Annotated in this window: 32 protein-coding genes (1 of these 32 running past the window's edge); 29 read left to right on the forward strand and 3 right to left on the reverse strand. The window is 37.4% G+C overall.

Annotated elements, in window-relative coordinates; all coding sequences use genetic code 11:
- The 6 genes from JF73_RS03575 to JF73_RS03600 all read left to right on the forward strand — a co-directional run.
- Positions 1-516 carry the end of a PTS transporter subunit IIC gene (locus tag JF73_RS03575; RefSeq protein WP_046327002.1) on the forward strand. 735 nt of this gene lie to the left of the window's left edge, so only the last 516 of its 1,251 coding nucleotides appear in the window; its start codon lies off the left edge, out of view; it ends in the stop codon at positions 514-516.
- A 25-nt stretch (positions 517-541) separates the two neighbouring features.
- Positions 542-1,189 carry a ribulose-phosphate 3-epimerase gene (gene rpe, locus JF73_RS03580; protein WP_046327003.1) on the forward strand — a complete coding sequence of 216 codons (648 nt, stop codon included), beginning with the start codon at positions 542-544 and terminating at the stop codon, positions 1,187-1,189.
- A 2-nt stretch (positions 1,190-1,191) separates the two neighbouring features.
- Positions 1,192-1,761, forward strand: coding sequence for a 6-phospho-3-hexuloisomerase (gene hxlB, locus JF73_RS03585; protein ID WP_046327004.1), 570 nt, complete (start codon positions 1,192-1,194; stop codon positions 1,759-1,761).
- A 17-nt stretch (positions 1,762-1,778) separates the two neighbouring features.
- Positions 1,779-2,528, forward strand: a complete 750-nt coding sequence (locus tag JF73_RS03590) for an SDR family NAD(P)-dependent oxidoreductase (RefSeq protein ID WP_046327005.1) — start codon at positions 1,779-1,781, stop codon at positions 2,526-2,528.
- Between the two features lie 267 nt (positions 2,529-2,795).
- Complete coding sequence (locus JF73_RS03595) at positions 2,796-3,176, forward strand: YbgA family protein (protein ID WP_046327006.1); 381 nt, start codon at positions 2,796-2,798, stop codon at positions 3,174-3,176.
- Entirely contained in the window at positions 3,173-3,538 is a 366-nt protein-coding gene (locus tag JF73_RS03600) for a TIGR02328 family protein (protein WP_046327007.1), read from the forward strand. Before JF73_RS03595 ends, JF73_RS03600 begins: the two co-directional genes overlap by 4 nt.
- Positions 3,539-3,639: 101 nt before the next feature.
- Here JF73_RS03600 and JF73_RS03605 read toward each other — a convergent pair whose 3' ends face one another.
- Positions 3,640-4,992 (reverse strand): Mur ligase family protein, encoded by a 1,353-nt coding sequence (locus tag JF73_RS03605; RefSeq protein ID WP_046327008.1) that lies wholly within the window; start codon positions 4,990-4,992, stop codon positions 3,640-3,642.
- A gap of 146 nt (positions 4,993-5,138) precedes the next feature.
- Here JF73_RS03605 and JF73_RS03610 point away from each other — a divergent pair, with 146 nt between their 5' ends.
- The 20 genes from JF73_RS03610 to JF73_RS03705 all read left to right on the forward strand — a co-directional run bounded on the left by JF73_RS03610 (position 5,139) and on the right by JF73_RS03705 (position 21,141).
- The gene (locus JF73_RS03610; protein WP_046327009.1) at positions 5,139-5,738 is read left to right on the forward strand and encodes a thymidine kinase; all 600 of its coding nucleotides are present in this window, start codon (positions 5,139-5,141) and stop codon (positions 5,736-5,738) included.
- Between the two features lie 17 nt (positions 5,739-5,755).
- On the forward strand, positions 5,756-6,844 hold the full coding sequence (gene prfA, locus JF73_RS03615) for a peptide chain release factor 1 (protein WP_038522207.1): 1,089 nt from the start codon (positions 5,756-5,758) through the stop codon (positions 6,842-6,844).
- Positions 6,837-7,685, forward strand: a complete 849-nt coding sequence (gene prmC, locus JF73_RS03620) for a peptide chain release factor N(5)-glutamine methyltransferase (protein ID WP_046327010.1) — start codon at positions 6,837-6,839, stop codon at positions 7,683-7,685. Before prfA ends, prmC begins: the two co-directional genes overlap by 8 nt.
- The gene (locus tag JF73_RS03625) at positions 7,685-8,689 is read left to right on the forward strand and encodes an L-threonylcarbamoyladenylate synthase (RefSeq protein ID WP_046327011.1); all 1,005 of its coding nucleotides are present in this window, start codon (positions 7,685-7,687) and stop codon (positions 8,687-8,689) included. The genes prmC and JF73_RS03625 overlap by 1 nt, the downstream gene beginning before the upstream one ends.
- 84 nt (positions 8,690-8,773) lie before the next feature.
- Positions 8,774-9,403: a uracil phosphoribosyltransferase gene (gene upp, locus JF73_RS03630; protein ID WP_046327012.1), complete on the forward strand. Its 630-nt coding sequence runs from the start codon at positions 8,774-8,776 to the stop codon at positions 9,401-9,403.
- 117 nt (positions 9,404-9,520) lie between these two features.
- Positions 9,521-10,234: a F0F1 ATP synthase subunit A gene (atpB, locus tag JF73_RS03635; RefSeq protein WP_038522220.1), complete on the forward strand. Its 714-nt coding sequence runs from the start codon at positions 9,521-9,523 to the stop codon at positions 10,232-10,234.
- 18 nt (positions 10,235-10,252) lie between these two features.
- On the forward strand, positions 10,253-10,477 hold the full coding sequence (atpE, locus tag JF73_RS03640) for a F0F1 ATP synthase subunit C (protein WP_034981200.1): 225 nt from the start codon (positions 10,253-10,255) through the stop codon (positions 10,475-10,477).
- 42 nt (positions 10,478-10,519) lie between these two features.
- Positions 10,520-11,032, forward strand: coding sequence for a F0F1 ATP synthase subunit B (gene atpF, locus JF73_RS03645; RefSeq protein WP_046327013.1), 513 nt, complete (start codon positions 10,520-10,522; stop codon positions 11,030-11,032).
- A complete protein-coding gene (gene atpH, locus JF73_RS03650) occupies positions 11,032-11,580 on the forward strand; it encodes an ATP synthase F1 subunit delta (RefSeq protein ID WP_046327014.1) in 549 nt (182 codons plus the stop codon). Before atpF ends, atpH begins: the two co-directional genes overlap by 1 nt.
- A 14-nt stretch (positions 11,581-11,594) precedes the next feature.
- Positions 11,595-13,106 carry a F0F1 ATP synthase subunit alpha gene (gene atpA, locus JF73_RS03655; RefSeq protein ID WP_038522233.1) on the forward strand — a complete coding sequence of 504 codons (1,512 nt, stop codon included), beginning with the start codon at positions 11,595-11,597 and terminating at the stop codon, positions 13,104-13,106.
- Positions 13,107-13,117: 11 nt separating this feature from the next.
- On the forward strand, positions 13,118-14,080 hold the full coding sequence (locus tag JF73_RS03660; protein WP_046327015.1) for a F0F1 ATP synthase subunit gamma: 963 nt from the start codon (positions 13,118-13,120) through the stop codon (positions 14,078-14,080).
- A gap of 22 nt (positions 14,081-14,102) precedes the next feature.
- Complete coding sequence (atpD, locus tag JF73_RS03665; RefSeq protein ID WP_038522239.1) at positions 14,103-15,542, forward strand: F0F1 ATP synthase subunit beta; 1,440 nt, start codon at positions 14,103-14,105, stop codon at positions 15,540-15,542.
- An 11-nt stretch (positions 15,543-15,553) separates the two neighbouring features.
- Complete coding sequence (locus tag JF73_RS03670) at positions 15,554-15,991, forward strand: F0F1 ATP synthase subunit epsilon (RefSeq protein WP_038522241.1); 438 nt, start codon at positions 15,554-15,556, stop codon at positions 15,989-15,991.
- Positions 15,992-16,064: 73 nt separating this feature from the next.
- Complete coding sequence (locus tag JF73_RS03675) at positions 16,065-16,295, forward strand: DUF1146 family protein (protein WP_046327016.1); 231 nt, start codon at positions 16,065-16,067, stop codon at positions 16,293-16,295.
- Between the two features lie 81 nt (positions 16,296-16,376).
- Positions 16,377-17,366, forward strand: coding sequence for a rod shape-determining protein (locus tag JF73_RS03680; protein ID WP_038522248.1), 990 nt, complete (start codon positions 16,377-16,379; stop codon positions 17,364-17,366).
- Between the two features lie 16 nt (positions 17,367-17,382).
- A complete protein-coding gene (gene yidD, locus JF73_RS03685) occupies positions 17,383-17,676 on the forward strand; it encodes a membrane protein insertion efficiency factor YidD (protein ID WP_046327017.1) in 294 nt (97 codons plus the stop codon).
- An 8-nt stretch (positions 17,677-17,684) separates the two neighbouring features.
- Complete coding sequence (locus JF73_RS03690) at positions 17,685-17,912, forward strand: DUF2969 domain-containing protein (RefSeq protein WP_046327018.1); 228 nt, start codon at positions 17,685-17,687, stop codon at positions 17,910-17,912.
- 16 nt (positions 17,913-17,928) lie between these two features.
- Positions 17,929-19,122, forward strand: a complete 1,194-nt coding sequence (locus JF73_RS03695; protein ID WP_046327019.1) for an FtsW/RodA/SpoVE family cell cycle protein — start codon at positions 17,929-17,931, stop codon at positions 19,120-19,122.
- Between the two features lie 233 nt (positions 19,123-19,355).
- Entirely contained in the window at positions 19,356-20,030 is a 675-nt protein-coding gene (locus JF73_RS03700) for a hypothetical protein (RefSeq protein WP_046327020.1), read from the forward strand.
- A complete protein-coding gene (locus tag JF73_RS03705) occupies positions 20,014-21,141 on the forward strand; it encodes a helix-turn-helix domain-containing protein (protein WP_046327021.1) in 1,128 nt (375 codons plus the stop codon). Before JF73_RS03700 ends, JF73_RS03705 begins: the two co-directional genes overlap by 17 nt.
- Positions 21,142-21,214: 73 nt before the next feature.
- Here the strand turns inward: JF73_RS03705 and JF73_RS03710 are convergent, their stop codons facing one another.
- Positions 21,215-21,670, reverse strand: a complete 456-nt coding sequence (locus JF73_RS03710) for a universal stress protein (RefSeq protein ID WP_038522258.1) — start codon at positions 21,668-21,670, stop codon at positions 21,215-21,217.
- 44 nt (positions 21,671-21,714) lie between these two features.
- On the reverse strand, positions 21,715-21,996 hold the full coding sequence (locus JF73_RS03715) for a hypothetical protein (protein ID WP_038524976.1): 282 nt from the start codon (positions 21,994-21,996) through the stop codon (positions 21,715-21,717).
- A 967-nt stretch (positions 21,997-22,963) separates the two neighbouring features.
- On the opposite strand from JF73_RS03715, the gene JF73_RS03720 reads away from it, so the two are divergent.
- The 3 genes from JF73_RS03720 to JF73_RS03730 all read left to right on the forward strand — a co-directional run.
- Positions 22,964-33,367, forward strand: coding sequence for an SLAP domain-containing protein (locus JF73_RS03720; protein WP_046327022.1), 10,404 nt, complete (start codon positions 22,964-22,966; stop codon positions 33,365-33,367).
- 500 nt (positions 33,368-33,867) lie between these two features.
- Positions 33,868-44,040: an SLAP domain-containing protein gene (locus JF73_RS03725; protein WP_046327023.1), complete on the forward strand. Its 10,173-nt coding sequence runs from the start codon at positions 33,868-33,870 to the stop codon at positions 44,038-44,040.
- A 553-nt stretch (positions 44,041-44,593) separates the two neighbouring features.
- Positions 44,594-46,044, forward strand: a 1,451-nt coding sequence (locus tag JF73_RS03730) for a pectate lyase-like adhesive domain-containing protein (protein WP_046327024.1), incomplete at its 3' end; no start/stop codon positions are given.

Consider the following 46,044-nt stretch of genomic DNA (forward strand, 5'->3'; position numbering starts at 1 on the left):
GCTCATACAGTTACTATGGCGATTGGAATAGCCAGCGTTATGGTTTTGATGCCAAAAATGGTGGGAGTGTTAATGGAAGGTATTTCTCCAGTTGGCAAAGCGGCACGTTCAACAATGACGAAACAAATGGGTAAAAAGGCTAATTTGAACATTGGGATGGATATTGCTTTAGGCTTAGGCGATCCAGCCACTGAAACTGCCACTGTCATCACCATTCCGCTGGTGATTCTCTGTGCTTTGTTTTTGCCAAATATTAGATTGTTCCCAGTGGGCCTTTTAATGTCAATTATTTATATTTCGGTTGCGGGCACTTTAATGACTAAGGGCAACTTGTTTAGAACTATTTTGATTGGTGTGATTTTCTGTAGCGTAACCCTGTATTTGGAAGCTTATGTTGCCCCCGGCGCAACCAAAATTATTCAAACGGGCGGCGTCCATGTCAGTGGATTGTCATCTGACCTGACACTGTCGGAACCGTGGAATGCACTAATTTACTGGTTAAGTACTATTTTTTAAAAAGATATATGGGGTTATCCAAAATATGAGTGAAATATTACCGTCAATTTTTGGCGCAGATATTCTTAATCTGCAAAAGGAAATTGACATTTTAGAAAGTGAAAACGTTAGGACTTTGCACGTAGACATGATGGATGGCAATTTTGTTTCCAACATTGCTTTTGGTCCTAATCAGGTTCAGGCGCTGAAAGAATACAGCAAGATGAAATTTGATATTCATATGATGCTTGCCCATCCGTTGGCACATTTAGATGATGCAATTGCTACAGGTGCGGAAATGATCTGCGTTCATTATGAATCAACACCGCACATCCATTTTGTTTTACAGCAAATTAAAAAAGCCGGCTGCAAAGCTGGTGTTGCTTTAAGTCCCGGAACGCCGGAGGCAGTATTGAAATACCTCTTAGATGAAATTGACTATGTATTGGTCATGTCGATTAATCCTGGTCAGCCTGGGCAAAGATTTATTCCGCAAACCGTTGACAAGATTAAAAACGTACGGGAAATGGTCAAGGGACGCGACATCAAAATTGAAGTGGATGGTGGAATAAATGATAAATATGCCGCACAGTGTGCTGCTGCAGGAGCAGATATGTTGGTAGTAGGTGGTTATTTATTTAATGGTAACCAAGTGAAACAGCAGCTGCTTAAGCTCAGAAATGCAGTCAAATAGTGATGAAAAGAGAAAAGAAATTGCAAAATTATACATTAAAAATTTTAAACCAGTTGACACATTATGCGGAACAAGAAGATACAGCTGATATTGCTTTAGTTGTGACTGAAATATTGCATGCTAATCATATATTTTTAGCAGGTGCTGGCCGTTCTGGCTTGGCTGTGCGGGGCTTTGGCAATAGGTTATTGCATTTAGGATTTTCAGTTAGCATCGTTGGAGAAATCAGTTCACCCCATTCACAGCCGGGAGATTTATTAATTATCTGTTCCGGCTCCGGAGAAACTACTAGTTTAAAAGCCTTAGCGCAAAAAGCTGCAGCCGCCAAAGTAAAAATCATCTTGTTTTCTACTACTAAGGAATCTACTATTGCGAAACTTGCTAATCATACATTGATTATTCCGGGAAAAACCAAGACAGCGCAAGATAAAACTACTGGTTTTACGCAACCAATGGGCTCGGTATTTGAACAACTATCATTTTTAACTTTTGACGGCATAGTAATGAATTTAATGGATCAGACCGGTGAAACTTCAGTTTCAATGTTCCAAAGACACGCGGATTTTGAGTGAGAGAAAGGATAGATAATATGAAAAAGTTTGACGGACAGGTTGTACTGGTAACAGGCGGCGCTAACGGTATTGGTAAAGGAATAGCAGAAAAGTTTGCCGCAAACGGTGCGAATACGGTCATTGTTGATTATGACAGTGAAAAGGGAAAGCAAATTGCGGCAGAGATAACAAATAAATATCAAAAATCTCTTTTTGTTAAAACGGACGTTTCTAACTATCAGGATTTACAAAACGTTCATGACCAAGTAATGGCTGAATTTGGTAGAATTGACGTCCTTGTACTTGATGCAGGCATTGCCTACGCTGATAAAGTATCCGAAATAACACCGGCAGAATGGCAAAAAGTGCTTAATATCAACTTAAGTGGTTACTTTTACACTGTTAAAGCCTTTTATCAAGAATTTCTGGAGAACAAGGGCAGTATCGTATTTATCAGCTCTGGTTCAGCTCTTAGTGGAACTGGCGGCGGAGTAGCTTATCCTGCTTCAAAAGCCGGCGGAGAAGGACTGATGCGCGGTCTTGCTAAGGAACTGGGACCAAAAGGGGTAACCGTTAATGCTATTGCACCAAGGGTAATTGACTCCGGCTTGTTAAGCGTGCATTATCCTACTAAGGAAAGTTTGGCGCCTTTACTAAAACAAATTGCGGTTAGAAGAATTGGCACTGTTTCGGACGTTGCCAATCTAGCATACTTCTTAGCTAGTCCTGAAAATTCGTATATTCAGGGTCAAACAATTTTGCTTGACGGCAACAGAACGGTCAGATAATTTGGTTTTATAATACCCCCGAATTAAAAAGAGATTTGGGGGTATTATTGTGTCTATATTTTCATACGCTAACTAAAAAGGGGACTACTAAACGCATTTAGTTATAGCAAAAATCTTAGTTAAATTTGCAAATCAATCTGTTAGACTTAATCATTTGTACCAAGTTCATATTTGGCCTAAAATGCAGTCAGTTAGAATTTTTCGTTACTAAAATGATAACTAAATATGCACTTTTTATAATAAGATTACAAAAATGGAGTTAGGTAAATGATTAAATGGCAGGAAGACTGGGCTTATAACAAATATTGGGTAATGGCTCACTCTCAAGCATGTTATGAGCAGATTCGATTGTTAGCTAAAGATAATATGTGGTCAGAACAAAAAGAAACTGAATTTGAGCACTTGTTAGCACAAGCAGCTAGTCAAGCGCCCACTACTAAAACATTAACTAATGCCTATCAGCATGTCTGGGGTTATTTTAAGAAAATTTGTACACCCCAAGAAAAACAAACTTATTTACTCTTGTTGCAAAAATTGACGCCGCAAGACGATGAATTAGGTCCGTTTTTAAGCGGTCTAACCAACAAATATCAAGTTACCTACTTACTAAATTCGCGGTTAATGCAGGAGGCTCAAGCACAATCATGAGATTATGGCACCAAGAATTAATCTGGCAATTGCCCCGGCAACAATTATTAGGGCAACACCGCGAAATTGCTGCTTTACGCGGGCGTGGCTGGGGTAAACCTCATGCCACTGTTAACTATGTTTTTCAATATTCGCCCTATAAACTTTATCAATTTCATTTATTAGTTTTAGCTGAAATGGCAAGGCGCCATTATCATCCAGATGTTAAATGGTTTGATCCATATTATCGCGGACAGTATTGTGCTAGATACGAAAGTTTAGCTGCTATTCCTTGGACAGACCCCATCTACCCAGAGCATGATGCTGCCTATTTAAAAGCTTGTTTAGCTAATTTGCACCAAAAAGGCATTGACTTAAATTAGGTAGGGATAATTAGTTTTAACCATTCAAGTGTTCTAATTAAGTTAAAAAAATATCCGCAAAACATACAACCAGAGTTTTGCGGATATTTTTACTTAAATAATTACATGCCTGCCTTAACGATTTTCTTTTCAGCCATAGTTTTACGTAAAGAAAGCATAGCAGTATAGGTAGATAAAATGTAAACTTTTTTAGTTGGCAAATTGGCAATATTGGCGATTACTTCCTCATTATCTGTGCAGGTAACCATTTTACCGGGGTCAAAGCCGGCGACTTCAAGACGAAAGCCCATGTCATGCCAGCGCTGTCCACCAACCAGAATTTTTTTAATTTGATCGTGATTCAAGTCTTCAAATTGACCGTCCCATATCCAAGAAGTGTCGATGCCGTCAGCGTGATTAGCATTAAGCAGAGCAACTAGGGAATAGTCATCTTTTTCAGTGTTAAGCATGTGCAGTACTTCGTCTAATCCCACCGGATTTTTAACCAAGATCAGATCAATTTCTTTTCCTTCATATTTAATTAACTCTTGTCTACCAAAAATACGTTTATTTCTGGCAAAAGCTTGCGCAATTTCATCTTCGCTTAAGCCAAAGTGACGTGCCACAGAATAAGCTGCCAAAGCATTATAGATGTTATAAGTACCACCAATGTTTATAATGTAGTTTTTGCTACCCATCTGAAACTCAAGTTTATTCGGCGTTTGTTCAATAATCCTGTTAACAGAATATGTTAGCTCCGGTCTGTGGTATTGGCAGTTGGGGCAGAAAAAATCACCCAAGTTAGCGTAGATGCGTTCGTGATAGTGCAAAATATGATCGCATTGAGGACATAAGATACCGTCAGTATTAACGGGAGCCTTCATATCATTTTGCGGATTATCATCTGGCAGTTTAAAGCCGTAATAGATTTTGGGATTAGGCAAATCAACGGAAGAAAAGATACTGGCATCACCATTTGCAATGATGGTTGCTTCAGGTGCTAATTTAATTCCAGCAACAATTTTTTCGTAAGTGGTGTAGATTTCACCGTAGCGATCCATTTGATCGCGAAAAATATTGGTTAAAACAAAAACGCTGGGATGAACCAATTCCGTTACCATTTTGACGTTAGCTTCATCAACTTCCAGTACTGCTATTGGCCTCTTGGCCTTTTTCTTCTTGTGTGCCAAAAAGGCGGTAATGATTCCCTGCTGCATATTGGAGCCGGACGGATTGGTTAAAACGTCGCCGTATTTTTCCCGCAGTGCTGCTACGATTAATGCCGTTGTCATTGTTTTACCATTTGTTCCGGTAACAATAACCGTTTCGTAGCCCTCAGCTAATGTTTTCAAAATTGCAGGATCAATATCCATAGCTAACTTGCCGGGGAAACTAGTTCCGCCTTTAAGTACATTATGTAAAAACCAATAACTCGATTTGCCGGCAACTTTAGCAATTCCAGATTTAAAACTCATATTCTTCCCTCGCTTTAAAATCATTAACAACTATAGCATAGCCACGAACTGAAAACGAGTTTTTAGCGACTATTTAACTGCACTTATTTTATTTTTACATTATACTAGATGAGTTAGGTGAATTTAAATGAAACAAAGGAGCAAGAATGGCACAACTATTTTTTGAGTATGGCACTATGAGCAGTGGCAAAACTTTGGAAATACTGAAAGACGCTCATAATTATGAGGCTCAAGGTCGGAAAATTGTTTTATTAACAAGCGGTATTGATAATCGCAGTGGAGTTGGTACTGTGGCATCAAGGATTGGGTTGCACAGAAAAGCAGTTCCTATAGATCACGACTTTGATATTTTTGCTTATATTAAGGAAGTAAACGAGCAGGAAAAAGCGCGCGGAGATGGTGAAATTGCCTGCGTGTTTGTTGATGAAGCACAATTTTTAGAACGGCATCACGTAGTGGAATGTGCCAAAATAGTTGATGATTTAGGTATTCCGGTAATGACTTTTGGCTTAAAAAATGACTTCCAAAACAATTTATTTGAAGGAACGAAAAACCTGTTGATTTTTGCTGATAAGATTAAAGAAATAAAAACAATTTGCCACTACTGTGGTAGAAAGGCTACAATGAATCAACGGATACATAATGGCAAGCCGGTTTATGAAGGAGAACAGGTACAAATAGGTGGGGATGAAAGCTACTACCCAGTTTGTCGTTTTCATTATTTTCACCCAAGTCAATCAAGATAGAGAGGGATTAATAGAACATGGATAAAATTATGGCGCAGCTTGAAGGTCTTGTTGCTCATTATGATGAACTGCAAGAGATGATGGCCGATCCAGAGGTTATCAATGATACCAAGAGGTATATGGAGGTATCAAAAGAAGAAGCAGATCTGAGAGACGTGGTCCAAAAATACCGCAAGTTCAAGGCTGATAAAAAAGAAATTGCGGATAATAAAGATATTATTGCAAGCGAAAGCGATTCCGATTTGGTAGAAATGGCCAAAGAAGAAAATAATGATTTGGAAGATGAAATCGCCCAACTTGAAGATGAGATTAAGATCTTAATGCTGCCTAAAGACCCTAATGATGATAAAGACATTATTATGGAAATTAGAGGAGCAGCAGGTGGGGATGAAGCTTCCTTATTTGCCGGTGATTTGCTCAGAATGTATGAAAAATACGCGGAAAGACAAAACTGGCAGGTTTCTGTAGTTGATAGCGAACCTACAGAAGTTGGTGGTTATAAGCGGATCGCAATCATGATTACGGGCGATAAGGTTTATTCTAAGCTTAAATATGAAAACGGCGCTCACCGTGTGCAAAGAGTTCCTGTGACCGAATCACAAGGTCGTGTACATACTTCAACAGCAACTGTAGCGGTTATGCCTGAATACGAACAGGTAGACCTTGATTTAGATCCAAAAGATATTCGGGTTGACGTCTACCGCTCAAGTGGTGCCGGTGGGCAGCACATTAACAAAACTTCCAGTGCGGTCCGCATGACGCACCTGCCAACTGGTATCGTTGTCGCAATGCAAGACCAACGTAGTCAACAACAAAACCGTGAAAAAGCGATGCAAATTTTGAAATCACGTGTTTATGATTATTATGAAAGTCAAAACCGTGATCAATATGATGCTAAACGTAAAAATGCTGTCGGAACTGGTGACCGTTCAGAACGGATTAGAACTTATAACTATCCGCAAAACCGTGTTACCGATCACCGTATCGGTTTGACTCTGAATAAACTTGACCGCATAATGAACGGCGAACTTGACGAAATTATTGATGCTTTAATTTTATATAATCAAACTAAGCAATTGGAGGAGCTGGCCGAACAAAATGTCTAAAATTGACACTTTAAAAAGTCTGCGGATATGGGCAGCTGAAACAGCACCAGAAGCGAGACCTGAGGATATTGACTTTTTACTGGCTGAAAGGCTGGAGTTAAATCCGAGCGGGTTCCAATTGAGACAAGATCTGCAGCTTACTCCGGATCAGGTTAAGCAAGCGCAAAAAGACGTCAAAAAGCTGGCTAAGGGAATTTCACCCCAATATATTTTGGGCTACTCGTGGTTTTTAGGCTATAAAATTTTGGTTCAGCGGGGAGTTTTAATTCCGCGCTTTGAAACTGAAGAATTAGTAGAATGGGCCTTAGCAGATTTAACTACTGGTGATAAGGTGCTTGATTTGGGTACTGGCTCAGGCTGCATTACGGTGGCTCTAGCTAAAGAAGCAGCCAAAAAGAATATTACAAAGCTTGATTTATATGCTTCTGACGTTACTGATGCTGCTTTAAGAACGTGTGAGGAAAATTTCTTAATTCATAAAGTTGATGTGACAGTACGCAAAGCAAATATTTTAATTGGTCTGGAAAAATTCGATAAAATCATTTCTAATCCTCCTTATATTAAGGAATCGGAAAAAGATATTATGGATCAAAATGTTCTGCAAAACGAACCGCAAGAGGCACTTTTTGGCGGTCAGAATGGGATCGAATTTTACCAGAAATTTGTCAAACAGGTGCGCGATCACCTCAATACTGGCGGAGAATTTTTCTTGGAATTTGGCTTTAGTGAAAAAGATCAGCTGGCAGAACTATTTGCTCAAGAATTACCTGATTTTACTATTGAGTTTAAAAACGATTTGTCTGGCAAGCCGCGGATGGTTAAAGGGAAGTGGAATAAATAATGGAAACTAAAATTTTTTCACAGAACCAAATTGATGATGCAGTAAAATTACTCGCTCAAGGAGATTTAGTCGCTTTTCCCACTGAAACAGTTTATGGCTTGGGTGCAATTGCTACTAACGAGCAAGCTGTTAAAAATGTTTATGCAGCAAAAGGTCGTCCCAGTGATAATCCGTTAATCGTCACTGTTTCTGATGCCACTATGATGGCCCAATATGCTAAGGAAGTTCCAGAACGTGCGCAAAAATTAATCAAAAAATTTTGGCCCGGTCCATTGACTTTATTACTATACGTTAAGCCTCATAGCTTGCCTAAAGCTGTGACCGGTGGACTTGATACGGTAGCTTTTCGGTGCCCTAATGATGAATTAACGCATGAGCTAATCAGTAAATTAGGCTACCCAATAGTCGGTCCTTCAGCCAACACTTCGACTAAACCAAGTCCCACTACTGCCGAACACGTATATCACGACTTGAAAGGTAAAATTGCAGGTATTATTGACGGCGGGCCAACTGAGGTGGGATTAGAATCGACTATTATTGACTTATCAGTGGCAACTCCTATTGTTTTGCGTCCCGGTGCTATTACGCCTGAAGAATTAAGTGCAGCTTTAGGAGAAAAAGTTTTGATTAATACGGGAAAAGTTGCCGATAAAGATGTACCTAAGGCTCCCGGTATGAAGTACCGGCACTATGCTCCTAGTGCCCCAGTTGTCGTTGTTGATGATCCCAACGATTTTGCTCATCTTAATTTGACTAATGAAACAGGGGTAATGGCATTAAGTAAAATTCTCAATGAGATTGAGTTGCCAGCTGCTAATAAATTTAATTTGGGTGAAAATTTAGCAGATGCTGATCATAATCTTTTTGGAGGATTACGTTACTTTGATGATAAACCTAATATTAAACAAATATTTGTGCAGGGTTTTTCTGGCAGTGAAGATACTTTGGCCTACATGAATAGACTGAATAAAGCCGCTGCTGGTCATCACTATATGCCAAAATAAAAATTTGATAGCAAAGGACTTTAAACCCTTTGCTTTTTTTATTAAAATACTCGTAAACGTAATTATGTTTATAGGAGGAAAAAGATGGGCAAATTTACGGTTTTGAATCATCCGTTAATTCAACACAAGTTAACAATTATTAGGCGTAAGGAAACAAGTTCCAACGAGTTTAGACGCATTGTTGGTGAAATCGGTGGGCTAATGACTTACGAGATTACCAGAGATTTGCCACTAAAAGATGTTGAAATTGAAACACCAATTGGCAAGACCACTCAAAAAGAGATTGCCGGTAAAAAGCTGACTATTGTGCCAATTCTGCGTGCAGGTATTGGTATGCTCAACGGTGTAATGGACATGATTCCATCAGCTAAAGTGGGAGTAATTGGCATGTATCGGGATGAAGAAACTCTTAAGCCGCACGAATATTTCTGCAAGATGCCTAAGGATGTTGCAGAACGTGAATGCTTAGTGGTTGATCCAATGCTTGCAACCGGTGGTTCTGCAAATATGGCAATTGGTGCTTTGAAAAAGCGTGGAGTAAAAGATATTAAGCTTGCAGTTTTGGTTGCCGCACCTGAGGGAGTTAAGGCTATACAAAAAGAAAATCCTGACGTTGATATTTATACAGCAGCAGAAGATGACAAATTATTGCCAAATGGCTACATAACTCCCGGTTTAGGTGATGCTGGCGACCGGTTATTTGGCACTAAATAAATTTTTTTGCGTAAAATAATCGCATAATTCGCTTTCATTTTTCACAAAATTATTGAATGGTGTTAATATTGTATGAGTGTTCGATAATTTGGGCACAAGAAGGGAGGTCACGAAGTATTGGAGAGATCATTTGTGTTTAAATTCTTGGGTCTTAAATTTGATTTAACAGGAATTATAGGCTCAACATTGATGGCAGCTGTGGTTTTGTTCGTTTGCATTTGGCTTTCGCGCAAAGTTGAAATGAAGCCAAATAAAAAGCAAAATGTGTTAGAATATCTGATTGATTTTACTGATGGTATTGTTAAAGACAATGTCAGTGATCCTGATGCCAGAAGGCACCTTTCACTTTATGCTTTTGTTCTGTTTATCTATATTTGGTTTATGAACCAACTGGGACTTTTCTTGGAAGTTAAAGTAGGCGACACTATGATTGTTAAATCACCTACGGCAGACCCAGTGACAACAATGTCATTTGCAATGATGACCTTGCTTCTTTCATTCACTTTTGGAATGCAAAAATTCGGTACTGGTGGCTATTGGCGCAATTATGCCGAACCTGTTAGTTTCCTGTTTCCAATCAATATGATTGAGGAGATCACTAACTTCTTGACATTGTCTTTGCGTTTATATGGTAATATTTACGCTGGTGAAGTGTTATTAACTTTAATAGGAAATAGCTTTGCTCCCAGCTTTGGTGTTACCACTTTGGTTTTAGCAGCACCGTTAGCTATGATCTGGCAAGGATTCTCTGTCTTCATTGGCTCTATCCAGGCATATGTTTTCGTAACTTTATCCATGGTCTATGTCGGAAAAAAGGTTACAAAAGAATAATTTTTTGGAGGTTTAAACATGTCACAAGCTTTTAAATATATCTCAGCAGCTATCGTAGCTGGTATTGCTGCTTTAGCAGCTTCTTGGGGTAACGGTAAAGTTATTACTAAGACAGTTGAGAGCATGGCTCGTCAACCAGAAAGCGCCGGTAACTTAAGATCAACAATGTTCATTGGTGTTGGTCTGATTGAAGCCGTTCCTATTTTGGCGATTGTTGTTGCTTTCCTGATTCTCTTCGTTTAATTTTATTTAAAATAATTTAGGTAAAAGAGAGAAGGGCAGTAAATGACATTTCATAACTTATTTGCAGCCTCAGCAGGTCATATTTATCTAGGCAATACTTTGTGGTACCTGATTGTTTTCGCAATCTTGCTTCTTTTGGTTAAACATTATGCTTGGGGACCAGTTTCCGACATGATGGAAAAAAGGCGCCAAAAGGTAATTAATGATCTTGATTCAGCTGCAGACAATCGCAAAAAGGCCGAAGTTTTGGCTAATGAGCGTGAAGCTGCCTTGAAGAACTCAAGACAAGAAGCAACGCAAATACTTACTGACGCAAAAGCAAATGCGGAAAAAACAAGTTCGCAGATTGTGGCAGAGGCTAATAATAATGCTGCTTCAATTCATGAAAAGGCAAAAGCCGATGCTGCACAAGCAAAAGCTGATGCGTTAGATGAAGCTCGTGCACAAGTTGCAGATATTTCTGTGACGATTGCGGAAAAAGTAATTGCGAAGAATTTATCTGCTGATGACCAAAAAGATTTAGTCGATCAATTCATTAAGGGGCTGAATAAATAATGGCCTTAAGTAAAGCAGAAATTGCTGCACGTTATGGTACTGCACTATTTGATTATGCACAGGATATGGATGCTTTAACAGCTGTTCATGCAGATTTGCAGGAACTGGCAGAAGCCATTTCAAACTATCCTCAGATCCTGAAAGTTTTTAGTGATCCAATTTTTAATAGCGCAGAAAAAGCTCACTCACTTTCTGTGATTGCACAAGGTCTGACTAAGGAAGTTCAAAATTTTTTGAATTTACTGTTAGATTATGACCATTTTTTGGAACTGCCTGCAATCATTGATTGTTTTAATAGTCTATACAATCAAAAAGAAAAAATTGCAACTGGCGTGGCTATTTCAGCCGTTGCACTAGATGAGCAGCAATTACAAAAATTGGGTGCTGGCTATGCCCAAAAATATGGCCTTAAAAAAGTCATCCTTAAAAATGAGGTTGATCAAGGTCTGATTGGCGGCGTAGTTTTAAAAGTTGGTGATTGCGTAATTGATGGTTCAGTCAAAAATAAACTGAATAAGATTCGTGCGCAGTTAATTAATAAAAATTAAAAGAGGTGAAACCATTGAGCATAAAAGCAGAAGAGATTAGCTCTTTAATCAAGCAGCAGCTTGAACACTATGATGATAAGCTCGACATCAATGAAGTCGGAGTTGTAACATACATAGGTGATGGTATCGCCCGGGCTCACGGATTGAACAATGTTTTGGCCAACGAACTATTGGAATTTGATAATGGTTCTTATGGTATAGCACAAAACCTTGAATCAAATGATGTTGGTATCATTATTCTAGGCAATTTTGATGATATTCGTGAAGGTGACCAAGTCAAAAGAACCGGTCAAATTATGCGTGTACCGGTTGGTGATGCACTAATTGGTCGCGTTGTTAACCCATTAGGACAGCCGGTTGATGGACTTGGCGAAATAAAAACGTCTAAGACTCGTCCAATCGAGGCTTCGGCACCGGGTGTTATGGAACGCCAGTCAGTTAATCAACCGCTGCAAACGGGTATCAAGGCTATCGATGCTTTGGTTCCAATTGGTCGCGGTCAACGTGAATTAATTATTGGTGACCGTAAAACTGGTAAGACTAGTTTGGCAATAGATACTATTTTGAACCAAAAGGGCCAAGATGTAATCTGCATCTATGTCTTTATCGGTCAAAAGGAATCAACTGTCAGATCCCAAGTAGAAACTTTAAAACGCTTTGGCGCAATGGATTATACGATTGTTGTTGAAGCCGGACCAAGTGAACCAGCACCAATGCTTTATATAGCACCGTATGCTGGTACGGCAATGGGTGAAGAATTTATGTACAACGGTAAGGACGTTTTAGTGGTCTTTGATGACCTGTCCAAACAAGCCGTTGCTTACCGTGAACTTTCTTTGCTTCTCCGTCGTCCGCCTGGTCGTGAAGCTTATCCTGGTGATGTTTTCTATTTGCACTCACGTCTTCTTGAACGTAGTGCCAAGCTGAGCGATAAACTGGGTGGCGGTTCTATGACTGCCTTACCATTTATTCAGACCGAAGCGGGAGATATCTCAGCTTATATTCCAACCAACGTGATTTCAATTACCGACGGACAAATTTTCTTGCAGAGCGACTTATTCTTTGCGGGAACTCGTCCAGCCATTGATGCGGGTAATTCAGTTTCCCGTGTTGGTGGTAGTGCTCAGATTAAAGCGATGAAGAAGGTAGCTGGTACCTTGCGTACTGACCTTGCCGCTTTCCATGAGCTAGAGAGCTTTGCCCAATTCGGTAGTGACTTGGATCAGGCAACACAAGCAAAATTGAACCGTGGACGCAGAGTTGTGGAAGTATTAAAGCAGCCACTCCACGCACCTATTCCAGTTGAAAAGCAAGTTGTTATACTTTACGCTTTAACTCACGGATATCTAGATTCAGTTCCTGTTGATGACATTGCCAAGTTTGAAAAAGAATTATATGACAATTTCGACAGCAACCATGCTGATCTGCTAAAACATATCCGTGAAACTGGTGAATTGCCGGATGAAAAAGAATTGCAAACAGCAATTGAGAAGTTTGCGGATAGTTTTTCACCAAGTAATAAATAGGAGGTAGCTTTATGCCTGCATCTTTACTTGCGTTGAAGAGAAAAATTGCTTCAGTTAAGCAAACTGGTAAAATCACTGAAGCCATGAGAATGGTTTCCGCGTCAAAGTTGAACCAAACGGAAAAGCGGGATAAAGGCTACACGATTTATAATGATCATGTGCGGCAAACTTTATCGCGTTTAATGAGTGCCGAGGTTGTAAACCACTTGCATAAGGCAAATGTGGCAATCGACAATGAGAGCATTAGCAAAATCGATTACGAAAATGTTTTCGGCTTAGGTATTGTTTCCGATATGGTTCAAGCACGGAAAAAGGTTAATTCCACAGGTTATTTAGTCATCACTGGTGACCGTGGTTTAGTTGGTTCCTATAATAGTGCTGTCATCAAAAACATGATGGGATTATTTGAAGACTCTCGCGCTGAACATAAAGATATCAAAGTTCTGGCTGTAGGGTCTGTTGGGGCTGACTTTTTCAAGAAAAATAATCTGAATGTTGTCTATGAAAATGACAATATTAGTGACGTGCCGACCTTTGATGAAGTTTTACCAATTGTTTCAACTGCGATCAAAATGTATTTGAATGGAGTATATGATGAGTTATATGTTTGTTATACTCACCATATTAACTCTTTGTCATCTGCATTTCGGGTTGAAAAAATGTTGCCAATTGTCGATATTGATATTGGTGTCAAAGAAGCTGAAGCACATAAAGATTTAGAATACGATATCGAGCCAAACGTTAATGCTGTCTTAACTACATTAATTCCTCAATATGCCCGTTCAACTATTTACGGCGCAATTCTGGATGCCAAGACTGCTGAACACGCCAGTTCAATGACTGCGATGCAGAGTGCTACGGATAATGTTGACGATTTGGTTTCGAGTTTAACTACTAAATTAAACCGTGCAAGACAAGCAGAAATCACTACTGAAATTACTGAAATTGTCAGTGGTGCTAATGCTTTGAAATAATTAAGAAAAGGAGGTAGATGTTTTGAGTGAAGGTGAAGTTGTTCAAGTAATCGGCCCTGTTGTCGATGTTAAATTTCCGCTTGACAAAAATCTGCCTGATATCGACAATGCTTTGCGTGTTATCAAATCGGATGATGAATCTATTGTCCTTGAAGTTACGCTGGAGCTTGGCGATGGCGTTTTAAGAACAATAGCCATGGAATCTACCAATGGTCTTAAGCGCGGCATGAAGGTTGAAGATACCGGTGGTCCAATTTCTGTACCTGTTGGTAATGATACTTTGGGGCGCGTCTTTAATGTTTTAGGTGAACCAATTGATAACGGTCCTAAATTTGAAAAAGATCATGCGCGTGAAAGTATTCATAAAAATGCCCCGAAGTACGATGAACTGACTACTAGTCAGGAAATTTTGGAAACAGGTATTAAGGTTATTGACCTGCTTGAACCGTATGTTCGTGGTGGTAAAGTTGGATTATTCGGTGGTGCCGGTGTTGGTAAAACTACGATTATTCAAGAATTAATTCATAATATTGCCCAAGAACATGGTGGTATTTCAGTCTTTACCGGTGTTGGTGAAAGAACACGTGAAGGTAATGATCTTTACTTTGAAATGAAAGCATCTGGTGTTTTAAGTAAAACCGCCATGGTTTTCGGTCAAATGAATGAACCGCCTGGTGCCAGAATGCGTGTTGCTTTAACCGGCTTAACATTAGCTGAATACTTCAGAGATGTTGAAGGTCAAGACGTTTTACTCTTTATTGACAACATTTTCCGGTTTACTCAAGCTGGTTCCGAGGTGTCAGCCTTGCTAGGACGTATGCCTAGTGCCGTTGGTTATCAGCCAACATTGGCGACTGAAATGGGGCAACTACAAGAGCGTATCACTTCTACCAAGAAGGGCTCCATTACTTCAATTCAGGCGGTTTATGTGCCAGCCGATGACTATACTGACCCAGCTCCAGCTACTACTTTTGCTCACTTGGATGCTACGACCAACTTGGAACGTAGCCTAGTTGAACAAGGTATTTATCCGGCTGTTGATCCGTTGCAATCCACTTCTAGTGCTTTAGATCCTGAAATTGTTGGTCAAGAACACTATGAAGTTGCTACTCGGGTACAACATATTTTGCAACGTTATCATGAATTGCAAGATATCATTTCCGTTTTGGGAATGGATGAGTTGTCTGATGAGGAAAAGGTTATTGTTAGCCGTGCTCGTAAAATTCAATTCTTCTTATCACAAAACTTCTTTGTGGCAGAACAGTTTACTGGGGTTCCCGGTTCTTATGTTCCCATCAAAGAAACCATCAAAGGTTTTAAGATGATTTTGGAGGGACACTTAGATGATCTTCCAGAAGATGCTTTCCGTAGTGTCGGCCCAATTGAAGATGTCTTGAAGAAGGCTAAGCAAATGGGTGTAACTCCTAGCGATCCAGAAGCTAAAGCATTATTAGAAAAGTAAGGTGATGTCAAATGGCAGATCCAGAAAAGCTTTTTATGGTAAATATTGTAACTCCTGATGGTCTGATTTTTTCCCACCATTCCAGCATTGTAGAAATGCGAGCAATAGACGGTCAACGCTCGGTCATGTATAATCACTTGCCGATTTTGACCCCACTTGCAATTGGTGAGATTAAGGTTAAGAGAAGCCGTGAAATGAACAATGTGGTCAACCATATTGCAGTTAGTGGCGGTTACTTTGAATTTTCCAATAATGTAGCTACAATTATTGCTGATAGCGCAGAACGTGCCGGTAATATTGATGTGTCTCGAGCTAAGGCTGCTAGGGAACGTGCTCAAAATGCCTTGAAGAAGGCTCAAGCAGAGCATGACCAGAAGTCTCTTGAAAGGGCACAAGTTGCATTAAGAAGGGCAGTAAACAGAATAAGTGTTTACAACTCAGACAAATAGAATTAAAGTTTTAAGCGGATGCACTACTTTGTGTGTCCGCTTTTATTGTGACTTAAGAAAAGTGAGAAAAAATATGTTTCAACTTGGCGTTCATGCCTTAATTAGTATAATAATTTATTTAATTACGATTGGCTTGTCCTTTCAAATTATGAAAAGCGTACGTATTGAAAACATAATTCGTAAGAATAAAGTATTTGAAGCCCAGCTGTTTCTGATTTTTGCGGCTATTGCCTTAGGCTTTCTGGTAGGTAATTTCTTCATTACCTTAATTGACACTTCTATGCAACTGAGCAATTTCTTTTAAGACTTGGTAAAGCGGGTAAAGTCGCCCACAAACTTAAAATCTTTATGGTAAAATATACATTGAATATGATGGAGGATTATCGTGGCACGAGATATAGGAATAGATTTAGGAACAGCTAATGTGCTTATTAACGTTTCCGGTAAGGGAATTGTTTTAAATGAGCCTTCAGTTGTTGCTGTTAATACAAGTACAAATAAAGTGGTAGCTGTTGGAACAGAAGCTTATAAGATGGTAGGACGGACCCCTGGTAACATCAGAGTAATTCGTCCTTTAAAAAATGGCGTGATAGCAGATTTTGATATCACAGAGGCAATGCTGTCCTACTTTATTGAAAAATTAAACGTTAAAGGCTTCATGTCCAAGCCAAATATTTTAATTTGTGCTCCTACAGGAGTAACATCAATTGAACAGAAAGCAATTATTCAGGCTGCTGAAAAGTCTGGTGGAGGCAAAGTCTATCTTGATTTTGAGCCTAAAGTTGCTGCTGTTGGTGCGGGCCTTGATATTTTCAAACCTCAAGGTAACATCGTAATTGATATTGGTGGTGGTACTACCGATATTGCTGTTTTATCAATGGGTGAGATAGTTACGAGTCAATCACTGCGCTATGCCGGGGATCATATGAATCAGGCAGTTGTTTCTTACATTAAGAACAAACATAATTTACTGATAGGTTCTCGCACAGCTGAACAAATTAAAATTGAAATTGGTAGTGCTTTTGAACCAGATAAAAACGAAACTATCACAGTACGTGGTCGTGATGTAGTTGATGGTTTGCCTAAGCAAGCAACAGTGTCTGCTCCTGAAATTCAAGAGGCACTGCACGATGGCTTGATGACTATTATTGCAGCTACCAAAGAAGTTTTAGAAAAAACTCCGCCTGAGCTTTCTGCTGATATTATCGACAGAGGAATTATGCTGACCGGTGGTGGAGCATTGCTTAAGAATATTGATAAGCTAATTTCTTATTACCTCAAGGTGCCTGTGTTAACGGCTGATCATCCACTTGAAGCCGTAGCGCTGGGAACTGGAATTTTGCTCAAGAATATCGAAAAACATCAACGCCACTAGTTTTTGGAGGCCCGATTTGCGAAAAATTTTAATTTATTTAGTTAAAATCTACCAGAAATTTATTTCTCCGGCTTTGCCAAAATCGTGCCGTTATTATCCGACTTGCTCAACTTATATGGTTGACGCTTTAACTAAGTTTGGTCCTATTTTAGGACTAATTATGGGTATTGCTCGAATTTTACGGTGCAATCCTTTTGTGCGCGGCGGTGTTGATCCGGTACCAGATAAATTTACTATATTTCGTAATCCTCATCCAGAAAGATATGAAGATGAAATTATTGCAAAGAAATTTCATCCAAATATGAAGTAGGAGAATTTATGTCAAAAAAACCTGAAAATATTAATGTTGAAATTAACGAAGTCAAAGGCAAGGAAAACCCAACATGGGAAGTAGTTATTCCCCAGAAAAAATCTATTGGTGTAATTGAAAAGTTAAGCGGACGATACCGTGCGACGACTGGCAAAACCAATAGTATCTTGTATGCTAAAAGTTTAGAAAGCATTATTAATGACTTGCTCTCATACTTTGCTTTGCATGAAAAATAATAGGTTGTGATAGTTAATGGTCAAAGTACAAAATAAAACCAATCTTTTTGATCGCATCGCATGGAATATTGTTGTCCCTGTGCTGCTTTTAGCAGCAGTGGGCCTATATTCCATTTATTTTGCGGCAATTGATGACCCTAGTCACATGGGCAGCCCAGTAAGAGCTGTGGCAATGCAGGCTCTCTGGTATATTATTTCATTTACCATCGTGATTTTTGTCATTCAATTTGATGCTGAACAGCTCTACCGGATTGCACCTTATGTATATGGATTAGGAATAGTACTTTTGATTGCGGTTTTGTTCTTTTACAATCGCAGTATAGCTGCAGATGCCGGTGCCAAAAGCTGGTTTAAGCTAGGACCAATTTCTTTTCAACCGTCAGAGGTCATGAAACCGGCATTTATCTTGATGCTGGCGCGGGTTGTCCGTGAACATAATGACAAGTTTACTCATACCATTAAAAACGACTGGATTTTAATTGGGAAAATGCTTGCTTGGTTGCTACCAATTGCCGTACTTTTAAAATTGCAAAATGATTTCGGCACGATGCTTGTCTTTTTCGCTATAGTTGGTGGGGTAATTATTGTTTCAGGAATATCTTGGAAGATAATAACACCAATGTTTATAGTAGTTGCAATTATGGGTGCAATAGTGATTTTTATGGTCACTACACCAGGCGGTCAAGTTATTCTAAGTCATTCTTTTCAACCGTACCAATTTGCTCGTATCATGTCATGGCTGAATCCATCTACGGACACGTCTAAAGCAGCATATCAATTGTGGCAGAGTATGCAAGCGATTGGATCAGGACAGATTTTTGGTAATGGCTTTGGAAATCTAAGTGTTTACGTACCAGTTCGTGGCTCAGATATGGTTTATTCAGTAATTGGTGAATCATTTGGTTTTGTCGGTAGTGTAGCAGTTATTTTGCTTTATCTATACTTGATAGTCCAAATGGTCCGGATAACATTTGATACTAAGAACGCATTTTATTCTTATGTGTCGACCGGCGTAATTATGATGATCCTTTTCCATGTTTTTGAAAATATCGGTATGAGTATTGACCTTTTGCCATTGACCGGTATTCCATTACCATTTATTTCCCAGGGTGGATCAGCCTTAATTGGAAATATGATTGGTATTGGAATGATTTTGTCCATGAAGTTCCATAATAAAGACTACATGTTTAGCCGGGCAGGAGACTTTTAAAATAAATTAATACATAAAAAACAATTCAATTTTTATTGAATTGTTTTTTTATGTAGTTTAATTTTAATTTCCATTTATCATCAAAGTTGGTTTTATAAGCTTAATTTGTATATTAAACATAATATTCAAATACCGGATTAATATTAAATTATACAAAACTTGACAAAAATGACTAAAAAAGTAAAAATGTATACATAAACTGACCTATAGATTAAAAAAGGAAAGGGAAAATAATGACTGTATTAGAAAACTTCATAAATCATCAGGCTGATCCAAAATTACCAGGTTTTCTTTCGAATTCTATCAAAAAAGGATACAGTTCATTTAATGAATTTGTGAAAAGAGAACCTGAATTACAGTTGTACGAGTCACGTAATGTATACGGCTATTTACGTCATATATTTATTGATATTATACTCAAGCGTGATGCTCATAATTCAGGTATTGATCTTAAGGTTAAAACTAGAGAAATTCCCGAAAACGGTTATACTTATTTGGTAATTGAACATAAAAATTGTATAATTACTGTTCACAAGACGAGTTTAAAAAATAGTCTTCCGGCTAAAGCAGTTAATAGAACTATGCGGAGTAAAATTAATAATGGAATTCCGAATATAGATCTACAATTATCATTGTTTGAAAATCCCCCGTTAGAAAAGGAACAGATTAAAACGGGACAAATTTATTTGATGGTTACATATGGTGGATCACATTATAAGCTAGAATATGTAAACTTAGGAATGCCTAATGATGGAGTTACGCGCTGGTTGGATATTAAAAATATTACTAATTCTCTTACTACTACTGAAGATGTAAGTGAAACAGAGCAAGCACAAATTAATTTGGAATTTCAAAATGAAGTAAAACGTATGTTAGAAAGAGAGAAAAAAAATGGAGGTCAAATTTAATCCTAACCAACTTAAAAAAGCCAGACTAATGAGAGGACTTAGCATGACAGAATTGGCTGCTAAATCTTCTCTTTCGCGGGAATCAATCAGTAAGTATGAGTTAGGTGCTACTAAGCCTCGTGGAGAATCAATTTTAAAGCTTGCAAATGCTTTAAAATTTCCAGTTTACTTCTTTGGAAAACCAGATATCGTTATTCCAATGGGTACTGTGTTTTTTAGAAGTCAAGCTGCAAGTACAAACAAGTTAAGGGAAATGCAAAAAATCAGATTAGAATTGGCGGCTCAGAGTTTATTATATATATCTAAATATATCAAACTACCGAAACTGAATATCCCTGAACCATTAAATCTTAAAATTGAAAAAATTACGCCAGAAATAATACAACGTTTAGCTTCGAAAACACGTAAGATGTGGCAGTTAGGAAATGGACCAATTAAAAATCTTACTAATGTTATGGAGGCAAATGGTATTATTATTACTGAAACGACTATGCATAGTGAAAAAATGGATGCCGTTTCTACATGTATAAATGATGTACCGCTTATTGCATTAACAGATAATAATGAATCTGTTATGAGAAGACGCTTCAATTTGGCACATGAATTAGGACACATATTACTACATAATAATGTTGAAAATATTTTTGACCTGAATAACAATAAATATAAGAACTTATTGGAAAAGCAAGCTAATCAATTTGCTTCTTACTTTTTAATTCCTGATGAGTCGTTTATTGACTATTTAGTGTCTGGTAGTATGAATTTTTTTAGGCAAGCTAAATTATACTGGAACGTTTCTATTGCTGCTTTAATATATAAAGCCAATGAATTGCACTTATTATCCGAAAACCAATACATTTATCTGCAAAAGCAAATTTCAAAAAAACATTGGAGGAAACATGAACCTGATGATAATAAGTTACCACAAGAACATCCAAGTATTTTCAAAACTGCTTTAGATATGCTTTTAGATGCAAACTTAGTAACTAAGCAGGATTTAATTTCAGTTTCAGGTTTACCTATCGAAGAACTAGAAGCTATTTTTAGAACGTCTTTCATTGAAGATAACATTAATATGTCAACTAAACCATATTTAAGGTTAGTCAAATAAAAATATGAGCTTTGGATTATAAAAGGTATGAATAACACACAAAAAGAGCATTTCAGATATGAAATGCTCTTTTTTACTTAGTTAGATTTTCATTTGAACGGCAAACCAAAACGTCACAATCTGCTGTTCTGGTTACATATTCAGTTACACTGCCGATCAATATTCGTTCAACGGCATTAAGTCCCGTTGCGCCTAACACAATTAAATCAATTTGGTGCTTTTGCGGAAACTGATGGGCAATAATTGCTTTGGGAGAGCCAAATTCAATTGAGTAATGAACTTCCTTAACCCCAGCTTCTGTAGCTTTATTGTAGTAGTTCTGCAGTTTTTCTTTAGCATCATTAGACACTTGTTCTACCATCTCGGAATCAAAACTAGACACGTTTTGAAAAGATCTAGTATCAATGACATGTAAAATTTCCAAAGCAGCTTCGTTTCGCTTAGCAGCAGCGATAGCTTTTTTGAAAGCTAAATCGGCTTCTTTTGAGCCATCAACTGCAACTTGAATACGGTGATATTGTTTCATCATTAAAAACACCTCTCTTACCACTATTTTACCAAATTTTAGTCCAATTAATCATCCTTTTGATTAAGTAAAAGGCTAAAAATTAAAATAGTAACTGTACTAAGTGCCAAGGTAATGAGGTTAAGATATTCATTAGACTGGAAAGCCAGAAATATTCCTATCAGACTTTCGATAACCAGTAGGATAGCAGTTCCAGTCATAATTGAACTGAAATTAGCAATATTCTTGCTGTTATATATTAGAAAGTGAGTCTTGCGATTATGCCAGAGATAATAGGCAGTTAAAAGCAACACAGCTAAATAAATTATGATAGCAACTTTGATAATCATAAAAACTCCAATAAAAAAAACGGTCAACAGACCGTTTCCTAAAATTCTCAAGAAATCCGAGTCGTCGAAACATAGCAAAACAATGCTTGTTGAACCCGCAGTGTTCAAAAAATGAGAAGTAGCGCAACGAATATGGATCCTATCGCAAAAGATAGTATTCCGATTCGAAAGTTATTTACTATCTCGCATGTCTTATGTTTGACCGGTCAACCTTATACAATTAAGCTAGTCGATCAACTCAGATCAATTATTATACTACTAAGCATGACTTCATTTGTCAAGATAGAGATTTCAAATATCCAAATTCCTTATGATAAAAAATAATTTTTTCTCATACAATTATGGTACTAATTTATTATTTTATAGTTTGTATTTATTTTTTAATAGCAAAATAGATTAAAAAAAAATCGGTATGAAGCGCGTTTTTTATTATTAGTTTTCTTAAAGATAAAAATAAAACAAGTTATTAAATTTTTATGAATATGTTTGAGTATGAAAGTATAGATTTATTTTAAATTTTTTGGTTTGTTATGAAATCTACTTAATTTTTATTCTTTCGAAACCTCTACTAATATCACTAAAAAGTTTTAAAAATAAAGCATAATTTAATGTTTTTAGTAATTATAATACAAATAGTTTTAAAAATTATTATATTATATTTATCAGAAAATTATTCCGGATAAATATTTAAAAGTCAATTTTAATGCTCTTTATTATGTTATTTTTAGCAGAAAAATTAAGAGCTTAATAAAATATTTAGCAAATATATCGTTTTTTCTTTTTTAAAATTTATCAACTTAAATTGTGTAGTTATTTATAAATACAACATTAGTTATATATATTATATTGACATTAATATTTGACTATTCTAGAATAGTATTCGAACATACTAAACATACATACTTTTTTAGGAAGGATAAATATGCTAGGAAAAAATAATTATAATGAGAGACTAAGGAAGATGGAGATGCAGGACAAGCAGGACCACTTCTCAATTCGTAAATTGAGTATTGGTGCTGCTTCTGTTTTGCTGGGTTTTACTTTCTTTGGTTTGAATAGCCAAAGCGTAAAAGCTGATACTATAGATCCATCACAAAATATCACAGAGGAGTCGAACAGGGATAACTCTAATACTGAAACTAAGCAAACAGGTACTAAGGATAAAACCAAGTCAGACGCTGCTGCGTCTAAAAAGAAGAATGAAACGGACTTGTCAACTTTTTCAGGTTTGAGTTCATTCTTAAAAAGCTCAAAGACTGATGAAGTAAAAGATACCAGTTCTAAGGACAAGACTGATACTACTGCTAAAGATAAAACTGATAAGGATAAGCAGGAAACTCCAGATTCAACTGGCAATAGTGCAACTACTCCTGCAACCGGCTCAGATGAAGGCAATCAAGATACCACTACTGATAAAACTCCAACTGACATAACTGGTTCAGATGATCAAAATTCTGATAGCAGTAAGTTGCCGGCTGATGTGACTGGCGATACTACTAATTCAGGTAAAGATACTGATACTACTCAAGATTCAAAAGCTAATGAAGCTAAGAAATTGGCTAATGATACAGCTAACGACGATAAAACTGGTGACACTCCAACTGTCATAAATGGAATAGCACATGTTTATAATTGGAATCAGCTTGTTTATGCTCTTGATAATAAAGAGTGTTTTGATAAAGATAGACAAAACCCTGATGAGACTAAACGTATTTCTGAAATAGATATTATGAATAATATCGTAGCGGATAATAAAGGTGGTCAAAATGGGTTAGACGTATATGGTAGAACTTTATTGATAAAATCTTATGATGCCGATGGTCGTACGAATAAATACAAAATAGACTTTAACGGTTACCACCCTAGAATTAGAGGAAACAGCTCTGAAGTTACTAACTTAACGTATAGTAACCTTGAACTTTGGTGTGCCGATTATTGGGGCATTATCATGACTGACCGTAATAATAGTTCAAGTAAGCCTCATGATGGTAAGGGAGAAAAAATAGGTGTCTCCAATCTAACATTTAATAATATTGACTTCCATGGTTCTCAAATGGTTCACTCTGCTTCGGACACTCATATTACATTTACAGGGACAAATACCGCTGAAACAATCTATACTCCTTATAAAGATGGGGGAGCAAGCAGTGCCAATCACCAACAATTATTTGAATTTGGTGGAAGTGATAATAGTATCGACTTTAAAGGCGACTTTACCGGTGCCACATTTGGTGGTAACGTTATCGAAATGGGGGGCAGTAACTGCTACGTCACAGTCGAAAAAGACGTAACAGTAACCTTAAATCCAAGACTTAATTCTGACGGGAAAACGTTAGGAAATAATCCAGCAGAAAATACTGGTGCAGTCCACGCAATCTATATCTCAGGTACTGGAAAAGTTGACGTTAAAGGTGAATTAAATATTAACGTCGGAATTGAAAAAGGAGATAACGCTTACCAAGGCAAACTTGATGCAAATAGAGCTACAGCCATCAGATTAAATGACAAGGCATCTCAGTTTACTGTTGAAAGTGGTGGCTCGGTTAAAATTACAACAAACGGTGATATTTCAGACTCTAACAGTGGCAACCTGATTTATGACGGTGGTAATTTTACTGTCAAGCCTGATGGAAAATTAAGTATTATCGGTAAACATATGGGTGATTATAAGGGTACTTTGGTTCAAATTGCTGGAGTAGCTAATGTCCAAAACGGTACATTCGAAATCAGACTTGAAGAAGACCCGAACCATCCTTATGATAAAAGCGATCCAACCAGTGCTCAAAATAAGGATGCTCAAATCTTTGGTGCAGGAACTAACCCAATTGTGTTAGTAGACGTTACTGGTAGTGATAGTAAATTGATTGTGAACAACCCACAGTCACTTGTACTTGATTCACATTTAAACACAGCAACAGGCACAAGTATTATTGGTGATAGTAGTGCTGTCACGATTACCAATGTCCGCCAGAAATTAAACTTTTTAGGTAATAGTCTAACTTTGCCACCATTCCATACTTTACAAGTTAGCAAAGATAGCAAAACTAAAAATATTGTAGTTGATAAACTTGTACTACTTAATGGACAAGGTGGTAAGAATGGCGAATATATGTTTACACCTGAGTTGTGGGCGAAAGTTAGTGAATTACCTTACTTTAAAATTCCAGCATTAAAGAACATTAAGACTTTATTAGATGAATTGGCTGCAGAAGGCAACCCAATAAACTATGATACAATTTTCTCAAAAATTATTGATGCTGCTTTCTCTGATCCAAAGAACATTGGATATAATGACATTGCCTTTGGTCCGGCTAATAGTTCTGGATTTTTAGATATTAAGCCTGAAAATGTCACTGCCACAGCAAATGTTGATGCTTCAGGTAAAAAAGATGGTTCCTGGACAATTTCTGGAACTGTAGATGGTTATAAGAGTGATAAAGATGGACCTGATTCAGATCTCAAAAACCCATTTAGAGAGTTTTTGAAGTTGCCTCTTGGCACTAAAGCATATATCATGGCAGAGATAGATTATGGAAAAGGCACTACAACTTTAAGCTTAAATAATAATATCGAAGATCCTCCATATCAATATACAAATAATGGTGATAACGATTTGCCAACTGCTTTTGCTGGTGAAGTTACCAAATCTGAAAATGGTAATTATATATTTAAGGTGAATGTACCTGCTGATGTTGTGGGCAAGATTAATTCCAATACTAAAATCAAACTAACACCTACTGCTAACTTTATTGACTACAATCCACTGGATAAAGACAGTAAAGAACGTCCAGTAATTGTAAGCATCTTAAAAATAGCACAAGATACTGCTGCTAAAAATATCAAATCAAAAGTAAACGCAGCTAATGATTTAGATAATCAATTCCCTAAGTCAGATCCTAAATCTAAAGAACAAGTTGCTCTTGAAACTGCAATTAATAATGCAGCAGAAGTTGCAAAAACTGCACTGGATCCTGGTTACGAGTCTGGGAAATCTGTATATGGTGCGGGAAATGTAAATGAAGTATCTCAGCGTGAAGAAAATGCATTAAAAGATTTACAAACAGCTATGGATGCAGCCCAGAAAGTGGTTAAACAAATTCATGACGCTGAAAAGGCTAAAGAAGAAGCACAAAAAGCTATCACTACTGCAGCTAATAACGCGATTTCGCGTGTAAAGCAGCAATCAGCCTTAACTGATGCGGAAAAAGCACAATACATTGACGCCATTAATAGCGCTGAAAAGGTCGCTCTGGAAAACCCTTCGACTAACAAGAATTCAATTTACAATCCTGCGAATAAGCCAAGCGATATTACAAACATCCAAAATGCATTTGAAAACAAAGTTAATAAAGAAGCAGCAAAAGCCGAAGTTGCTGGCTATACTGAAAACGGCAAGAAAACTTTAGGTGTTTCTTCAGATGAAATTGATGAAGCTTTGTCTGAACAACTTAAGGCTATTGACGATGCTACTGACGTAGTTAAGGCTGAAAATGATGCCAAATCAACCATTTTAGGCAAACTAAAGGCTTCAGCTAAAGCTAAAGTTCAAAAAGACGCTAGAGATGCCAAAACAGGTCTTGGAGTTGAATCCGACAAAAACATTGATAAAGCAGTTAGTGATGCTGAAGCTGACATTGATGGTCACACTGATTTTAATGAAATCAAGAAAGATATGACTAATGGTCAGAACAACGTCTTAAGCAAATATAAGGACGCTGCTAAGAATCAGCTTGCTGAAGTTGCTAAGTCCGATAAAAAGGCACTTGGTGTAGAATCTGACTCTAATATTGACCAAGCTGTTGATAACGCCAATACTTTAATTAGTCAGGCTAGCTCGGTTGAATTAGTTACTGAAGATTTAAACAGTGCTAAGTCCAATATTGCGGACAAGTTCAAGGACTCTGCTAAGAAGCAAGTTCAAGATTATGCCGATGAAGCTAAGAGCAACCTCGGTGTTGACACAGATACTGGTATTGATGCTGCTGCTAAGACGGCTGAAGATGCTATAGATGGTGACACCGCAGCAAGTGCCATTGGTACTGATATTACTAACGGTAAGAATGCTATTTTAGCTGCCTACAAAGACTCTGCAAAGAAGCAACTTGATCAAGCTGAAAAGGATATTGAAAGCAAACTTGAAAACGTCAAGGGCTTGACTGCTGATGATATTGAAAAAGCTAAGAAAGTAGCTAAAGGTCTGCTAACTAATAACGAGAAGACTGGTTACAAGGACAAAGTTGATGCTGCTGAAACTTTTGAAGATGTTAATACTGCCACTAAGGATGGTATTGCTGCTCTAAACAAATTATTGACGGACAAGTCCTCTCTTGGTAACAAGAACGATGCAATCGATGCTATTAATCAAGCAAGAGACAAAGCTATTAATGATATTAATGATAAAACTAAATATCCTAACTTATCTGATGAAGATAGAAATTCATTAATTAACACTATTAAAGATGATGCCACTGAAGGTGTTGACAATGTCAACAAAGATACTGATCCTGCTAAAATCAAAACTGATAAACAGGCGGCAATAGACAAAATTAATAGTGTCACTGCCACTGCTTCAAGCAAAGATTTGGCAGATCTTAAGAATGAGCAAAAATCACAAACTGCAGCTTTACAAGATGCAGCTGCAAAAGCTAAGGAAACTATTGACCAGATTGATAACAAGTATCTTAGCCCAAGTGACAAGCAGTACTACAAAGATTTGATTGATAAGCATGCTGCTTCTGCAACTAATGCCATCAACTCAGCAAGTAACAAAGATGATATTGATACTGCTGAAAAAGACGGTGAAAGCAACATAAATAGTGATCTTGTTTCAGCCCAAGTTGCTGCTGCTAAATCACAAGCAATTGCGGAACTGAATAAGGCAAAGAGTGATGACAAGAAAGCTATTAATGATGTTCATAAGAACGGTACACTTTCTGACGATGACTGGGAGAAAGCTCTTGATGCTATTGACAATGCCTATACCACTGCGATAACTGCTGTATCTAATGACCATACTCCAGCCGATATTGTTACTGACAAGAACACTGGTATCAATGCTATGCAGACAGTTGTTGACAGCGTTTCTGGAAATGCAGAACAGGCCGAATTAGCAAAAACTAAGAATAAAGCGATTGCAGATCTGAAAGATCAAGCTCAAGAACTGCATGACCATATTCAAGCAGACCCTAATTTATCTAACACTGAAAAGAACGATTACCTTGACCAGGTTGCTTCTGCTTTGAATAATGCAGAACAAGCTGTTAGCGCAGCTGATAAGAACACTGTTAATTCAGCACACAATGCAGGTATTGAAGAATTAAATAACATTAGAAATAACGCTGACTTGCAATCTGCTAGAGACAAGGCTCTAACTGATTTACAAAACGAATTCAATACTGATAATGCAGCTATTGACGGCTTAACCAATATTAGTACTGCTGGTAAAACTGGTATTAAGACGGACCTGCAAAATGCGTATAATGAAGCCGTCAACAAGGTTAAAGATCCAACTTCTAATACTATTGCTTTGATTAATTCGACAAGTGATGCTGGCATTACCAATATGGAGAATATTCTGGGTAAGGCCAAGGGCTTAGACCAGACAATAGCTGATGATCAGCAAAAGCTGGAAGACTATGCTCAAAAAGCAATTGACCGGATTAACAGTTCAACTATGTCAGACGCTGATAAAGGAAAAGCCATTAAGGATATTCAAAATGCCCGTGATGATGCTCAAGGAGAAGTTGGCAACAAACTTACCGTTGAAGATGCTAATCAGGCTGAAAAAGATGGTGAAACCAGCATCCAAAAAGCTGAGGCCAAGGCAAATAAGAATGATATGGACAAGGCCAAGGATGCAGCCAAAGCTAGAATTAATGGTGTTAGAGACAAAGCTTTACAAAACTTAAAGGATGTTTATGACGGTTTAACTGTTGATGAGCAGAAGCAAGCTCAGGCTGCATACGATAAGGCTGTCAAAGATATTCCAGCACTTGCTGAACAAGCTGAGTCTGCTATTGATAAATCCTTTGACAAAGGTGCTATCAGTGATTTAACTAACGATGCCATCAATTCAATTAACACAACTGGTGACACAGCTAACGTAGCAATGACTAAGGTTGTCGCTGTACAAGCTGTTAAGGATGCCGCTCAAGCCGCTAAGGATAAATTGACAAACGAAAGAGACAAAACCGGTGTTGATGATGTTGCTAACTTAGGAATTGCTGATATTAATGCGGCAACTACCAGTTCGACAGTACTTGACATCAAAGATAATGCCCTTAACAGTATTAAGAACATTAAAGATTCTGGTACTGGTGATGCAAGTGCTGATGACGCTCTCTGGGATAAAAAGAATGCTGCTAATAAGGAACTTGCTCAAGAACTTGCCGATACTACCGGTGCTATTGACAAACTAACCGACTTAACTGCCGAACAGAAGAAGCAATTTAAAGCTCAGGCTCAGGCTGCTCACGATAGAGCACATATCAGAATTGAAGGTGCTACTGAGGATCAAATCGATTCTGAAAAAGGCCTTGGCAAGACTAATATTGATAAAGCACTAACAGATGCTAAACTGCAAGCTGTTAAGAATGTTGCTAAAGCTGATGTTGACAAGACCGCTGATGATGCCATTGATAAAGTTAATAAGGACGATACTATTAATAAAGATGATAAACAAAATATCATCGATAATATCAACAAAGACCGCGACAAGACTAAAGAAGACATTGATAATGCCGACACACCTGATAAAGTTAATAATGCTAAAAACGATGGTGAAGGAGAAATCAAGGGTCACGTTGATAATGGTACCTCATCAGCTAAAGAGAAACAGACTGCTAAAGATAAGCTTGCTGCTGCCGCTGATAAAATTTATGACCGTTTAAAGAATGACAGGGATAGTGGAAAGCTAGATTATAATCAATATCAAGACCTGAAAGACAAGGTAGATAATGCTGTTGATGCAGCTAATGGAGCCATTTCAAATGCTGATGGTACATCAAACATTAATGGTGCTGAAAGTGATGGTGAAAGTGCCTTAAGCGGAATTAATACCGATATTGATAAAGTAGAAGCAGTTAACACTGCTTTAGGCAAATTATCTGATGCTGTTAACAAAGCTAATGATGCAGCTGACGCTGTCGCTAAAGAGGTAGGTACGACTCCTGAAGAGAAGCGAAAACTTGCTAAAGAAATGAAGGATGCTATCGAAAAACAGCGTGCTGCTGCGGCTAAGAACATCAAAGATGCTCAAAATGCGGCAGATGATCCATTAAATGCCATTAAGACTGCTGGCCAAAAAGGTGTTGATTCCATTACCGGTCTGACTAATGATTACACCGATAAGGTTAACCAGATTAAGACCCTGAAACAAAAAGCCGATGCAGCTAAGGACGATCTTAACAATCTTAAGACAGATGAAAATCACAACCCTGTACTTACTGCAAGTGATGTTGCACAAGGTGAAGCTGATATTGATGATGCTGTGCAAACTGGAATCAGCGATATTTACCAAGCATCTTCTGTAGATGATGCAAAAACAGCTGAACAAAAAGCTGAAGACGCGGTTGAGTTAGCAAAATTACCAACTGAACTTCTCGCAGAAAAGAACAAACAGATTGCTGCTATCAACAAGTATGCTACTGCTGCGGAAGGAGAAATTGATAAATTTACTCAATCCGATCAGAATAAGGATGGTCTACCAGCTGATACTATCGCAGAACTTAAGGCGCAAGTTGAAGCTGCCAAGAAAAAGGCTATTTCTAAGATCAATGCTGTTACTTTAGCAAAAGGTGCAAGCCAAGATGATTTTGACAAAGCCAAAACTAATGTTCAAAATGCCGAAAAAGGTGTTGCTAAAGGTGGCGAAACAGTTGACTTTGGTGAAGCTGGAATTGACAAAGTTAAGAAACTTGCTCAACAAAAAGCCGATATAGTTAAGGCTAAGAATGACGCGATTGCCAAACTTGAGCAGAAACAAGAAGAAGCAAATAATACTATCGAAAACTCAGGTATGTCTGCTGCTGATCAAAAGCCATTGAAGGATCAAGTTCAAGAACTCGTTGATAAAGCTAAGGATCAGATTATTAATATCTCTGACACAGATGATAAGGGTAATATTAAGACTCCTGAGCAGGTAAAAGATGAAGCTGATACAATTATTAACAATACTGTTGATGGTTTCAAAGATCCAGATGACAATAATAAAGTGCCTGGAATTAGCGATATTATTAACAATGCTCAGCTTGAAGGTGCTAAGACAACAGCTGAAAAAACTCTTAATAATAAGCGTGCTCAAGCACATGACGTTATTAACGGTTCACAATTAACTGCAGATCAAAAGCAAAAAGCTAATAAAGCAATCGACGATGCCTTTAATACCGAAAAGTCTGCTATTGATGGTAAGACTAACATTAAGGATGTTCCAACTAATAAGGACGAGATTGGTAAACCAATCGATGCTATCTGGACTAAACCTACTTCTTCTGATGAAAAGAATGAATGGTTCAATGACGAAGAAAATAATGCTTTGTCAGGTACAGATGGTGTAGCTGGTTTAGAAACTGGTTTTAAAGAATTAACTGAAAAGCAAAAGGATGACCCTGATTACAAAGACTATCTCAATGACATTAATAATGCTATTACAGCAATTAAAGATGCTAAGAACATTAAAGACGCCAGTTCTGCTTACGACAAGGGAATGACTTCTCTTAACAAGTTGAATGCCCTTGAACAAGTTAAGGCAGATGCTAATAAGGCTGAGAGTGATATTGATAAGAGTGATTTAAATGATACAGCTAAAGACCGTCTAAAAGGTGACGTTGATAAAATTGTTGAAGATACCAAGGACAAGCTTAACCAGATCGATTCTTCTGTCGGTAACGCGTCAACTAACAAGGACAAGATTGATCAGATTACTCATGATGCTCAAAGCGATATTAGCACCATTAAAGACGACTTCGGTATTGAAGACCAGTCTAATGATGTTGTTAATGCCAACGATGAAATTTCCAAGAACCATAGTGATGCGATTGATACCATTCACAATGAATTTGGTGATGACAGCAAGACGCCTAAGACAGATGATGCGTATGAAAAGAACAAACATGTTCATAGTACAACTGATGAAGGTATCAACTCTGATAAGACCAATGCTGATAAGGAAATTTCTAAAGGCGCAATTGACGATGCAGCTGATATTGCTAAAGATAAAGTCAACCATCTGAAACATGAAGACGGTACCGATTACACTGATGCTGATAAGAATAAGATTAATGAGCAGATTGATAAAGATGCTAAAGATGCCAAGGATAAGATCGATAAAGCTGACAAAGTAACTGATATTGATAATATTCGTAATAACGGTATCCACCAAATCCATCAGGATTGCTCTGACCCAGCTACAATTGATAATATTTTGCATGGTAATAGCAACAATGGTAATAACGGTGGTGGCGGAGTTGTCGCTCCTATTCAACCAGCAACGCCAGCTAAGAACCCAACTACTAACACCTCTGACAAGGATAAACTTAATGGAACCAATGTTGATTTGAGCAATGCTTCAGATGTAACTTTGATGCACAACGCATATCTTTATGATGAAACTGGTAAACGTGCTAATAAAGTAACGCTTGGAGTTGGCTCAGTCTTGACTACTTACGGCACTAAGACCATCAACGGCAAGGATTACTACCTTCTTGTAGATAAGGGTGCTAACAACAAGAAATATTATGTTGCTGTTGGTAATGTTGTAGCGGCTACTCGAAAACTGAAGCATAACGCATATATTTACAATCAATTTGGCAAACGGGTAAAGAATACTGGCGTATTCAAGAAGGGCAAGCTGATTAAGACCTTCGGTAATGCGGTCAAGATTCGTGGCAAGAAGTACTTCATCATTGACAAGAACCGCTTCGTTAAAGCTGCCAACTTTGCTAAAGGAGTTGTTACTGTAAGCACAGCCAAAGTTGAAGTAGTTCCAACAAGTGCGGTTGCTGAAAAACCAAAAACTATTGTTGAAAAGACTTTAATGCATAATGCTTACCTGTATGATCAAAATGGTACTCGTGCTAATAAGTTGATCTTCCAGGCAGGTTCTAAAGTCGGAACTGTTGGCAAGAAGACAGTCAACGGCAAGGTTTGTTACGAACTTCCAGATGGTATGTTTATTGCAGCCGGCAATATTGATGCCAAGAAGTTGAAGTTAAAGCACAATGCCTATGTATACAACCAATACGGTCATCGTGCAAACAAGAAAGTGCTGAAGAAACGTAAGTCAGTTAAGACTTATGGTAATTCAGTCAAGATAAACGGCAAGAGATATTTCATTACTGCAAAAGGACGTTTTGTTAAGAAAGCCAACTTTTAAATTGAAATAGCTTAAATAAAGTGTCGCGAATTGTTAAAAACAACAATTCGTGGCACTTTTTTTTGCATTTTTTTAATTTTTATAAATAAATAGTATATAAATATAATTTTATATATTATTTATTAAAACGATAGATTTAATTTTAAAAAATTAAGCTATTAAAGGGTTTGCATAAATAGTTGAATATAGTAAATAATATTTAAAATCACGTATAGTATATATAAATATATGAAGATATAAAGTAATGAAAATATTTCTTATATACATAAAAATATTACTAATTTCCGTTTTTTTATAAATTATTAATGTTATTTTATATCAGAATAAACCTTATATTTATAGATAAATTAAGATATTTTAAAGTTATTTAAAAAAACTAAATTTTTATTTTTTATCTATATGTTATTTAAGACTAGTTTATAATGAATACTATATTGACACAAAATACACCTAGCATTAAAATATTGCTATAAATAGTATTTTTGAGAAAGGATTATTTTATGCTAGGTAAAAATAATAATAAAGAAAGAATACGTAAAATGGAAATGCAAGCAAAGCAAGACCACTTCTCAATTCGTAAATTGACAATTGGTGCTGCTTCTGTCTTGCTCGGTTTTACTTTCTTTGGCTTGAATAGTCAGACCGCTAAGGCTGATACTGTTGATCCTGCAAAGGAAGAAATTAATACTAAAACTAATGAGTCTCAGACTGAGCTTGATCAAACAGCAGATAAAGCCCAAACTCCAAGTGAAAACAAGCAAAGTAACTCAACGAAAAAGGATGCAGACTTAACTACATTTTCTGGTCTGAGTTCTTTTTTAAAGAGTACCGATACTAAGAAACCAACTACTGCAGGAAAAGATTCTACAGACAAAACTGAGGATTCAAAGACTGATGATCCAAAAGATAAGGACAAGGATAAGGGTAATACTGTTGACGACAGTTCAAAAACCCCTGATCAGGATCAAAGTAATGCTAAGGATCCAGCTAAAACTGATGATGACACAAATCAGGATACATCAGAAACGAATGATCCTGAAAAAACTGATTCTCAGGATCCTGAATTAGTTGATAAAGATGCAAAAAAGGATACTACTGCTAGTGAAGTTAAGCAAGTCACAAATTGGGATGGTTTTACAGATGCTTTACTAGATGCAAATGTAAGCGAAATTCGTATCATGAATGATATTGCTGCCCCAGATGGTGGTGGACGTAAGTCCATTGGTAAAGTTCCCGGAAGAAAGTTGCGCATCATATCCGATGGGGATACGCGACATTTAATTGATTTTAAACGAAACCACCCTGAAATTATTCAGCGTAATTCCTTTGACGTAACTTTTGAAAATGTTGCAATGAAAAGCACAGATTATTATGGTGTATTTGATACTGGTGGGCTAAATAATAATCAATATGCCAACATTACCTTTATAAATACAACATTTGAAGGTTCTCAGTTAATTTATTCTGGTCGGAACACTCACATCTTCTTTCGTGGTGATAACGTAATAAGAACGGTTAAAGGAAATTCTGACGGTGACAACCAGCAGTTATTCCAGTTTACTGGTCCAAATTGTAGTGTTGAATTTGTAGACGGTACATTCACAGGCTCTACTTTTGGCGGCAGCGTGATTGAAATGGAAAGCGATAATGACGTTGTTACAGTTCATCAAGGTGCCATTGTTAATTTGACGCCCTTATTAGAGTATGATGGTTCTCATGGTTCAAATGGTGAATGGGGGAGACCATTTACTGTTATTGCTATTACCGGTAGTGGCACCGTAAACGTTGCCGGCGAACTGAATATTAATATGACTGATAACTCAAAGGCAAATCCATATAAAGGAACTCGCAATGACAATAAATGTAGAGCCATATATTTACGGAATTCTAAATCTAGCTTCAATATTGAAACCAATGGTACAGTGAATATTACCACTAATGGTAACATCAGTGACGCAAATGGTGGTGGCTACCTTATTTATGATGGTGGTAATTTTAACATTAAACCTAAGGGTACCTTATATGTCAAAGGTCAGGACATGGGTGACTATAGCGGAACTTTAGTCTTGGTTAAGGGTAAAGCTGATGTTGAAAACGGTGCTTTTAATATTGTTCTTGATGGTTCTCCCGCTTCTACTAGCATTGGTAACGGGACTGGTGCAGGTAACGGTGATGTTACTTTAGTAGATGTTCAGGGTGGTACCTTAATTGTTAATAACCCTACTTCACTAGTTTTGAATGCGCAGGCTAACACGGGTAAAAATACCAGTATCGTTGGTGAGAATAATATTACTATAACAAACGTACGGCAACAATTTGATCTTACTAGTTTAAACATTGGACTTGGCAAACTTACTTTACCGCCATTCCATGTTTTAAATGTAAGAAAACAAAGAAAAGGTTCCATAGTTGTAGACAAACTTGAGCTATTGAATGGTAAAACGCAGCTAAATGTTGATAAATTAAATGAATTAAAAGCTAAGATAGCACTTGCTGGTATTGATTTTGAAAAGTTACCAGGAGATGTGCAAGAATCTTTAAATGAAACTGCAGCCAGCAATAAAACTTTTGACGATCTTTTTATTGATATTATTCAAAGAGCATTCAACAATAGCGAAAACTTTGGCTATAATAATATTGCCTTTATTCCTGCCAACCCAAGTGGTTTTATGGACATTGACACCAGTAAAGTCACTGTCACTAGAAATGACGATGGTTCAAACACTATTACGGGTGCTGCAGGTAGTGTAATAAATTATAGCCCTGATATAGATGGTCCGGATGATCCTAAAGGCAATCCGCAAAAGTTTAAAAATCCATTTAGTTTGATTATGCCGGTGGCTACCAAGGCTTATATTGTTGCCAATATTGTTGATGATAAAAATAAGAAAACTATCTGGGCAGATGATTCTATAGCAAATCCATACCAGAATACGGTTGACAATGCCAAAAATGATACTCACAACCCTTCACTTAATCCTCTGCCAAAATTTTACGCTGCTGTTGTCAATGATGATGGTTCATTTACCATTAATATTCCGGCAGATAAAACCATTAAATTTAATAAAAATTATAGTATTGAGTTGTCTCCGAGTGCTAACTTCATTGGATATGATCCGACTGATACCAGTAAGCCTGTCAGAGTAGGTTTGGATATTCTGACATTGAGTGAAGCTCGCGATCAAGCTGCCCAGGCTATTAATGATGCAATTAACACTGCTAAAAATAATAAGCCTAATAATTTGACGGATGAGCAAAATAAAGCATTTAATGATGCAATGACTCAAGCTGCTGCTGCAGCTTCAAAGACCATCAATAGTGCTAACAAGGAAACATCTGTTTACTCCTCTGATGCAAATACGATTTCGATTGTAAACAAGCGTCGGGATGCTGCTTTAAAGATTATTGATGATGCAATTAAAGCTGCTAATGGTTCAGCTCAAATTGAAACTAATAAAACTAATGCCATTAATGAGTTGAATAATGAGGCAAGTAAACAATCTGGATATTATCCTTCACAAACTCAGGCAATTAATCAAGCGCGAGATAAGGCAATTGACCAGGTTAAGGCTGCACAAAATAACGATGATGTTGCTAGTGCTAGAGACGAGGGAATAAAGGCAATCGATCAAGTTGCTCTTGACTATAAGGCTTCTATCAAATCTGATCTTAATAAGCAGATTAAACAGGTAAAAACTGATATAGCAGAAACTGCAAAAGATTCTAACTTAAGCGACACTGAAAAAGAAGAGGTTAACAGCTTAGTTGATAGACTTAAGCGTCCAGAAGCAATTGCTGCAGATCAAGGTGACATTGATAAGGATTCTGATGAAAATTCAGTTAAAGGTCACCAAAAAGAAGCTCAAGATACGATTGATGCTCTTAAGAACACTATCAGTGCAATTAAAAAATTGCAAGATGCCGCTAAAGATGAAATTTCTAAGCACAGCGACAAAACGACTGATATTCAAAATTCTTTAAATGATGCTGTACATAAAGTCATCAATGGCGATGACCCTGACGGCTCAGAAGGTCTTGAAGCGATCAAACAGGTATATGCAGATCAAGAAGCTGCCAATATTAATAAAGCAGCTGAAGCAGCCAAAAAGAGAGTGCAGAAATCAGGACTTGCAGCAGCAGATCAAGCAGATTACTTAAATGCAATCGATAATGCTGCTAAAGTTGCAACTGCTAAACCTGGCGCCCCAGGCTATGATGCAAGCAAATCTATTTACGGTACGTCAGATGGTACGGCTATAAAGGAAAGAGAAGCTATAGCACAGACAGCTTTTGATAAAGCTGCAGCAAAGGCTGAAGTTGAAGGTTTTGCTGTTACTAACCAAAATGATTTATCAGTTAACTCAAATAGCGATATTGCAAAAGCAATTAGTGATGGGTTGGCAAATATTGATAAGGCAGCGGACTCTAGCGCAGTAGCAACTGCAGAAGATACTGCTAAAAAGAATGTGCTTAAAGCAATTTCTAAGCAGAAATTAGCTGATGTCGAAGCTGATGTTGAAAATCAAATCAGCAACATTTCCGGCTTGACCGCTCAAAATATTGACGATGCCAAGAAGCAGGCCCAGAAGATTTTAAGCAATAATACCAATCCACTAGGATATACTCAAAGGGTTGATCAAGCTGACTCGCTTACAACAATTGACGGAGCCAGAAATGACGGTATCACTGCTCTGAACAATCTGTTGACTAAGCAGCAAGAGTTAGGTAAGCGTAACAATCAGGTAAGTGACGCTGCTGCACAGATAAGGAAAAAACAACAAGAAGCAAATGATGCTATTAACAATACGCAAAACTTAAGTGATAAAGATAAAAAGTCATACCTTGATCAAATTAAGAAGGTTGCTGACGACAGTATTAACGGTTTAAGTAATATTGACACTGCAAAGATAGATGATGCTGTGACAACAGCCAAAGGTAAAATTGACAGTATAGTTGCTGATGCTCAGAATAAGGGCGATAGTGTAATCAAGGATGCCCGGGCAAAAGCATCACAAGCAATTGACGAGGCGGCAAAGGCTGCCAAGCAAAAGATTGAAAGCATACCTGACAGTCAACTTAGTCAATCAAACAAGAAACACTATGAAGATTTGATCGATCAAGATGCGCAAGCCGCTAAAGATAAGATTGCTGCTGCTCAAGATGAAGACACTGTTAAATCAGCTACTCAAGATGGTGCAAACAATATTACCAGAGACTTAAACGACGCGCAGGTTTCTGCAGCACGCGCTAAAGCAATTTCTGATTTGCAAACCGCCAAGAATAAAGCCCGAGAGACCATTTCTGCAGCACATGACAATAATGGCCCGCTTAAAGACAAGGACTGGATGGATAAATTAAACCAGATTGACAATGCCTATGACCAAGCTGTTCAAGCAGTAACAGGTGACCTTAATGTTTCAGATATTAATGATGATGCAGATAAAGGCAAAAAGAATATTCAAAGCATTGTTGACAGTATCTCGGATGACGAAGCAACAAAAGATTTGGTAGCAAAGCGTGATGATGCTGTTAAAAAATTAAGACAGGCTCGCGATAATGCGAATACTCAAATAACTACTGATCCTAATTTAAGTGTTACCGAAAAGAACGATTACTATAACCAAATCTCAAATGCCTTCAATAATGCTCAATCGGCTATTCAGTCAGCAGGTAAAGAAGACGATATCGATGACGCTCTTACAAATGGTACGAGGAAACTGACTGAGATTCAGGAAGCTGCAAACTTGCAGTCTGCCAAAGATCAAGCTCTAAATGACTTGCTTACTGAGAGAAGCAAAATTAGAGAGCAAATTGGCAATATGGATCAAGTTACAAGTGCCAATAAGAACGATTTACGGGCTCAAGTTGAAGAACAATACAATCAAGCAGTCAAGAACATTAATTCTGCAAGTACATCTTCTATTCAACAAGTTACTCAATATGCCCAACAAGGCAAAGCTGCTATTGATAATGTAATCAGTGATCTGAACATTAATAAAGTTCTTAACAAACAAAAACTTGATGAGTATGCTCAAAAAGCAATAGATCGCATTAGCAATGCAACAGATATTGCTCAGACAGTGAAGGACTCCACTATTGCCGGAATCAAAGCTGCTCGTGATGAGGCGAAGGCTAATGTCGATAAGGTCGATAAGCAAGAAGGTATCCCAGCTTCTAATCTTGCAGAACAAAATGGTGAACTGGCAATTGATGCGGCAGAAGCAAAAGGTAACGGTCTTGAAGGCTACAAGGAAAGTGCCATAAATCAAATTTCTACTGCTGCAGATGACGCTACTTCCCGTTTGACTGAAATTTATAATGGTCTTAGTGAAAGTGAACAAACAGCTGCTAAGGACGCATTTGATAACGCTATTAATACTATTCAGCAAAGTTCAAGCGATGCAATTGATAGTATTAGGAACGCAACTAATAAAGACCAGGTAGAAAAAACTACTAAAGATGCAATAGCTGCTATTAACAAGGCAGAAACAAGTGCTGACTTGGCTGCAGCCAAAGCTACCGCAATAACTGCAATTAAAGAAACGGGTGCTAAAGCAAATACCCAACTCACAAACCAAAAAGATAAGGATGCAGTCAAAGCTGTTACCGATCTTGGTGAGAAAGATATAAACGCAGCAAGTGATATTGCTACAGTTAATAAGATTAAAGGCAATACTATCCAAAGCATACAAAATATCCTTGATATTGCTTCTGCTTCTAATGCAGATGAAATAAGAGATCAACGTAATCAAGCAATTGATGAACTTGACCAAGCGCTTAATGGCGGCGGAAATTATGTTGGAGTCACTAATCAAATTGATAGCTTAACTGATCTAAGTACTGACGAAAAGAATAAGTTTAAGAACCAGGCTCAAGAAGCGCATGATCGTGCTGTAGCCAAGGTTGATGGTGCCACTGCTGACCAGATAGATACGGAAAAGAATACTGGATTAGTGGACATTAACAAGGCACTATCTGATGCTAAATTGCAAGCAGCTAAAAACAAGGCTAAGTCTGACTTGGACCAAGCAGCAATTGATGCTGGTAAAATAGATCCAACTGACCAAGATGCTATTAACAACGAACGTGATAAGGCTAAAGACAAAATAGATCAATCAGATACTATTGACAAAGTTAATAAAGCTAAAGAAGAAGGCCAAAGTGCTATTACGGGTATAGAGCAGACAGGTAAGGATGCTCAACTTGCAAATGATAAAGCTGCAGCTAAAAATGATCTGAAAAGTGCTGCAGACAAACTGCAACAACGGATTGATCAAGATTTAGCCGATAAGAAACTGGGTCAAGACCAATATGATAAGCTAAAAGACAAAATTGATCAGGCTCGTTCAGATGGTGAAACTAGGATAAACTCGGCCACTGATAAAGGTAGTTTGTCTAATGCCCAGAACCAGAACAAAAATGATCTAAGTCAAATCGGCGCTGAAATTGGTAAAGAAGAATCACTGACAAATGCGTTAACTCAGTTGCAAGATGCCGTCAATGAGGCTTCTGCTACAGCAGACGAGATCGCTAAGGATGATCCAAATCTGGCTGATCAAATGAGAGATCAGATCAAAGCTGAACGCGATAAAGCTGCGCAAAACATTCAAAGTGCTAAAAATGATGTAAACGATCCTAACAACGCTATGAATCAGGCCGCACAAGATGGGGTTTCAGCAATTACTGGTTTAACTGATCGCTTTGCAGCTAAGAATGAAGCTATTAACAAGTTGAAGCAGCATGCTCAAACTGCAAAGAACGGCTTGCAGAGTGATCATCTTGATGCTAATGAAATTAGCCAAGGCGAAAAAGATATCAATAACGCTCTGCAAGGCGCTATCAGCAACATATATGGCGCCAAAGATAGTGACAATTTAGCTGATATTGAAAAGGCCGGCGAAAAGGCCATCAATCAAGCTAAATTGCCGAGTGATTTGCTAGCTGAAAAGAACAAGCAGATTGCTGCTATTGATGATTATGTCAAAGGAAAAGGTGATATCAGTTCAGTTGCCTCTAGTTTAAGTGATGAGCAAAAGGCTGATTTGCAAAAGCAACTTGATGAAGTTGTGCAAAGTACCAAGGACAAAATCGGCAAAGTTACCTTACCTGAGAATGCAACTGCATCTGACTTGGAGGCAGCAAAGAATAAGCTGTCTAATATCGAAAAAGGTGTTCCAGAAAATAATGAGCCAATTAACTTCGGTGAAGCCGGTGTAGATAAGATCTACGATATAGCTAAGAATAAACAGGATATCTACGAAGCTAAGCAAGATGCTATCAAAGAGCTGCAAAATATTAAGGATGAAGCTGATAAAAAGATTGAAGATTCTGGTTTATCATCAGCTGATCAAGATACAGAAAAGCAAAAAGTACAGGATATCTTTGACAAGAGTAAGACAGAAATAAATGATATTCCTGTCAAAGGAGAGGATGGTACTACCGATAGAACTGCTGATGAAGTCAAAAACGATGCTCAAGCTATAATTGATAAGGCCAAGAACGGCTACAAAGATCCTTCAACTGGAAAAGATGTTCCTGGTATTTCAAATATTATTGACCAAGCAGATCTTGCCGGAGCTAAAACCAAGGCAGAAGGCGATTTGAAAGACAAGCAGAATCAGGCTCATGATATTATTAATAAGTCGCAGTTAACTGATTCTGAAAAGAAGGAAGCTATTAAGGCTATTGATGATGCTTATGATACTGAAAAAGCAAAAATTGAAGCTATTAAAGATGTTGACAATGTTCCAAAAGATAAAGATCACGTTGGAACTAGCATTGATCAGATTTGGCAAAATTCTTCTGAATGGGTTGTTAAAGATAAGCATGATGCTGTAAATGGCACTAATGGTTTGCAAAATGAATATGACAAATTAACTAGTAAGCAAAAAGCTAATCCAGACTATCAGGACTATATCAATGATATTATTGCTGGTCTTGCCGATATTAATAAAGCTGACAATATTCCGGATATCAGTTCTGCCTACGATAAAGGCATTACAGCTTTGAATAAACTTAAAGCTAAGGAAGAAATTAAAAATGCTGCTGACAAGGCCAAAACTGAGATTAACAATAATAAAGATTTAGACGATAAAACTAAGCAAGATTATATTGATAAAGTTGATCAGCACGTTACAGAAAGTAATAATGCAGTTGATCAAGTTAATGCACCTAGTGATGATCCTGCTGGTAAGAAGACTAATATTGATAAAGTAGTTGACACGGCTAAAAACGATATCCAAGTTGAGGTTAACAAGACAAATCAAATTAGCAAAAACAAGGCTGATCAGGAAATTGCTGATAAAGCAAAAGAGGCTATTGATAAGATTCATAAAGAATTTGGTGATGATGCTGATACTTCTTCAATCCAAAATGCTTTTGACAAAAACAAACACACTGAAGGCAATTCTTATGATGAGATTCAAAAGAATAAACTTGAAGCGGAAAAGGAAATTGCCAAAGGTGCCGTTGATGATGCTGCTAAGAACGCTAAAAAGGATGTTGACAATAATAAGGGCAAACACCAAGATGGCACTGACTTAACTGACGGTGAAAAGCAAAAGGTTAAGGATGAGATCGACCGTCAAAAAGATAATGCCAAAGATAAAATTGATCAATCAAATAGCAGTGATGATATAGACAAGCATCGTGATGACGGGATAGATACTATTCATCAAGATAGTTCTGATCCGACAACAATTGATAAGGTTATTCAAAGCGGAAATAATAATGGTAGTGGTTCAGGTACTGGCGGTGGTTCTACAGTAACTCCTGTAACTGATCCAAATAAGAAACCTGACGATAATGCCAACAACAATAAAGATGACGGTAAGAATAATGGTTCAGATGTTGATTTAAACAATTCTTCTGCAGTCGAATTGCTGCATAATGCCTACCTGTACGACGAAACCGGCAAACGGGCTAATCGGATTACTCTAGGTGTTGGTTCAATCCTGACTATCTACGGCACTAAGACGATAAATGGTAAAGAATACTACGTCTTAGTTGATCAAGGTGCCAAGAATAAGATGTACTATGTAGCTGTAGGTAATGCACAGGCTACTAAGCAAAAATTGACTCACAATGCGTATGTTTATAACCAGCTGGGCAAGCGGGTTAAGAAGGCAGGCGTTTACAAGAAGGGTCAGACGTTGAATACTTACGGCGATGCCGTTAAGATCCGCGGTAAGAGATACTTTACTATTGGCAAGAATCGCTTTGTCAAAGCAGCAAATGTTAAGTTGCTAACTGCTGCAAAATCAGCAAACGAAGAAGTTTCGCCAACAAATGTCAATACTGTTGCGAAACCTGTTCAAACAGTAGCTAAGAGCTTAAAGCATAATGCTTACCTTTATAATGAAAATGGCGGACGTGCAAATAAGTTGATCTTTACTGCAGGTTCCGTAGTTGAGACTACTGGCAAAAAGAAGATCAATGGTCGGACATACTATGCTTTACCTGATGGATTATATATAGCCAGTGGCAATATTGATGCCAAGAAGTTAAAGTTGAAGCATAATGCTTACACATACAACAAGTATGGTCATCGCGTAGGTAAGACAGTGCTGAAGAAACGTAAGTCAGTTAAAACTTATGGCAATTCAGTCAAAATTGGTCATAAAAAGTACTACACGTTAAGTAAAGGGAGGTTCGTTAAGAAAGCAAACTTTTAAATAACTAGAGTTTTAAAACATAAAGCTTAAATATCATGAAAGAAGTGTCACATTTGTGGCACTTCTTTTGTATTTTCGAATCAAAAATAATAAAAATCTTAATAAGGACTACAATTAGTTATTTTTAAAAGAGACGTGGTTTCCTCTTTTTCTGTAAAATCTAGTTAAAAAGCGTATAAGTCAAACAGACAAAAATGATATAAACAAGTCAGACAAAATTATGTTTACCTAATTAATCGTGTTAAATAAATTACAAGCATATTCATGTATACACAGCAAAACGGTATTATGTATATTATATATGAATATTATTTCTTAACTAAATAGAGCTTATAAATCATATATAAAGTGTGTATAATAAAATGTAATTATTGTTATTTTAATCAAAAAATATGTTTATAAAACTGCATTAAGTCATAAAATATAGTTATTTAATAAACCGAAACTTTAAATTTAATTACCTATTTTAGTGCATAATAATGTTACTAAATTGACAGTAAAAATAATAGGACTTAAAATTAATATGTAATCATAATTTTGAGGAAGGATTATTATGCTAGGTAAAAATAATAATAAGGAAAGAATACGTAAAATGGAAATGCAGGCAAAGCAAGACCACTTCTCAATTCGTAAATTGACCATTGGTGCTGCTTCTGTCTTGCTCGGTTTTACTTTCTTTGGCTTAAGCAATCAAACAGTTAAAGCTGATACAGTTGATCCGGCAAATGAAGAAGTAAATTCTCAAAAAAATGAGAATGAAACAACTAAAACAGAACAAACAAAGGGTACCGCAAAAACTGTAACTACAGAAGAGCAGTCAAGTCAAAATGATGAAAAGCACGATTTAAGCACTTTTTCTGGCTTAAGTTCGTTTTTAAGAGATAGTGGCAGTGATTCAAAAGCTAGTCACAGTTTATCAACTGGTCAGGAAAAATCAGAAAAGACACCCACCGCGTCAAAAAACAATTCGGATCAAGGTTCTGGTCAAAGTCAACAAACTAATGATGCTTCATCCCCTAAAGGAGATACAACAAAGCCTGTTGATTCAACTGCTGTAGTAGCGGAAGATTCAAATGCTGCTGAAAACACAGAAATAAATACTAGGGATGTTGGTGTAGCACAGGTCCATAACTTTACTGAACTTATAGCTGCATTTCAGAACGAATCTATTTCAGAAATTGACGTCATGAACGATATTACTGACGGACCAGAGAATGGATCACAAGCATACTACTTCTATGGCAGGAAAATGCTGATTAAATCCGCCGGCAATGGTAATACCAGATTCAAGGTGGATTTGAAAGGTAACCACCTCCAATTAAATAGTGGCAGTACGCAGGATTTAGATATAACGTACGATAACCTTGATTTATGGAGTGCCGATATCTGGGGCGTCATCATGACTGATGATTACAACAAGGACGGGCATTTTTCAAAAGTAACGTTTAATAATGTTAATTTCCATGGTTCGCAAATGGTTCACTGTGGTAACAATACTAAAATTTACTTTACAGGAACTAACTATGGTGAAGTGACTCATACACCATATCCTGGCATTACAATCTCAAGTGGTGATGTTCAACAATTATTTGAATTTACAGGTTCAAACAACTCAATTGATTTTAGCGGTACTTTTACCGGTAAAACCGTCGGTGGTAACGTATTAGAAATGGCTGGGAGCAACAATGTTGTTAATATTGGCAAGGATGCCAAGGTAACACTTGCTCCTCGAATCTATGTTCCTAATAATAACTTAGGCTCTAACGCTGCTGAACATACTGGGCTTCCTTTGGCCATCGCCATGTTAGGTAATAATGAAGCCGTCAACGTTGATGGTGAGCTGAATATTATTACTGGTAGCGATCACTATAATGGCACAAATGACAACGATCAATCCAGTGCAATCCTGATTAATGATGGCAACTCTGTTTTTAATATTAATAGTGATGCGAAAGTCAATATTACTACTAACGGTGATATAGCTAATAACTGGGGCAATAGAAA

The sequence above is a fragment of the Lactobacillus helsingborgensis genome, from assembly GCF_000970855.1.
GTDB lineage: Bacteria > Bacillota > Bacilli > Lactobacillales > Lactobacillaceae > Lactobacillus > Lactobacillus helsingborgensis.

What these genes read in the sequence shown, in the direction of transcription:
- rpe (WP_046327003.1), top strand. Translation starts at nt 542, where the DNA reads ATGAGTGAAATATTACCGTCAATTTTTGGCGCAGATATTCTTAATCTG.
- hxlB (WP_046327004.1), top strand. Translation starts at nt 1,192, where the DNA reads ATGAAAAGAGAAAAGAAATTGCAAAATTATACATTAAAAATTTTAAAC.
- JF73_RS03590 (WP_046327005.1), top strand. Translation starts at nt 1,779, where the DNA reads ATGAAAAAGTTTGACGGACAGGTTGTACTGGTAACAGGCGGCGCTAAC.
- JF73_RS03595 (WP_046327006.1), top strand. Translation starts at nt 2,796, where the DNA reads ATGATTAAATGGCAGGAAGACTGGGCTTATAACAAATATTGGGTAATG.
- JF73_RS03600 (WP_046327007.1), top strand. Translation starts at nt 3,173, where the DNA reads ATGAGATTATGGCACCAAGAATTAATCTGGCAATTGCCCCGGCAACAA.
- JF73_RS03605 (WP_046327008.1), bottom strand. Translation starts at nt 4,992, where the DNA reads ATGAGTTTTAAATCTGGAATTGCTAAAGTTGCCGGCAAATCGAGTTAT.
- JF73_RS03610 (WP_046327009.1), top strand. Translation starts at nt 5,139, where the DNA reads ATGGCACAACTATTTTTTGAGTATGGCACTATGAGCAGTGGCAAAACT.
- prfA (WP_038522207.1), top strand. Translation starts at nt 5,756, where the DNA reads ATGGATAAAATTATGGCGCAGCTTGAAGGTCTTGTTGCTCATTATGAT.
- prmC (WP_046327010.1), top strand. Translation starts at nt 6,837, where the DNA reads ATGTCTAAAATTGACACTTTAAAAAGTCTGCGGATATGGGCAGCTGAA.
- JF73_RS03625 (WP_046327011.1), top strand. Translation starts at nt 7,685, where the DNA reads ATGGAAACTAAAATTTTTTCACAGAACCAAATTGATGATGCAGTAAAA.
- upp (WP_046327012.1), top strand. Translation starts at nt 8,774, where the DNA reads ATGGGCAAATTTACGGTTTTGAATCATCCGTTAATTCAACACAAGTTA.
- atpE (WP_034981200.1), top strand. Translation starts at nt 10,253, where the DNA reads ATGTCACAAGCTTTTAAATATATCTCAGCAGCTATCGTAGCTGGTATT.
- atpF (WP_046327013.1), top strand. Translation starts at nt 10,520, where the DNA reads ATGACATTTCATAACTTATTTGCAGCCTCAGCAGGTCATATTTATCTA.
- atpH (WP_046327014.1), top strand. Translation starts at nt 11,032, where the DNA reads ATGGCCTTAAGTAAAGCAGAAATTGCTGCACGTTATGGTACTGCACTA.
- JF73_RS03660 (WP_046327015.1), top strand. Translation starts at nt 13,118, where the DNA reads ATGCCTGCATCTTTACTTGCGTTGAAGAGAAAAATTGCTTCAGTTAAG.
- JF73_RS03670 (WP_038522241.1), top strand. Translation starts at nt 15,554, where the DNA reads ATGGCAGATCCAGAAAAGCTTTTTATGGTAAATATTGTAACTCCTGAT.
- JF73_RS03675 (WP_046327016.1), top strand. Translation starts at nt 16,065, where the DNA reads ATGTTTCAACTTGGCGTTCATGCCTTAATTAGTATAATAATTTATTTA.
- JF73_RS03690 (WP_046327018.1), top strand. Translation starts at nt 17,685, where the DNA reads ATGTCAAAAAAACCTGAAAATATTAATGTTGAAATTAACGAAGTCAAA.
- JF73_RS03695 (WP_046327019.1), top strand. Translation starts at nt 17,929, where the DNA reads ATGGTCAAAGTACAAAATAAAACCAATCTTTTTGATCGCATCGCATGG.
- JF73_RS03700 (WP_046327020.1), top strand. Translation starts at nt 19,356, where the DNA reads ATGACTGTATTAGAAAACTTCATAAATCATCAGGCTGATCCAAAATTA.
- JF73_RS03705 (WP_046327021.1), top strand. Translation starts at nt 20,014, where the DNA reads ATGGAGGTCAAATTTAATCCTAACCAACTTAAAAAAGCCAGACTAATG.
- JF73_RS03710 (WP_038522258.1), bottom strand. Translation starts at nt 21,670, where the DNA reads ATGATGAAACAATATCACCGTATTCAAGTTGCAGTTGATGGCTCAAAA.
- JF73_RS03715 (WP_038524976.1), bottom strand. Translation starts at nt 21,996, where the DNA reads ATGATTATCAAAGTTGCTATCATAATTTATTTAGCTGTGTTGCTTTTA.
- JF73_RS03720 (WP_046327022.1), top strand. Translation starts at nt 22,964, where the DNA reads ATGCAGGACAAGCAGGACCACTTCTCAATTCGTAAATTGAGTATTGGT.
- JF73_RS03725 (WP_046327023.1), top strand. Translation starts at nt 33,868, where the DNA reads ATGCTAGGTAAAAATAATAATAAAGAAAGAATACGTAAAATGGAAATG.